The organism is Marinococcus sp. LNSP9103-4 (assembly GCF_056034345.1).
Genome location: NZ_JBQLIA010000011.1, coordinates 57,672 through 110,873 on the forward strand (window position 1 = coordinate 57,672; position 53,202 = coordinate 110,873).

Here is a 53,202-nt window from a genome sequence, read left to right on the forward strand (position 1 = left end):
TAACAATGCCGGCGTAGTATCGCTGAAAAGAGAGCTTACCGAGGATGGTTTTGAAAGCATGATCGGCGTGAATCATCTGGGGCACTTCGCTCTGACACTGCAGCTGCTGCCTCTGCTTGAATGTTCGGCAGAAGAGGCACGTATCATTAATGTTTCGTCAGGAGCGCACAAATATGGAAGCATTCATTTTCCGGACCCTCATTTAACCAGGGGATATGGAACATGGAAAGGGTACGCCCAGTCAAAGCTGGCGAACGTTTTATTTACATACGCCCTTGCTTCCCGTCTCGAAGGGACGAGTATTCGTGTTAATGCCCTGCATCCTGGCGGGGTAAGTACTATGCTTGGAGTGGACCGGTCTACAGGCTTTGGGCGCCGTATTCATCAAACAATCCGGCCAATGCTTCGCACAGCGGCAGAAGGTGCGGAAACATCGGTGTATCTTGCCGCTTCCCGTGAAGTGGATGGGGTGCATGGCAAATACTTTATTGATTCTTTTGAAGAAGATACTGCCCCTCATGCCCGCGACAGGGAGCTCCAGGAAAAGGTATGGGAATGGAGCATGGACCAGACGAATGTGGAACGACTGCTGGAGGCAGAGTGGATCAATAGATTAAAACGCGAAAATCAGTAAGACAGCTTTATTTTTTTGATTATGTATTTTAAAATATATTAAATACAGGAAATGACAGAAAGGATTATTGGCGTTGAGTAAACAACTGTACAATTTCATGTTAAACCATGCAGAAGAGATCGTGACTACATGGATGGAAGATATTGAAGCACAGTCGGAAGCTATCTACCCGAACGATGCCGACCGGAGGGAGGCATTCCGGGGAAGACTCAAGGGATTCATTCAGGAAACGGCAAAAGCAGTAATAGGGGAGGAACCATCACTTACTGACTGGGCGCAGCTTACGGCAATGGACGGGCTTGAAAACCAGGGGCCGAGGTTTTACTCGGTAGAGTTTTTCAGAGTCGGGCGTGTTGACCTCTGGAAGCGTCTGTCTACCTATTTCAAAGAACGGGAGGACGAGATTTCTCCGTTGCAGGTGGCTGAGTGGGCAGAGAAGATTCAGTCGGTGTTTGAAAAGGGACTGGAGCTTGTAAACCAATACTACTATCAGATGAATGAAGCTCAGCTCGAGGCCCAGCAGCAGATGATGGTGGAGCTGAGTGTGCCGATCATTAAATTAATAGGGGATATTGGTGTCCTCCCACTTGTCGGAGATATTGATACGCACCGGGCGAAAATGATTGAAGACGTGACTCTTACAGAGGTGGCAAAGCTTGAACTCGATGTACTGATTATTGATATGTCCGGAGTGCCGATCATCGATACAATGGTGGCTCAGCAGCTGTTTAACCTGCATCACGGGCTGAGTTTAATCGGCACGGAAATCATTATTACCGGCATTCGCCCGGAAATTGCAGAAACGGCCGTGCGGCTTGGGATTGATTTCAGTAAAGTAAAAACCTTTGCTCATCTGCAGCAGGCCCTCGAACAGAAGATGAATATTCAAATTAAGAAATAACAAGTATACAGATGCAAAAATAGCCCTTCGCAGTAAATCTGCAAAGGGCTATTGTAGTAAATATGCCGGAATTTCCTAGTACTCGCTGTAATTCGACAGCGCGTAGGAGGAATCGTTGGATGACCGGACATTTGCTTTATTATTCAATTCGGCAGTGAGCTCCAGAAACCACTGTTTATCATTGGTGACCAATGCAAGATCAATCAGGTCATGCAATTCATCCTCTGAAACAGGCTGTACGGTATTCAGCTTGCTTACTTTGTGGAGCAGCAGTTCAGCTGATTTTTCCATTATATCCTGATTATCAGAGGAGATGACTTTTACTTTAATGGTTTGATAAGATTCTTCAATTGCTTCTACATAGCCTACAACCAATTCACCATAAATGGTGGTTCCTCGAACCCAATCTCCTACCGAAATAATATCGTTTGTTGGTAACATTCGCGTAACCTCCTAAGGATTACCTATTAATTAATAGTGTTGTAATCTGAATTATCTATAACTATACATTTCCCTGTTTTTGATTGCAAAAACATTGCTCAGTTAATTTGTGATACATTTTTTCAGCATGTCGGCAATAGTAAATTGATCAAGGTGTTCTCCAAAAACGTATTCACCCTCCGAAAAAACACCGCCCAGCACTTGTTTCATATTAGCCCCAACGGAGCAATCGGGGTTTTCATCCGGGCACCGGGGCTGCAGAGTGCCTTTTGATGTGACCTGGTATACATCCCACAATGTGACGGACTCCGGAGGGTGGGAAAGGACAAAACCTCCACCGGCGCCTTCCTTGGACTGAATCAAATCATGCTGCTTCAACAGGCTTAACACCTTACGGATCCGAACCGGGTGCACAGAGGCACTTTCAGCAATGAAAGTGCTTGAGGCAGCTTTCTCGGGCTGATGGGCGAGCAGTGTCAAACTGTGTACAGCTAAAGAAAAGTGGCTGTTCATACGTATCTCTCCGGGTAAAAAGAATTGTTAATGTTTATACTGTAATTATAAATATTACAGTTTTGTTTGTCAACGTTTGATGCCTGTGAAAATGGACGGAAGCTGCTCGGCAGGGAGAAATATTATCACTGTTCCGGTCAACTCGTTATGATTCATAAGCCTTTTCGTGTTATAATATACTTCTATTCATGCATTGTACTTTTCCGTGTCATTGATCCTATGAAAAGGAGTGAAGACATGAAAACATTTGAAGAGGTGGTCCGTACTTTAGCGGACATTGAAATGCAGTCTGTTGCTCAAACGAGATCAAGACACGAATTCCAGAACGAGCGCGAATACTATTCCCATTTTCTCCGTAATAAAGATCTTTCTTTTTATTTGGAAACTGTCGAAGAGATGTTTCCATTAGAAGCAAAGAAATACGGAGCAGAGGAAATTGTGCGTGGGATGGCTGAATATATCGAAGCAGGTGCCATGCCTGAGCGGGAGCCGCTGACTGAATAAAGGGGAAGCGGAAGATAAATAAACCGAATTGAATGTTATATCCGAAGGGTCCGGTTTACCGGGCCTTTTTTATTTTTGCAAATTCAACTTAAAAGGATGGTTTAAAAACAGAGGCATACATGCCTTTTGCAGAGAGAAGAAAAAACAAAGGGGAGGCGAAGAAAATGGAAGTCAGTCCGGAATTTCTGCTGTACATGTCATTCATCGGTACGACAAGTACGGCGCTGATGCAGCTGTTAAAGCAGGCGCTTCCGCTGCCGAAAAAGTATATCCCCCTTCTGACGCTCGGGATCGGGGCAGCCCTGGCACTTGTTCCTTTTCCGTACTCGAATGCCGTTCTGGCAGAGCGGGTATGGGCAGGCGTGCTTGCTGGACTCGGGGGCACCGGAATTTTTGAAAATGTGCAGAAAAGCAGAAAATAGTAAAATATCCTGCTGAAACCTGAGTGAGGACTCAGATAGAAAAAAAGAGAAAGAAATCAATTCCCTCCTCTTGTTCAGAAAACTTTTTCATTTGCGGGGACAGGAAAATTTTTATATAATATGTCTGCGCACAACAAGAATCCCCCGCTTGCAGCAGGGGATTTTTATTGAGGTTTTGTTATGCTTTTAAATAACGTGGGCGCTGTTTGGGTATATTTCCCGCTGCTGTTAAAAGAAACGAAACAAAACCCTTGTGTGACAAGGCTTCCTGATTGCAAGACAGGGAGTCAGGAATGTATCTTGCAAATATATTCCGGATAGGTGAGAACAAATGACAGAAGAAAATCAATCGTACCGGGTGTTACTGTATTACAATTACACGTACGTGGAAGACCCTGAGACCTTTGCTGCAGAGCATCTGGCTTTCTGCAAGGAGCTTGGTTTGAAGGGTCGGATTATTGTTGCAGAGGAAGGCATCAATGGTACTGTTTCCGGCACTGTAGAACAGACGGAGGCATACATGCAGGAGCTGACAGGCGATGAGCGGTTTAAAGATACCGAATTCAAGGTGGACTATGCCGACGGGCACGCATTCAAAAAAATGCATGTGCGTCCGCGTTCAGAGCTGGTGTCGCTGTATCTCGAAGATGACATTAACCCAAATGAACAGACTGGTGAACACTTGAGCCCGAAAGAATTTTACGAAGCGCTTCAAAGCGATGAAACCATCGTTCTTGATGCCCGGAATGACTATGAATATGATCTTGGGCATTTCCGCGGAGCGATTCGCCCGGACATTAATGCCTTCCGGGAGCTGCCGGACTGGGTCAGGGAAAACCGGGAGCAGCTTGAAGGTAAAAAAATATTAACCTATTGTACCGGGGGCATCCGCTGTGAGAAGTTTTCCGGATTTTTGAAAGAAGAAGGGTTTGACGATGTGGCACAGCTGCACGGCGGCATCGTTTCCTACGGTAAGGACCCTGAAGTAAAAGGGGAACTGTGGGACGGAAAGTGCTATGTATTTGACCAGCGTATCAGTGTGCCGATCAATCAGGTTGAGCATCGCGTAATCGGCAGGGACCACTTTGACGGGGAACCTTGTGAGCGATACGTTAACTGTGCAGATCCTGACTGTAACAACCAGATCATCTGCTCTGAGGAAAATGAGCATAAATATATGAGAAGCTGCACAACGGAATGCATGACTCATCCAAGAAACCGTTATATGGAAGAGCAAGGGCTAACGGCAAAAGACGTGCAGGAAAAAATCGAAGCGAGAAAAGCAGAACAGATGCAAAACGCATAAATGCATAATAAATGAAGCCTCCGGCCTGCTGGGCCGGGGGCTTCATTTAGGTTTGCCTGCGGTATTTGTTCCAAAGTGTAAGCTCCAGGGCGATAATGCAGACAAGCAGCCAGAACAATCCGACTGAAATGCCTGCAACTACATCTGTAAAGTAATGAACGTCCAGGAACATCCGGCTGACAGCGACAAGGAGGGCAGCGAGCGTCAGCAGTATGCCGAGCATCCACTTCCATACAGTGGCAAGTGTACTTCGGATAACAAGATAGGCAAGAAATCCGTAAAAAGTAACGGCTCCAGTAGCGTGGCCACTCGGGAAGCTGTATCCGGTCCCGTCATAGGCGGCGAGCACTTCCGGGCGCTCTCTTGAGAAGAAATTTTTGAAAACAGTGGTGATAATGCTGATACCAATCATATTTACGGCAAAATAAACTGCATGCCATCTGCTAAAAGATGAAAAAAACAACAGATATACTGTGATAGCAGCGGCACCGATTGTCAGCCAGGTAACTGAACCGCCTTCCGTAATGATGCCCATTATGGACTGCAGAAGATCGGTATTGAGCGCTGATACAATATTTTGGGCTGTTCGGTCGACCATAAATGTTTCCTGTTCGAGTACCTCTTCACCCATATCGAGAAATAAAAAAGCTGTCGTAAACAGTGCGAGCAGACCGGCAATGATAAGTATCCAGGAACTTTTTGGAACATCGGACAGTTGAAGACCTTTGAAAGACAATGACATTTGCTCCCTTAATTTGTTTTTAGACCTATTCCCTTGAGGATGATGGTATTAAACAAAAAACCAGGCTGCGCGAGGGCAGCCTGGAGCGTATTGGTAGTGCCGGTTAAACCTTCGTGTTTGGTTTCCGGTCTTCCTGTTCTTTTTCCATTTCGGGTTTGCCTGTTTCGCCCATGCCGCGCATAAAAGCAATGCCGAGCGAAAGCGTGTGGTTTACTTCCGGGTCCCGGAGGAGCTTTAACAATTGGAAAATGTTCACGGTTTGTTTTTCCTGTTCTTTTTCCTCTTCGAGTTTTGCTACACGCTCAAGTCCTTTGTTTAATTTCAACAGGAGCGGCTGCATGCTTTCAATATCGAGCTTTCCGGCTTCGCCGGCGAGAAGAAGCATGTTTTTAATCATGTTGGTGCTTCCTTCGGTATTCATCGCGTTTACAGCTACGTTTAATACCTTATCGCCTTCGCTTAGAAGTCCATTTGCCATATCAAGCAGGCCGGACTCATCAAGAAGGTTCGCAGTGCGCATCATCTTTTCAAGGCTTTCTTTGTTATCAAGCAGCTGGGACTGGAGTTCTTCCATGTCCCGCTGTTTGATTTCTTCTTCGGAGAATTTCAGCTTCTCAATATGAGTTATGCGCTCAGCCATTAGCGGTTCTCCTTTCTCACCATGTCGCCAGGGAAGATGTAGTCATTACGTTTCCATTTCCGTTCAACTTCCACGCCGTTCTGAGGGTTAGGATTTCCGTATCGGAAATTGTTTTTCGGCATCGGTGCTTCCCCGTCTGTACTGAGTATTTCCATGAATACCTGCGTTTCTTTGTAGGCCGGTGTATCCGTATCCTTATCAGCTTCGCTGCTCGTAAGTCGGTTAATGGCTGATTCACCGGAATTGTTCATTGGAATGTAAAGCTGTTTTTCTTTCACACGGTCAGTAACAAGCGCCTGGATGCGTACAGCCCCGTACGGCGATTTCAAGCGAACAAGGGCGCCGCTTTCGAGTCCGCGTTCTTCGGCGAGTTCCGGAGAAATTTCCACGAAATTGTCCGGGGTTTTCAGCGTGATTCCTTCCGTTTTGTACGTCATATTGCCTTCGTGGAAGTGCTCAAGCATCCGTCCGTTGTTCACGTGCAGGTCGTACTGCTCGCCGAAGGTTTGCGGTTCGGTCCAGTGCACCGGATAGAATCTTGCTTTTCCGTTCGGGAACTGGAAGCGGGATTCGTAAAGAAGCGGCTCATCCTTGCCTTCTTTGGTTACAGGCCATACGAGAGAGTTATATCCTTCAAGCCGTTCGTAGGATACTCCTTCGAAAAACGGGGAGAGTGAAGCAGCTTCTGCCATAATTTCAGACGGGTGGCTGTAGTTCCAGTCTGCGCCCATCCGGTTAGCCACAAGCTGAAGAATTTCCCAGTCCGGCTTAGAGTTACCGAGTGGATCAAGCGCTTTGTATAAACGCTGGAAGCGGCGCTCGGTGTTTACAAACGTGCCGTCTTTTTCGAGACTTGGGCTTGCAGGAAGTACAACGTCCGCAAACTTGGCGGTTTCGGATAAGAAGATATCCTGTACTACGAAGAAGTCGAGCTTCTCGAAGCCCTGCTGTACGTAGTTAATGTTGGAGTCTACAAGCGCCATTTCCTCGCCTTTCAAATAGAGGCTGCGGAGGCGGCCTTCGTGCATCGCATCGACCATCTCATGGTTGGTCATGCCGACTTCACTGGAAAGCTCTGTGTTCCAGCCCTGCTCAAACTTCCGGCGGACGTTTTCGTCTTCCACGGATTGGTAGCCTGGAAGAAGATTCGGTGCGCTTCCGAAGTCTGTTGCGCCCTGAACGTTATTATGTCCGCGAAGCGGGTAGGAGCCGGTTCCGTGACGGCCGTAGTTGCCGGAGACAAGCAGGAGGTTCGATATTGCCGTACTTGTATCCGCGCCGCCGGAGTGCTGGGTAACACCCATCGCCCACAGGGCACAGGTAGTATCTGCTTCGTGAATGCTTTCGGCAATGCCAATCAATTCCTCACGGGAGAGCCCGGTCTGCTCTACAGCGTAATCGATGGTGTACATCTCGAGTTCTTTCACAAAGTCATCGTAGTAATCCACGCGTTCATTAATAAACTCTGTGTCTTCCCAGCCCTGGTCGATAATGTATTTTGCTACTGCGTTCAGCCATACAAGGTCCGAGCCTGGCTTCGGCTGGATAAACATGTCCGAGCGTTCCGCCATTTCATGTTTTCTGATGTCGGAGACGATCAGCTTCTGGTTGCGCAGCTTATGGGAGCTTTTAATCCGTGTGGCAAGAACCGGGTGGGATTCAGATGTGTTTGTCCCGACGGTAATAATAAGCTCCGCGTTTTTAATGTCTTCTATCGTGCCGGTGTCCCCGCCGTAGCCTACTGTGCGGAAAAGGCCCTGGGTAGCAGGAGTCTGGCAGTACCGGGAACAGTTATCAATGTTGTTTGTGCCCATAACGGAGCGGGAGAGCTTCTGCATAAGATAGGACTCTTCGTTTGTTGTCTTGGAAGAGCTGATAAATGCAAGAGCGTCGTTGCCGCTTTCTTCTTTAATGGAAGTGAAGTTCTTCTGAATAACATCTAAAGCATGCTCCCACGTAGTTTCGACAAACTGGCCGTTTTCACGGACGAGCGGATTCTGAAGGCGTTCTTCGCTGTTTACAAAATCCCAGCCGAATTTGCCCTTTACACAGGTGGAAATGCCGTTTGCAGGTGCTTCTGCCTGAGGCTCAATTTTAAGGATTTCACGGTCCTTCGTCCAGACATCAAAGCTGCAGCCAACTCCGCAATAAGTACAAACTGTTTTCGTTTTTTCAATACGGTCGTCGCGCATTTTGGATTCCATGTTGGAGAGAGCCAGAATTGAGCTGTAGCCGGTTTCAACGTCCTTGGTGATATCGATCATCGGACGAAGAGTATCTTCTTTGATCCCGGTCATGTAGCCGGCTTCGCCTTCCATATTTGTTTCGATTAAAGCGTTACATGGACAGACGGTGGAACAGTGGCCACAGGATACACAGGAGGATTCGCCGATAGGAACATCGTTATCCCAGATAACACGGGGGCGTTCACGTTCCCAGTCAATGGAAAGGGTTTCGGTCACCTGGACATCCTGACAGGCTTCCACACAGCGTCCGCAGAGAATGCACTGATCCGGGTCATACCGGTAGTGAGGATTCGTATAATCTTTTTCATACGGCTTAGTTTCAAAGGGAACGCTCTGGTGTTCGACACGCATTGCTTCCACTGTATTATGAATTTCACAGCCGCCATTATTGTAATCGCAGACGGTACAGTACAGCTCGTGATTATGCAAAATCCGGTCCATCGCAATTTTTTGTGCCTGATCAACGTCAGGGGTGAGGGTTTCGATGACATCATCTTCTTTAAATTCGGTGGAACAGGCACGGACAATTTCTCCGTTTACCTTCACCATACAGGTGTCACAGGTTTCAATTGCGCCCAGGCTCGGGTGATAACAAACATTTGGGACTTCCTCATTGGTGCCGCGCGTGTAGTCGAGGATTGTAGAGTCATCCGATACTTTGCGCTCGGTGCCATTCATCGTTACTCGAATAATCGACAAAATAATCATCCTTCCATTTTGGAAATAAAGTTGGACTAAAGGAATAAAAAAGTAGTGGACGGTAGATGAATGCAGCACTCGCTTATGTAATAGTCAAGGGAGTGCACCTTTATTCTAGGGATTACAGAGGAAAATGTAAAAAATAATAAAGATATACTCCCACACTTCCACGAAATTAGAAATTTAAAACAATATTTTAATAATTATCGGCCGCCCTGTTGACCCGTGTGGCATTTGTGATTAAATCAAAACTAGATTATAATGCTTTTGGATAGTAAATATGTGAATAATACTTAATTAAAGGACACTGATAAACATGAGGCCAACAGAAAACGAAAAGGATATCGCAAGCTTTGCCGGCAAACTGCTTCGGGAGAGATTCGCCAAAGGCCCGGAAGCCGCGCATGTGGTAATGCAGGGACCGTTCATCACCATCTACCTGCGGCATTTCCTGAGCCCAATGGAGCGGGTCATTCTCGAGCAGGAGGGCGAACAGGCTGTTTTCCGTCTGCGTGAAAGTATGATGCACAAAATTGTTCCGGAAATTAACGGATACGTGCAGTCGGTCACCGGCCAGGTGTATAAAAACTTTTACCACGACAGCGATTTTAATAAAGAATCGAGTATATTTGTCGGAATCGACGAGAATGCATATGACGGCGAAAATCCGTTTAAAGAATATGCGGGTAAAAAGAAGCTTGAAGAGCGTGTAAGGCAGGTTACTGCAGAGGCAGAAAAGGAACCCGACAAAGTCTTTTCAGGAATGCTGAATAATAAGACTGTTCTCGTGATCCGGGAAGGGCTGCTGATTAACATTGAAAAAGAGTTAGTACAGCAAGGATATGAAGAGCAGCTGAAGGTAACTAAACGCAAACTGGAAAAACGACTGTTAATAGAAGGGAAGTCGTTTACCTCCATTGCCGGGATGAACATTGCTGACGTGTTTGTTGACTGGGACTTTGAACGGGACCGCAGCGTCATTGTCTTTATTATGAGCGGGTCGGGCTAGAGGCAGGGTGCTCCTCCAGCCAGCCTTCTTTATCAGCCGGCGTATGCCTGAAAACAGTGGACACAGTAAGAGTAGTTCTTTTGAGTGAGTGGCTGCAGGGCAGCTTCTTCCAGCAGGCTTTCCCAGTCCGAGGGCCTGCTGTTGCTCATACAGCGGTCATTAACAAATACCGATTTGTGAATCTTTTGACCGTCGTGATCAATTAAAAATTTCATAAATTAAAAGGATGCTCCTTTCACAAAACAAATAAAAAAAGCCAAAAAGATAAACAGGAGGCAGGTACCTCGTGTCTCTTTTTGGCTTATGGGAAATAGCGCCATTGTCTATCCATTTCCACCGTTTATTTAATTGCTCTTAAGTAATTGCTTCGTATGTACACCCTAAAGGATATGGCGTTTAATTGCAACCATGATAAAAACAGGCAGCAATGCTATTCGCTGGCCGGTGTATCGACTAATCCGGTGAAACGCAGACGGAAAGACGTTTCGTCTTCATCAATATAGCCCCAGGCAATACGATCTTTTTTCCAAAAGATTTTAAATTGGTTACGGTCAACAATTTCAAAGCTGTCGCACTCTGAGATGATTCCAAGCATCTCCAGTTCACGGCAGATTCTCTTTGTCTCTGATAAATACCACATATTCTCCCAGCGAGGGTGCTCAAAACGGCTTGTTATTTCTGCAATAACTTCAATAGAGCCATTCTGGAGAACACGGTACCGGCCGAAGGAAGCTGCTTGATATTCCATGTATTTCTCCCCATTCGTTTTTCTTTTATTATGCATGAAAAACTAGGTAATTTCTACTTTTAAAAAACTCCCGGCCTCGGCCGGGAGTAAAAAGTTTTGGAGAGAAAGTGATGCTCGAATTAAATTTTTGAATCAGTGAAAAGCTGTTTTATTTCCATTTCATGACGACTTTCAGTTTGTTCTGCTCAAAGTAGTAGGAGTCTATTTTTCCATAAGGAACTTTTTTCATAGGCTCAAATACTTCCAGGTGAAAACCTGCCTGCTGCTCCTGAGCAGAGAAATAAGGCGGGCGGTCGAAGATTTCCCTGAATACGTCGTCCGCTTCTAAAGGGGAAATGGATTTTAACGTGAAGTAAAGGGTCCGCTCTGAAGCGTGGGAAGGTTCCAGCAGCATACTGAAGCGGCTCTGGCTGCTGTCATTTTTAACGCCTTCAATACGCAGGACCTGGTCCTGGATATGAACGGCGGAAATATCCACATTGTCCATTTTTTTAACCTGAAGTACCTTCAAAAACATTTTTTCCGTTACTGGAATGGTTACTCCGTTTTCTTTTGCGTCGGTCACTCGTTTTTTAATAGATGAAAAAAGACTCACTATTGATTTCCTCCTCATAAATTGGCTACTTATACACATTCCCGGATAAGCCTGTGAAGGAACGTCTTTTTTAGTTCGGAATAGATTTTTATTCGCTTAATTAAAAAATGAATTTCAGTATAGAAATGGAAGCAGCCGTCCTTAAGGATCTCTGTCCGCCTAATAAAGTTTATTGATTAAACAAACAAAGAATGATAATGTGGTTTGTGATCGCTTACATAGAGGAAGGAGGGAAGAGTAGCACGTCTACTCAAGTATATGAATTCTAAACGAACGATGTATGTAGTATTAGTTACCATGGTAGCTACACTTGGCGGCTTATTGTTTGGTTATGATACGGCCGTGATTTCCGGAGCGGAGGGGTCACTGCAGACCTACTTTGCCGACAGTCTGAACCTAAGTCCACTTATTCACGGGTTGACGGTTTCAAGTGCGCTAATTGGATGTATTATTGGCGGATTGGTTTCGGGCTTTTTTGCAAACAGAATAGGAAGAAAGTTTACATTGATTATAGCGGCGGTTTTGTTTCTTCTTTCCGCATTGGGTTCAGCCTACCCAGAGCTGTTATTTTTTAATGCTGGTGAGCCCTCTGTCGCACTTTTAATTGTATTTAATATTTACCGGATTATCGGTGGTATCGGGGTAGGGCTGGCCTCAGCGGTCGCACCTATGTATATTGGCGAAATGGCGCCACCTAATATTCGTGGGAGGCTTGTGTCCCTCAACCAGTTTGCGATTATTTTCGGTCAGTTCGTCGTGTACTTTGTCAACTGGGGGATTGCCCGCGGACAAACGGCGGAATGGGTGGATGCTCTCGGCTGGAGGTATATGTTTGCTTCGGAAGCGATTCCAGCTGCTTTGTTTTTACTGTTCATGCTAACAGTGCCGGAGACGCCGCGGTATTTGGTTTCCAAAAACCGGGACGACAAAGCCATGAAGATTTTATCCAGGATCTATGATCAGACGATGGCTAAGGCTACATTCTATGAAATTAATCAGTCATTTGATAAAAGAAAAGAAAAATTGTTCGCCTACGGAAAGCTGATTATTATTATTGGTATTCTCCTGTCGATTTTTCAGCAGTTTGTCGGCATTAACGTTGCGCTGTATTATGCACCGAGAATATTTGAAAGCATGGGAGCGGCAAGAGACGCTTCGTTATTCCAGACCATTATTATGGGGGCCGTCAATTTAATATTTACAGTCATTGCTATCATGACAGTAGATAAATTCGGTCGGAAGCCACTGCTGATTATCGGATCTATTGGAATGACCATAGGCATGTTTGGTGTTTCGGCTCTCGCTTTTACCGGCACAATTGGTATAGCGACGCTTGTATTTATTATCATCTATACGGCTTCCTTTATGATGTCGTGGGGACCAGTGGTATGGGTGCTTTTATCCGAAATATTCCCTAACAAAATCCGCGGTCAGGCTCTCGCTATTGCGGTGGCAGCCCAGTGGGCAGCTAACTATTTTATTTCTTCCACGTATCCAGCCATGATTGAGTTCAGCGGTGGATTAACGTACGGATTTTACGGTCTCATGAGCATATTGTCTGCTTTGTTCGTATGGAAATTTGTCCCTGAAACGAAAGGGAAAACGCTTGAAGAGATAGAGATGGGATTAAAAAAGTAAGAGTATAAAAAAAGAGGCCCGGCTGCCATTAGTGCAGTCCGGGCCTTCTGTATTTTATGCTTCGTTTTCTTCTTTAGGAACATAATGAAAGTATTCAAAATCTGCAGGCTTGGAAGAAAAACTGTCCTGGCACTGCATACCGACAAAAGCGCCTGTAAAAAAGCCATCGCCCTGGATATGGTCATCCGATAGTTTAGCGGAAGGAAAAGAAATATCCACCGCAGTCCAAGTGTTCCCATCAAAAGAATAGGAGAACCAGTACTTGTCCATACGTACAGAGACTTTAAGATAAATCGTTTCTACACTGCGATCAATTTCAATATCGCTGTCTCCAAGCGGCGTGTCAAACTGATAATGGTCATTAGCTAGAAGGGTTAAAATCCTTCCTTTACTTTCATCGTGGGTAATGTAAAAATAAACCCAGTTTTGCGTATTGTAATAGCAGACCATGCCTGCGGACTGCTGAAAATGATCCGGATCAAACTGAACGGCGGTTTCAGCATCAAAATAAAAGTGCTGCCACCTTCTTGCGACAAATGCCTGGGTGAATTTGGACGTCAGGGAGTCTTTACCGTACAGCCGCAAATAGCCTGGGCGGTCTTTAAACGATAACGTATTTTCTTCTAAAGGGATCCGCAGTGTCTGGAAGCTCTTATCCAAATTACCAGTGTTAAAATGACTGTAAACAGGAGAAGCTGATTGCTGTGGCTCCTCCGAAAGACCAGGGCCCTCCACGTATAGCGAAGGCTCATTGCTGCCGGCTATGTAAGGCCATTCTTTTTCCCAATAAACCTTTTGAATGGCGGTTTCTCTTCCGAGAGGGCAGAAGCCCCGCGGATCCAGTAAAGGTTTTTGTGCCTCTTTTAGCGGCCGGCCGGTCAGGTGTACAAAATACCATTCGCCGTTCTGTGTTTCTACAAGAGAGCCGTGCCCCGCTTTCTGCAAAGGGTTTCTCGGATAGGGCCAGGACGTAATAAACGGGTTTTCCGGGTGGACCTCGTAAGGGCCGAACAGTGATTTGGACCGTGCGATGGTAGCTGCGTGGTCAAAGGTAGTGCCGCCTTCCGCGGTAAGCAGATAATACCATCCATTAACTTTATATATATGTGGTCCCTCGGTCAGCTTGATATCTGTACCGGTGAAAATAATCTGCCGCTCACCGATCAGCTTTTCTGCTTCAGCGTCGTATTCCTGCAGAGCAATACCGTAAAAGCGGTGATTGCCCGGCCGGTAATCCCAGACCATATTCAGCAGGTATTTTCTGCCGTCGTCGTCATGATAGAGGGAAGGGTCAAAGCCGGAGCTGTTCAAATACACAGGATCGCTCCATTCACCGTCAATCGTATCGCAGGTGACGAGGTAATTATGGCCGTCCTTCCAGATGCCGTCGATTTGTTTAATATCTGAATAAATAAGCCAGAACTGATTATCGTGCCAGGAGAGAGCGGGCGCCCAGACGCCGCCTGAGTCCGGATTACCAGCCATATTCAGCTGGGAGGTCCGCTCGAGAGGATGTTTGACGACTTCCCAGTTTTTTAAATCCTTTGAGTGATGAATCTGCACCCCAGGGAACCATTCAAACGTGGAAGTAGCAATATAATAATTCTCTCCGGCCCTGCAAATACTCGGGTCAGGGTTAAAACCAGTCAAAATTGGGTTAGTAATTTGATCATTCACGAAAGTAGCCTCCTTAAATTGGTAACGCTTTCAAAATAGATTGTATAAGCAATAAACTAAATATAACTTAATTCCTGATTCTGCTCAACTATCAATTTGTTTTAAAGCGCAAAAGTGGATGAAAACATAAATTATTGCGAATAGATACCCATAACTTTGTTTAATTAAAAAACTATATAATAACCAAAAGAAAATATATGCTATTATGTACGTAAACCGAACAAAATTGAGACGTAGGAGAAGATAATATGCGCACGGGAGACCAAACTCTGGTAAAGCAAATAAATAAATCAATTGTGCTGACGACCGTTCAGCAGAAAAGCCCAATCTCGAGGGCGCAAATTTCTAAAGATACCGGACTGAATAAAGCTACAGTTTCAAGTCTGATAGCCGACCTGCTGGAGGGCAGACTTGTGGAGGAGATGGGGGCAGGGCTTTCCAATGGAGGAAGAAAGCCGACGATGCTGTTTTTTAATAATAAAGCCGGCTATGCTATTGGAATTGATCTTGGAGTAAATTATGTTCTCGGTATACTGACAGATCTGCAGGGAGCGATCGTTGCTAAAATTAATGAACCGCTGATTTCCATTGATGAAGGGGCTGTGTTTAATAAGGTGGAGGAAGTCATTGAGGACCTTACGGAACAGGCGCCGAAAAGTGCCTATGGGATAGTGGGAATCGGTGTAGGTGTGCCGGGGCTGATCGATAACGAAGGGACCATTTTGTTCGCCCCAAACCTGGAGTGGAAAAATGTGCATTTAAAACAGCATCTGGAGAGAAAATACGAACTGCCGGTATTCATTGAAAATGAAGCAAAGGCTGGTTCGCACGGGGAAAAACGTTACGGAGCCGGCCAGGGCGTTTCGAACTTTATCTATGTAAGTATTGGTATCGGTGTCGGCGCCGGGATTTTTATTAATGACCAATTATACAAAGGCGGCAGCGGTATCTCAGGCGAAGTCGGTCACTTCACCATTGAACCAAATGGAAGGAAATGCCGGTGCGGCAATAAAGGCTGCTGGGAGCTGTACAGCTCAGAAGGCGCTCTGGTGGAAAAGACAGCCCATCTCTTTTCAGACCGGGAAGAAGTAACGACCGAATGCCTGATCGCAAAGGCAAAGGAAAGAAACCTGGAAGTGCTGAACGCTTTTGACCAGGTGGGAGAATATATTGGTATTGGACTTACGAATATTATCAATATATTCAACCCGGAAAAAATTATTATAGGCAACCGTTTTGCAGAATTGGAGCAGTGGCTTCGCAACCCTATCGAAAGAGTGTTTCAGCAGCGGCTTCACGAGGAATTCCGGGACTCTTTCACGTTATCCTTTTCCGAAAACAGCATTTATTCATGCGCGCTGGGCTCTGCGGCTTTTTCAATTGAAACATTTTTTTCAACCAGCAAAGTCACAGTTGTATAAGCATGGAAAGGAGTTTGTCCGATAATGAACAGTAAAATTTATCAAGCGCTTACATGGGTGATGAATTTTGCCTATGTGCAGGTGCTCTGGGTGTTTTTTACGCTGATGGGCGCTGTAGTCGCAGGCGTATTTCCGGCTACAAATGCTTTGTTTGCAGTAGTGCGGAAATGGGTGAGCGGAGAAAAGGACCTGCCGGTTTTTTCTTATTTCTGGAAGATATATAAGCAGGAATTTATTCAGTCCAATAAACTTGGGGCGGTAGTCCTTTTTTTACTTGTGCTTGTTTTTCTCGATATTCAGTTCATAGCGGCAAGCGATACGCTGAACTGGCTGCACATACCGCTATTTGTTTATATCCTTTTTGTATTTGTTTTTCTTTTGTATCTATTTCCATCGTTTGCTCATTTTGACGATAAACTAAGAAATGTTTTAAAAAATGCATTTTTTATTATGCTGACTCATCCCGGTCACTTATTCTTTTTAACGTTGAGTTTGTGTCTTCTGGGGGTTATTTTTTACATGGTGCCGGCACTCGGATTCATATTTGGCATAAGTGCCACGGCGTTTGTTGCTACCGTGGTTAATAAAAATATTTTCAGAAAAATTATAAAAACTTAGTTTGTTTACTGGACAAATGATGTAGGGGGTGTTACCTTAATATTAAGAAAAGGGGGAGGAAATTATGAAAAAGATGAAAGCGGTTACGTTTCTGGCGGCAGGTTGTGCCACGGCGATGGTAATGACAGGCTGTAACTCGGAATCTTCGGGGTCTGGCGACGGCGGCGGGGACGGAGAACAAAAAACGATTGAATTTATGCACTTATGGCCAGAAGGAAGCTCAAAGGACCATTACGATATTGTAAACGACATCATAGCTGATTATGAAGAGCAGAATCCGGATACTACGGTGGAACTCGAGGTGCTGAGTAATGAGCAGTACAAGGAAAAGCTTCAGGTAACTTCTACATCGGGTGAACTGCCGGATGTGGGCATGACATGGCCGGGTGGTTTCCTCGAGCCTTACGTTGACGGTGAAATGTTTGCGCCGCTCGATGATGTGCTTGATGAGGACGGCCTGCGTGATTCATATGTGGAAGGTACTACGGAAGCGTATGAAATGGACGGAAGTACTTATGGACTGCCGCTCGAACTGAACGTAGCCCAGGTTTTCTATAACAGTGCGATATTTGATGAATACAATTTAGAAGAACCAGAAACATACGAAGAGCTTGAAGAAATTGTAAGCACGCTTCAGGAAAACGACGTGGCTCCGATTGCATTAGGGAACCAGGACAGATGGACCGGTTCACTCTGGTACATGTATATGGCAGACCGGCTTGGTGAAGACAATCTATTAAATCAGGCAATCAATGGAGAAGCATCCTTTACGGAAGAGCCATTGGTAAATGCGGCGGAAAAAACACAGAACCTTGCTTCAAGCGGAGCTTTCACTCAAGGATTTAACGGCCTTTCCGACCAGGAAGCAAAAAGCATGTTTATGAGTGAACAGGCAGCAATGTATTTAATTGCTACATGGGATCTTCCAAACTATACAACGGATGAAAGTGTTTCGCAGGATTTCCGGGATGCAGTTGACTATTTCGACTTCCCAACAGTAGAAGGTAAAGGCAATCAGAACAGCTATGTAGGCGGACCTGGCGTAGGGCTGTTTGTTTCTGAAGAGTCTGACGTAAAAGAAGAGTCTAAAGATTTTGTTAAGTACTTCTCTGAAGAGTGGGGCGAAAAATCCGTCAGTGATGCGGGCGTTATTCCAGCTACGAAAGTAAATACGGATAACGTGGACCTTCCTGATATGTACCTCGAAGTACTCGAAGATTTAAACAATGCTGACAACCTGACGTTGTTTGCGGATGTACAGATGAGCCCGGATGTTGCCGAAACTCACCTGACAGCCATTCAATCATTATTCGGTGAAGAAATTACGCCGGAGGAATTTGCTGAAATGCATGACGAAGCAATAGAAGAAGACGAGTAAATAAAAAAATGAATAAAGGGCATTCCTTCAGGGTTTGCCCTTTATATCATTCATGAATGCATTATGGACGTAAATGCAGAGCTTGGGGGCAAGTGAAATGAATAAAGTTATGTCGAATAAACTCATGATTACGCTTTACATATTCCCAGCTTTATTTCTCATTGCCGTACTTATTATAGTTCCACTCATACTGACCGGCTATTACGGTCTCATGGACTGGAACGGTATCGGGTCAATGACTTTTATTGGCATGGAAAACTACATCAATGCCATTCAGGACGGGGATTTTTGGGACAGTGCATGGCACTCTCTGCTGCTGGCTTTATTTTCAACCTTAAGCCTGGTGGTTTACCTGGCGGTATCCATGATTTTGGCTTCCAAAATCAAAGGTGCGGATTTATTAAGAAAAATTTATTTGATTCCGATGCTTTTGTCATCTGTCGCGATCGCACAGCTGTGGATTAAAGTGTACAACCCGGCAAACGGAATCCTGAATACGATTCTCCGCGGTATTGGCATTGAAAATCCGCCGTCGTGGCTGGCGAACCCGGATGTCGTGCTGTACGCCATATTCATACCGATTCTCTGGCAGTACGCAGGCTTTTATATCCTTATATACTATGCTGCATTGAAAAATATCCCGGAATCCTTGATTGAATCAGCAAGAATTGACGGAGCGAACCCAATGCAGATTGCCTACAAAATTAAGCTTCCTTTAATCATGGGTGTAGTAAAAGTAACCATTGTCCTGGCCATCGTCGGGTCGCTGAAATATTTCGATCTGATCTACGTAATGACCGGCGGAGGACCGAGTGGTTCGAGTGAAGTAATGGCATCGTACATGTATGATCTTGCTTTTAGTACGAATAACTTCGGTTACGGGAGTGCCATCGGCTTTTTACTGCTGATTATCACACTCGTCGTTACGGTTATCATCAGAAAATTAACTGCATCCAAAGAAGATATTCAGTACTAGTTGAAATGAGGTGAACGTTATGGGTCGAATTGGATATATTTTGTTATACACATGTTTGGCACTGGTAGCAGCTTTTCAGATCTTTCCGCTGCTGTGGCTGGTATTGTTTTCTCTTAAAGATAATGCCCAGATCTTTTCAGGTTCCCCGTTTGCGCTGCCGAATGATCCGCAGTTTGGAAATTACCTGAACGTCTGGCAGGGCGGTATAGGGCTGTACTTTTTCAACAGTGTGTGGATTACCGGGCTGGCTATTGTACTTACAGTACTTTTTGCCAGTATGGCAACATTTGCGATTACACGCATGAACTGGAAATTGAATAAATTTGTGCTGGGACTGTTTATGGTTGGATTGATGATCCCTATTCATTCTGCGCTTATTCCTTTGTTCAGTATGTTTCTCAGCGTGAACTTAATCGATAACCCATTATCAATTGTTCTCACATACACAACGTACAATCTACCGATTACGATTATGATTCTGCTCGGCTTCTATTATACTCTGCCAAGAGAAATTGAAGAAGCGGCAGTGATGGACGGCTCTTCGATTAACCGGTTGTTTTTCACGATCATTTTGCCGATGACAACGCCGGTAATGTCTACCACTGTAATCATTAATATGATCTACAACTGGAACGAATTCGTGTTTGTGAATACATTTATCAGCTCGGATGAATACAAGACGCTGACCGTCGGTATTCAGAATTTCATCGGGCAGTATATGACAGATTGGGGTTCCATCGGGGCAACACTTGTTATCAGTATCATTCCGGTTTTACTGGCTTTTCTGTTTTTCAGCAACAAAGTGGTGGAGGGTATCTCTTCAAGCGCTGTTAAAGGCTGATACACCACAGTAATGATTTTAACTAACAATTAGGAGGATGCATTATGACTGTATTTAACAACGTACCAACTATCAACTTCGAGGGTGCCGCTTCGGCCAATGACTTTTCTTTTAAGCACTATGACAAGGACGCAACTGTCATGGGGAAATCGATGGATGAATGGCTCCGTTTTTCAGTAGCCTACTGGCATACACATACTTTCGGCGGGGAGGATCCGTTTGGCGGTCCGACGATGGAGCGTTCCTATCAGAAATACAGCGGTATGGATCTCGCAAAAGCACGGGTGGAAGCAAACTTTGAACTTCTGAATAAGCTGGGAATTACCCGGTTTGCATTCCATGATATTGATATTGCACCGGAAGGTAATTCCTTAAAAGAAACGTATCAAAATATCGATACAATTACTGCGATGCTTAAGGATAATATGAAAGAACATGGCATCGGTCTTCTTTGGAATACGGCGAATATGTTTGTGGACCGCCGGTTTATGCATGGGGCAGCGACGACAAACAATGCGGATGTTTATGCCTATGCCGCAGCTAAAGTAAAGAAGCAGCTTGAGGTAGCTAAAGAGCTTGGTGCAGAAAACTACGTATTCTGGGGCGGTCGCGAAGGGTACGAGACCCTGCTCAATACCGATATGAAGCGCGAAATGGATAACCTGGCACGTTTTTATCACATGGCCGTGGATTATGCGAAAGAAATAGGCTTTGAAGGACAGATGCTGATCGAGCCTAAGCCACGTGAGCCGATGAAGCACCAGTACGACTTTGATGTAGCTACCGCCTATGCGTTCCTGCAAAAATATGATCTCGACAGCCATTTTAAAATGAACATCGAATCCAACCACGCCACGCTCGCCGGCCATACGTTTGAACACGAGCTCCGCTATGCGAGAGAAATGGGCATTCTCGGCTCGGTGGATGCAAACCAGGGTGACCTGCTGCTCGGCTGGGACACCGACGAGTTCCCAACTGATATTTACGATGCCACCCTCGCGATGTACGAAATTCTGAAAAATGACGGCCTCGGTACAGGCGGCTTAAACTTTGATGCCAAGGTACGGCGTCCATCCCATAAACCGGAAGATCTGTTCCATGCGCACATTGCGGGAATGGACACCTTTGCGTATGGGTTGAAGGCAGCCTCCCAGCTAATCGAAGACCGTGTATTTGAAAACATCGTGGATGAACGCTACAGCAGCTTTGACAAAGGCGTGGGAAGCGATATTCTTGCCGGGAAAACAAACTTTAAAGAACTCGAAGCCTATGCACTTGAACTCCAGGAGCCGATCGAACATCAGTCGGGTAAACAGGAGCTTATTAAGGCAAAACTGAATCAGTATATTTTAAACGCTAACAATAAAGTAAAAGTTTAAGCAAAGAGGTGCTGGCATGACATACGTAATAGGGGTCGATTTAGGAACGAGTGCAGTGAAATCCCTGCTTGTGAACCGGAATGGGGATGTGACAGCCTCTGTATCAAAATCACTGTCTGTCCAGCAGCCGGCAGCAGGGCATTCTGAGCAGAACCCAGATGAATGGGTGGAGCAGACGAAAGCATCGATTCAGGCACTGCTCGAGGAGACAGGAATAAAGGCAGAGGAAGTGGAAAGCCTCAGCTTCTCCGGGCAGATGCACGGCCTGGTGCTCCTGGACGACAGGGGCCGCCCGCTGCGCCCAGCTATACTCTGGAATGACACAAGAACGTCGGAGCAATGCGAAACGATTCGCCGCACGATCGGGGAGAACGAGCTGATTGAGGCAACACAGAATACAGTTCTCGAGGGCTTTACTCTTCCGAAAATGCTCTGGGTGCAGGAAAATGAGCCGGATGTCTGGAGCAGAGCAGCATCTTTTCTACTGCCAAAAGACTACGTGCGGTACCAGCTGACAGGCAGTATACAGATGGAACTCTCCGATGCTGCCGGGACGCTTCTATTGGATGTGAAAAGCAAAACTTGGAGCCGTACGATGCGGGAAGGCTTTAATCTCTCCGCCTCGTTCTGCCCTCCGCTGATTGAGTCCCATGAAAGCGCGGGTAGCCTGACGAAGGAGGCGGCAGCACAGACGGGACTGCATGAAGGAGTGAACGTTATAGCCGGCGGGGCTGATAACGCCTGCGGTGCCTTAGGAAGCGGAATCACAGAACCGGGGGAAGGCCTTTTAAGCATAGGGACTTCCGGAGTGCTTCTGGTGCCGGATCACGGCGAAGCGGTTCCGGATGGACGTCTGCATTATTTTAATCACGCGTCAAAGGACCAGTATTATTATATGGGAGTCACTCTGTCCGCCGGGAACAGCCTGCAGTGGGTAAAGGACAACCTGTTTTTTGACGAAACGATTGAACAGCTCGTTGAACGGGCATCACAGGTGCCTGCAGGGGCAGATCAATTGTTGTTCACCCCGTTTTTGACCGGTGAAAGAACGCCGTATATGGACGCAGGGATCAGGGGCAGCTTTATTGGCCTCGATATCCGTCATACGAGAGGCCATATTGTCCGGGCTGTGATGGAAGGGATCACTTATTCTCTAAAGGAGTCTCACGAAATCATCCTTCAGCAGGGCTTTCAGATAGATTCCCTTGTGTCCATTGGAGGGGGAGCGAAAAGCTCCTTCTGGCTTCAGATGCAGGCGGATGCTTTCGGATGCCCTGTGCGCAAGCTCGCTCACGAACAGGGGCCGGGACTGGGGGCCGCAATGCTTGCAGCCTACGGTACAGGATGGTTTGCTACGCTTGAGGAGTGCAAAAAAACGTTTGTCAAAGAAAGCGAAACGTTTTATCCGGATCCTGATCAGTCACTGATATATGAACAATCATTTCAGGCATATAAGAAAATTTATGCCCATACATCGCCGTTAAAAATGTCCTGACTTACAGGCAAAAGCCCGAAAAGGCTTTTGCCTGTTTTAATAAAAAAGTAATTGAAGATTGCGATCCGAAACGTTTTGGATTACTATGAAATGGAAGCGGTTTAATGATTCCGAATCGAATTAAAAATATTTAAATGATTTTGGTAACGCATTCAGTAAGCGTTTAACGACTAAAGGAGGTACGGCATGAACATTACCGTATGGAACGAAAACAGGCACGAAAACAAGAATCCGGACGTTAAAGAGGTGTACCCGAAGGGGATTCACGGTGCATTGGCTGACTTTCTGGGGGAAGAGGCAGACGTTGTACGCACAGCAACACTCGATGAACCGGAGCATGGACTGACAGAGGAAGTGTTAAACGACACCGATGTGCTTTTATGGTGGGGCCATATTGCCCATGACGAAGTAGAGGATGTCATTGTCAGACGCATTCAGGCTCGCGTGCTGGACGGGATGGGGCTGATTGTGCTTCACTCGGGCCATCTGTCAAAAATATTCCGAATGTTGATGGGAACAGGCTGTGACCTGAAGTGGCGGGAAGCAGACGAGCGTGAACGTCTCTGGGTCGTAGAGCCTGGCCATCCGATTACTGAAGGGATCGGAGAGTATATTGAAATGCCGAAAGAGGAAATGTACGGCGAACACTTTGATATTCCCGCACCGGATGAACTCGTGTTTATCAGCTGGTTTGAGGGCGGAGAAGTATTTCGCAGCGGCGCAACGTTCACCCGGGGACGGGGAAAGATATTTTATTTCCGTCCAGGACATGAAACGTATCCAACCTACTACAACAAAGACATTCAAACGGTGATTAAAAATGCTGTCCGGTGGTCGGCCCCGAAAAATACACCAGTACCTGTTTATGGTAATGCCAGGCCTCTGGAAGCCATCTCGGGTAAAGATACGGAGGGAAAGGACTAATGGGAAAGCTTCAGATAGGCATTATTGGTGCAGGCGGCATTGCCCGGGGGAGACACCTTCCCGCTTTTCAGCAAATTGAAGATGCTCACGTAGCCGCTGTTTTTGATACAGATCTCAGTAAAGCAGGAACGGCTGCGGAAGAATTTGATATTCCGGCTGTATACGGCACTGTAGAAGAGTTGCTCGCCCACGTTGAAGCAGTCATCATTTGTACACCAAACAAATTTCATGCAGAACTTGCCGTGCAGGCCCTGGAAGCAGGAGTGCACGTGCTTTGTGAAAAACCGATGGCGATGACCACCGCTGAATGCAGGGACATGATTGACGCATCCAGGCGTTCAGGGGCTGTGTTAACGATTGGTTATCATTACCGTTACATGCAGGAGTCCCGTACGGCCAGACAGATGGTGCAGGAGGGCGAAATTGGTGACCCGCTGGTTGTACGCCTTCAGGCGATGCGAAGACGGAAGGTGCCCGGGTGGGGAGTGTTTACGAATAAAGAACTTCAGGGCGGAGGCAGTCTGATTGATTACGGCTGTCATCTGCTGGATTTGGCTCTCTGGCTTCTGGATGACCCACAGCCGGTAGAAGTGAACGGAAGAACATACGACCGTCTGAGTAAAACTCCTGGCCAGATTAATGAATGGGGAGCGATCGATGCTGAAAGCTTTTCCGTGGAGGACCATGTGACTGGCTATATTACGTTTGAAAATGGTATGACGCTGCTCCTGGAGTCATCCTGGGCAGCGAATATAAAAGAAGATAAAGAAGAATTAAGCATTTCCGGGGTGGATGGAGGACTCCAGGTCTTTCCGCTCGAGCTTTACCAGTCAAAATTCGGTTCGATGATGAGTACGGAGCCGCACTTAACAAACTCTGAGCGTGAAGACGTGCTGCAAGCAAAGAATTTCATAGAGGCATGTCTGGGGCAGGCTGAGGTCGTCGTTGAGCCCGAGCAGGCTTTGCGGGTCACCCGGATTATTGAAGCTGTTTATGAAAGCAGCAGAACTGGAAAAAGCGTCCGTTTGGATAATGTGTACGCCGACGAAGTATAAGCATCCATCCGGGTGCTTTTTTTCGTTATTTTAAAGCAATTCTTAATAAATAATTTTTACAATTTTTTTGGGAATGACCGTTTGAATGCACACTCAGAGGGAATGAGAGGATTGTATTATTACAGAAGGGGGACTTACTAATTATGGAAGCAGATCGAAATCGTTGGTTGATGGCTTTATCAGCTGTAGCGATTCATTTATCGATTGGTTCAGTATATGCGTACAGTGTGTACCAGAACCCGCTGAATGAGTCACTTGGCTGGAACATTTCCGACGTAACACTCGCATTCACCATTGCAATTTTCTTCTTGGGGATGTCGGCCGCTTCACTAGGTTTTTTTGTGGAAAAATACGGGCCGAGAATCTCAGCTGCCATTGCAGCCGTGCTGTTTGGTGCCGGGACAATGGGGGCCGGACTTGCGGTCCAGCTTGAAAGTCTGCCATTATTTATTGGTTCTTATGGTGTTCTCGGCGGCATTGGTCTTGGTATCGGGTACATATCCCCGGTTTCTACGCTAGTTATGTGGTTTCCGGACCGCAGAGGAATGGCTACTGGCATGGCAGTTATGGGATTTGGCGCCGGGGCGCTGATTACAAGTCCCGTAGCTGAATGGCTCATGAACGCAGTATCAATACCGGGAGCATTTTATATTCTGGGCGCTTCGTACTTCATTCTTATGCTTGCGGGGGCAAGCTATATGAAGAAGCCGCCGAAGGACTGGATGCCTAAAGGCTACAAGAAGGAAGACCTTAAAACAAACCAAAAAGGCGGAGACCTGGCACAGCTTTCAGCCAAAGAAGCACTCCGGACGATGCGTTTTTACCTGCTGTGGATCGTGATGTTTATTAATATTTCTTCGGGTATCATGCTGCTTGCAGTCGCATCAAACATGACTCAGTCCATCACTGGCACAAGCGCAGCTGTAGCAGCTACCATCGTCGGCGTAATGGGCTTTTTCAACGGAGGTGGAAGGATTGTCTGGGCGTCACTTTCGGACTATCTTGGAAGAACGAACACGTTTACGCTGTTCTTTCTCATTCAGATTGTTGCCTTTTTCCTACTGCCGTTAACGACTAACGTTGTGCTGCTCGCAATTCTCTTATTCATTATTATTACGTGTTACGGTGGCGGCTTCGCCTGTCTACCGGCGTATATCGGTGATCTGTTTGGTACGAGACAGCTCGGAGCCATTCACGGATTCCTTTTAACCGCCTGGGCTCTTGCCGGAGTTGCTGGTCCGACAGCTGTTTCGAGCATCGTTTCGGCAACAGGAAGCTACGTCTTATCGTTCTACCTGTTTAATATTCTTCTGGTAGTCGCCCTGGCAGCTATGATCGTAATGCGATTTAATATTAAAAAAGTCAGGAAGAACAAAGAAAAAGAAAGCACAGAAGCAGCGAAAGCATAAAGAAAGACCCCTTTTCCTTTATTCAGGGAAAAGGGGTCTTTCTTGTTATGGGAGTTCATTGCCGGCTGTCTGATAGAGATCATACCATTCTTCACGTGTCAGAGTGATCTCAGAAGCTTTGGCGATACCTGCCAGTCGTTCTGGATTCATCGTTCCGACAATGGTTTGGATGCGGGCCGGATGACGCAGAATCCAGGCAGCCGCTACCGCAGATTCAGTAATGTCGTAGCGCTCGGCCAATTCGCTGAGTTTTTTGTTTACTTCTGGAAATTTGTCATTGCCGACAAAAACGCCTTCCATCATGCCGTACTGAAAAGGAGACCAGGCCTGAACAGTCATACTGTTCAACTGACTGTACTCAAGCAGTCCGCCTTCACGCATCACTGCGGCATCGTTTTTCATATTTACATTTAATCCCTGGTCTATCATGAGGGAGTGCATCAAACCGAACTGCAGCTGGTTAGCAATCAGGTCCTGCTTAACGTGCTGCTTTAAAAGCTCAACCTGCATTGGATGCTGGTTGCTGACACCAAAATGCCGGACTTTACCGGAGGCCTGGAGATTGTCGAACGCTTCCGCGACTTCTTCGGGCTCCATAAGCGCATCAGGACGGTGAAGAAGCAGTACATCCAGATAATCTGTCTGAAGGCGCTTCAGGCTTTCATCGACGGTTTTTAAGATATGGGACTTGGAAAAATCGAAAGAATTCCCACGGATGCCGGCTTTGGACTGAAGAATCACTTTTTCACGGAGGTCATCGTTCATGCCGGCCGCTCTGGCGAAAATGTCTTCAGAATCGCCGCCGCCGTAAATGTCGGCATGATCAAAAAAGTTCACCCCTGCATCAAGAGCAGTGCGGAAAACTTTTTCAGCATCATCGATGGAAAGCTCATTCATGCGCATACACCCGAGTGCTATATTGGATACGTGAAGAGAACTGCTGCCTAACTGCATTTGTTTCATCTGAGCACCTCTTTTTTTCAGGATAAGAATAGTGTAACATGACGGATGTGCAATAGGGATGATAACGCTGTCAAAAACATGAAAAATGACTTTTACACATAAATATGGTAATTTGTAGAAAAACATTAAAGGATGTCAGACATGAAACGAAGAACAATAAACAGTTATTTTATTCTATTCTGGCTCATTATCGGGATATGGAATATCGGCCTCGGAATTATTGTCGGCCTCGTACTGCAGAGCTATGTATGGGCACTCATTCATGTTTTGGCCGGAGCGCTCTGTTTAGTTATAACGGAAGCAATACGAAGAGGGAAATTACAGGTCAAACAGAAAAAAGAAAATCATTTGCATGAGAGCGACCAGTAATTTTGCACCCGTGGATTCAAAAATAGTTGTAATTTGATGATTACCCTGCAGACTTTTCGGAAATAGAACATTAATGATAAACAAAGGGGTGAACATTATATTACAAACCAGAGGGGCAAAAACAATAAAAAATATTATTCAGGACAATGAAAAGCCACTGACTAATAAAGATGTCGCCGCTATATTAAAAGATAGAAACAGCATTGACAGTTCTTTTGCGTTAAAAACTATTGATTCGATGGTGGGCAATGGACAGTTGATGCTGATCCGATATGTTGATGCTGGTGTGTATGTAGTAGAAGTGAAATAAATTATGTTAACTGTTTTTATGAGCAGTTAACATAACTCTTTTTTAATAAATATTTTTTACATAATTTTTCCGCTGCAGTAGTGGAGAAGCCGTATAACCTGTAGAATGGGGAATTACTTTAAAGAAGAGGGTGATGGCAATGAGTTTCGAAGATGAGTTCGTAGCTAAAGCAGTTGAATACCTGGAAGTAAATGAAGACGCAAACATTATGAACGAAGTAAACTGGGAAATTGCCAAGTACTTTAATAATTTGAACAAAGAGATCGGCGAAGTGAAAAATGATTCGTTCAGCAGCTATGGTTCGAAGCACCGCAGCTATATGACCATCGATAACCGTGAATTGCTTTTTGAAACCCGCACAGACGACGACAATTGTCACATTGAAGTAACGCAGAGTACAGATGATACGACGAAAGAGCTCGATGTCATATACGTCCAGAATGGCAGAATGTACAGCCGGGAAGAAGAAAAAGAATTCGATATGGATATCGTCCGGAACCATCTTCAAAATACATTCGGCGATATACTGGGATTATAGAACGAAGAAGCGCCCGCTGCGGCGCTTTTTTTGTTTCAAAAAAATATTAAATAATTAATCGGGAAATAAGTCTTGATTCGCCTCGAATGGGTATATTGTCATTAAGGGGGTATACGCCATGGGGGTTGTTTATATTGACCGGCATATTCGCCAGGTGCAGGTAATCATTTGTAGTGAAGGGCACATGCTGCATTGTCTTGTTTGGCCGGGGGAAGGGGGATGGGTCGCCGATATACACTCCATGCAGGACAGCGGTTTCCATCCGATGTTTGAGCGGGTTTATTTTCCTGAGAATGAAGAAATTATCCAGCTTGGGCGGCATATATACGTTCTGCGGTAAAAAGGCAGAAGCTCGAAGCTTTCTGCCTTTGACTGTGCTAAAGAGTATTTGGGTCCGTATAGCCGATAGGCCCCCTTGATTCGGAATACTCCACTACAGTAAGAATAAAACGCATAGGAACAAAGATGGTCTTGCTGCCTCCGGAGGTGTTCCTGGCTTTTTCCTGATAGAAGTAGATCCCCGCTTCTTCAATACCGCAGTTCTCCGAAGACACTACTGCTTTAACGTAGCTGGAATGCTCTTCGAAGGTGCCTTCGCTCTGGAATTCATTCAATTCAAAAAGCGGGATGGCGGAAGGGTCAAAATACACCTCGACGAAATTCGAACTATCTATTGATGATGAACTCATCCATATTCCTCCTTTCAGTATTTGTTTCTCATGATATACCCTGAAACAGTTTAATAAAAGCAGAGGATACAAAAGGATGGCACGAGAATATACATAAATTTTATGAGATGCACTAATTATTGTAAAATAATGGGTAAAGTAATAGATGTACCAAAGAAAGTGGCGACTATAAACAGCCCGGGCTATGCAATTAAAAAAACAGAAGCCAAAGGCTCCTGCTGTAGTTTATTATTTATGGTGTCCCGTACTGGGCTCGAACCAGTGACCTCCACCCTGTCAAGGTGGCGCTCTCCCTACTGAGCTAACGGAACAAATGATGTGGAATGAAGCGACAGAAATAATATACAATAGGAAAAGAACGGTGTCAATCCTTCTGTGGCCAATTTCAGCAGGTAAAGCAGGGGTTTTTATGCTTGCCATTCCATTTCCTCTGGACAGTGAAGCTTAAAGGCCTTGCCGAAGTCCGGTTTCTGCCGGAGATACTGAAGTCGTATAAGCACCTGCGGCAGAAACAGAAATTTTTATCGTTTGCGGTACATATCCATAAAAAATGAATTACTTTTCCTTTTGCTGTTTTTCTTTCCGCTGCTGAAGGAATAGAAATAAGCAGAAAGCAAGCATGCCCAGACTGAGGTTGGAAAGAATGAACCCGAGCGGTCCCTGATTAAAAATGCCGAGCGACAGCGCTCCGAAAAAAGCAATGTAAGTGATACCCAGAAGCGGAAGACTTCGCCCGGAGACTTTTTGCATCAAACGGGCAAGCTGGTATATGAGCGTATTTACAGCAAAACCAATTAGCAGTAAAATAAGTAAATCCATGCGACTATCTAAACCTTCCTTTGTGATGATGTCTTTTTCCGACTTATATGCTACCATACCTTAGGTTTGAAAGATATCCACAAATGCGAAAAGCAGGAACCCTGCAGTAAACTGTCTGGTGGCAGCATTAAAATATAGAGAGAACGGGACAAAGGTGGAGGGATGTTCATGCAGGCATATGCAGACTTTTGGATGGAATGGCAGACACGTATTGTGGAGCTGCCCTGGATTGATATAGGCGTAGCCGTTTTGATTGCACTTCTCGTGTTTGCTTTTCGGAAGCTTTTTACTAAATACATTTTCAGGTTCATTTTAAAGATGACTCACCAATCGAGATCACAGCTGTTCACGAATGTTTTAGTATCATTTGAACGGCCGATCCGGATGTTTTTCGCCGTGTTCGGCATATACTTAGCGCTGCTGTATCTGCCTATACCGTGGGATTCCATGACTATTATCAACCGCCTGTACGGTTCAATTTTAATCGTGCTCGTAGCATGGGGCACATATAAGCTTCTGAACACGTCTTCGATGCTCTTTAACCCGATGATTAAACGGCTCGAGGGCAAGGAAGATAATATGCTGGTGCCTTTTCTTTCCCGGGTGCTGCGGATTATTATCGTGGCGCTTGCATTCACCATTATTCTCTCATCCTGGGGCTTTAACATTAACGGCTTTGTGGCAGGTCTCGGCCTTGGCGGTCTGGCTTTTGCTCTCGCCGCCCAGGACATGGTGGCTAACTTTATCGGCGGTATAATTATTGTAGTGGAGCGCCCGTTTAAGCGGGGCGACTGGATTTATACGCCGACGGTGGAAGGAATCGTGGAAGATATTTCATTTCGGAGCACGAAGGTGCGTACCTTCGCTGACTCGATTGTCATCGTTCCAAACAATACACTTGCCCACGAAGCGATTACGAACTGGAGTGAAATGCGTAAGCGGGAAATAGATATGACGCTTGGCATTGAATACCAGACACCGAGGGAGCAGGTGCTGCAGCTGCGGGAGCGTCTTGAAGAGATGCTGAATAACCGTGATGACATTGATAAAGAACTGATTCTTGTGCAGTTTAAAGAATTTAGCAGCTCTTCGCTCGACCTGTGGGTTTACTGCTTTACCAAAACGACCGCATTTTTGGAATGGGCAGAAATAAAAGAAGAGCTGAACCTTGAAATCATTCGTATTCTTCAGGAGGAAGGCGTTCAGTTTGCCTATCCAACACAGTCTATTTATATTGAAAAAGCGCCTGAAGAAAATTATCACATGTCCGACAATAATTAAGCGGGCTTCACGGTTGGCAAATGAAACGTACATGTTATAATAAGAATGTTTGTCAGAAGGAATATGTACGAAAAAAAGGAGCCGATGCATTCGATGGAACGAGTGGAAACATTCGTGTTAACCCGTGGACTGAATGCCAGTCAAGTATTGTCATTTGTGCATGAACTGGAAACATTTAAAGCAGATGTGTTTTTTGAAAAGCGTAGAACTTCCGCAAATGGTAAAAGCGTACTCGGCATGATGTCTTTGTTTACAAGCATCAGACTTGGAGACAAGGTGGAACTCAAGGTACATGGAGAAGAAAAAGAAGCAGTTGCCAGGGTGGCAGCTGAATATCTTGGAGCAGCAGCAGAGCATCAGAACAGCAATGGCTATTGGGAAGACGAAGCAGCGGAGCATGTGGAACGGGCAATGGCCGGATGCATGGCCCACTGGAATCCCAATGTACGAAATATTGCGCGCTCGTATCTGAAAACGACACGCAGCTAATAGGAAGACCCGGCGCCAGAAAAAGCGTCCGGGTCTTCAGCTGTATTAAGAGCCATTTTTCTAAGACCCGGGTAATACTAAGCATATAACGTGCTAAAACGGGTAAAATAAGAAGGGACGAATCATACATACTGGTTGTATAATACAAGCAGCAACGACGAATGAGACGGAAGGACGAATGCTTTATGATCGACCGGCATACTGGAACGTTTTGGCGGGCCTCCATTGCCCTTGGGCTTGCCTCCCTGCTCATTTTTGCCAATATGTATTACCCCCAGCCACTGCTTCCATTGTTTACAGGAGAATTCAATGTAAGCGAAGCGACAGCGAGCTTTGTCATTTCATTGTCGCTGCTGATGCTTGGAGTAAGCTTCTTTTTTATCAGCGCGATATCCGATGCGAAAGGGAGGAGGAAAATCATCGTGTATGCGATGATCTGGGGAACGATAGCTACGCTCCTTATTCCGTTTGCCGGCTCCTTCTGGCTGCTTTTGCTGCTGCGAATGGTGCAGTCAGTGGGGCTTGCCGGTATTCCCATTGCGGCTATGTCCTATATCGGGGAAGAATTTACGCCGAGGGCGATGACAGTAGCAATGGGATTTTACGTAAGCGCGAACAGTCTTGGGGGGATGGGTGGAAGAGTAATGAGCGGCGTGCTTGCTGATTGGTTTGACTGGCGGACGGCATATTTTTTCATGGCCGGAGCAAGCGTATTGCTTGCCTTGCTGGTGATTTTTCTGCTTCCGGCTTCGAAAAACTTCAACCCAAAGCCTCTGGAGTGGAGCGATACGTGGAAAAATGCGCTTTTTCACCTTAAAGATCCAGTCCAGCGGCTCGCTTATATCATCGGCGGATTGAATTTCTTCGTGTTTATCGGCACGTTTAACTTTATTACCTATCGCCTGGACGGGGACCCTTTTTTCGTCAGCACGGCGGTTCTGGGTCTGCTCTTTTTAACATACGGGGCGGGCACATTCAGCTCGAGCCTTGCCGGGGAATTAACGCAGCGCTTTAAACAGACAGACTGTATGCAGACCGGCATCCTCATTATGGCCGGCGGTCTGATGCTGTCGCTTGTACCTCAGCTGTGGGTGGTTATTGCATCGCTTGCAGTACTGAGTTTTGGCTTTTTCTTTGCGCATTCCACCTCAAGCTCATGGGTGACAAAAAACGCAAAAAAAGCCCGGGCGAGCGCTTCGGGACTTTATTTGACCTCTTATTATCTGGGCGGAAGTCTCAGCAGTATATATTTTGGACTTCTTTGGCCCATAGCTGGCTGGATCGGCGTCATTGCCGGCGGTCTGCTTCTGTTAACAGTTACACTTACAAGCGTGCGCCGTCTAATGCCGGTGGAGGCGGGCTAGGTTTTGGCAGGGAGAAGCACAATGCCGTCGCTGTCCGCATAAACGTAATCCCCGGGTGTCCAGGTGACGTCGGCAAAATCGACTGGGACGGAGCGTTCACCGCGTCCTTCCTTGACGGACTTCCGTGGGTTGGTGAAACGGGAAAACACCCGGACATTCATTTCGCGCAGTTCATCACTGTCGCGGATTGCGCCGTTTACGATAATACCTGCGAGTCCGCGTTTAACAGCAATTTCTGCCAGGTTGTCCCCGAGGAGCGCGCGCCGGGATGAACCGCCTCCATCAACTACAAGGACGCTGCCGGCGGGAATGTCACCAAGCGCCTGCTCGACAAGAACGTTATCCTCAAATACCCGTACTGTTTCCACCGGACCTTCGAAGGAAAGTACCGGCCCGTGCGATAAAAACGGTTCATTGGCGACAAAAACCTCGTTTCCGTATTCGTCACAAATGTCAGCTGTTCTACCCATATGTATGCCTCCTTTTATTATTTTCATTGTAAGGCTTTCCCAGAAGAAAGAAAATAGCAGAAGAACAGAAAAAAGATGCCACTATCATTTTGCTTTCAAAGGGCGATATGATAATCTAGGAAAGAGAAATTTGAAGGAGGATGTAAAACATGAATCAAATGGACGCAAACGAAATTATCCAGTTCATTTCAGATAGCAAAAAATCCACTCCGGTTAAAGTACATATTACCGGCGAATTGGACGCTATCGGATTTGGAAATGAAACGAAGCGGTTTATTACAGGAAACACCGGCGTATTGTTCGGTGAATGGGAAGATATTAAAGAGGGAATCGAAGCGAATGCGGACAAAATTGAAGATTTTGTCGTAGAAAACGATCGTAGAAACAGTGCGATCCCGATGCTTGACCTGAAAGACATCGAAGCACGCATTGAGCCGGGTGCGATCATCCGCGACCAGGTGGAAATTGGTAAAGGTGCCGTCATCATGATGGGTGCAAGCATTAACATCGGCTCCGTTGTCGGAGAAGGCACGATGATTGATATGAACGTTGTAATGGGTGGACGTGCCACCGTGGGCAACAACTGCCACATCGGTGCAGGATCAGTCCTTGCCGGCGTCATTGAGCCGCCATCCGCACAGCCGGTCGTTGTCGAAGACGGCGTTGTGGTTGGCGCCAATTGCGTGATCCTTGAAGGGGTCACTGTCGGTGAAGGGGCAGTCGTAGCTGCGGGCGCCGTAGTAACAGAAGACGTGCCGCCAAATACGGTCGTTGCCGGTACTCCTGCACGCGTCATCAAAGAAATTGACGAGCAGACAAAAGGAAAAACAGAAATTAAACAGGAACTGCGCCGCTTAAAATAACAACGCAACAACGTAACGGTGAAAGGCTGCCTTTTGGGACGGGTTCCAAAAGGGGCCTTTCTTTTTCATTTACGCGAAAGGGGCAAACAGCATGAACTGGCTTGAAAAAGACCAGCACTATATAATGTCTACGTACCAGCGTCTTCCGATTGTAGTGGAAAAAGGGGAAGGCAATTACTTATACGACAACGAACAAAACAAATATCTCGATTTATTTACCGGCCTGGCCGTTAATATTGTCGGTCATTCGCACCCCTATTTGCTCGATAAGCTGAAGGAACAGGCAGACCAGTTTCTGCATATTTCCAACATGTTTATTAACAAACCGGCGGTCCGCCTGGCGGAACGGCTGATCGAGCTCAGTATCCCGGGGAAGGTATTCTTTGCAAATTCCGGAGCGGAAGCCACTGAAGCAGCAGTCAAGCTTGTGCATAAATGGGGCAGCAGCCAGGAAACGCCGAAAAAAGGAATCGCTGTGCTCGAAAAAAGCTTCCACGGACGGACGCTGGGTGTTATTCAGCTGACGCGCCAGCCCGGAATTTATCAGGATTTTCCTGCAGCAGACTACCCTGTATATGAAGTGGAAGCAGAAAACCTGGAGGCACTTGAAGAAGTGCTTAAGACGAAGCAGCCGGCCGCATTTTTATTCGAGCCGATATTAGGATCAGGCGGTATTCAGCCGGTTTCCCCTTCTTTTATGGAAGAAGCGAAAGCCCTCTGCGAAAAATACAACGTGCTGTTTATCGTAGATGAAATTCAGACCGGAATTGGACGCACAGGCACGTTTTTCGCCTACGAACGGGCAAATATCAAGCCGGACGTTATTTTATTTGCCAAAGGCATCGGCGGCGGTCTGCCGCTTGGAGGAATGATTGCAGGAGAGCATGTGCAGGAAGTATTTCACCCGGGCGATCATGGCACGACCTTCGGACCTTCACCGCTCAGCGCCGCGATGGGAAATGCGGTGCTCGACGTCCTGTATGATCAAAAGGAATTGGAGAAGGGGCGTGAACGGGCTGAATACCTGTGGTCCCGTCTCGAAGACTGGAAAAAAGAAAGCGAAGGATTTGTGCAGGAAATCCGGGGGCTCGGCATGATGATTGGTGTAGTGCTGGATGCCGATGCTTCATTCGTCAAAACACTGCAGGAGAGGCTGCTTGCGAAAGGGTTTATGTTTAATATTACACAGCAGCGTATTATCCGCCTTCTGCCGCCGCTGACCCTTGAACGAGCTGAAGTGGATACCTTTATTGAAACCCTTGCAGAAGAAATGAACGCCCTGAAAGAAAGGAGCGTGCAGTAATGAATTCTACTGACTTAACGAAATTTCGCCGCGATCTGCACCGCATTCCGGAGCCGGGGTTTCAAGAAGTTAAAACGCAGCAGTATCTGCTTGATGTGATTCGAGCTCTGCCGCAGGAACACCTGTCATATAAAACATGGGAAACAGGTATTCTTGTTCGCATTGAAGGCTCTGACCCGGAAAAAACAGTTGGCTACCGGACGGATATGGACGGCCTGCCAGTCCAGGAGCAGTCAGGTCTGGAGTTTCCATCCGAGCACGAAGGAATGATGCACGCCTGTGGACACGACATGCACATGGCAATTGCGCTTGGCATACTGCAGAACCTTGCGGAGCAACGCCCGGTTCAAAACGTGGTGATGCTTTTTCAGCCGGCAGAAGAAGGACCGGGGGGAGCAGAGCCGATGCTCCGCTCCGGCGAATTCAAGGCCTGGAAGCCGGATGAAATCTATGCCCTGCATATAGCTCCAGAGCACCCGGTTGGCACGATTGCGACAAAGCCGGGGGTGCTGTTTGCCAACACCTCCGAATTGTTTATCAATCTTCACGGTAAAGGCGGACACGCGGCACGTCCCCATCAGACAGAAGACATGGTAGTGGCAGCGAGCCACTTTGTGACTCAGCTTCAGTCAATTGTGGCAAGAAACATTGATCCACTCGATCCGGCCGTTGTAACCATCGGTACGATTGAGGCAGGAACCAAGCAGAACATTATTGCAGAATCCGCCCGGGTGGAAGGGACGATCCGTACCTTTTCGATGGACAACATGAAGCTGATTAAAGAAAGAATAACCGGAATGCTAAAAGGAATTGAAGCTTCCTTTCATTGTGAAACAGAGGTGGACTGGGGAGCGAACTACTGCCAGGTGTATAACGATGAAACAAAAACAGCGGATCTGGCTTCGTTTGCCAAGAGCCATGACCGGGTCAACTATGTGGAGAGCCGGGAAGCAATGACTGGAGAAGACTTTGGCTACTTTCTCCGGGACATTCCAGGGACGATGGTCTGGCTCGGGGTGGATACGCCGTACGGGCTGCACGATAACCGGATCAGCCCATCTGAAAAAGCGATGGACACAGCGGTGGAATTTTTCACTGATTTTCTGCACAGTCGGTAAGAAAACGATAAAAGACGGCAGGGGCTTTTAAAGCCCCTGCCGTCTCTTTTTGTGCTTTATGCTTCTTTGCTGACGTTCACCTGGTGTGGGTAAGGAATTTCGATATTATGGGCATCAAGGTCTTCTTTGCAGGCCTTCAGCAGCTCCCGCTGCATGGCCCATTGCATCATGTTCTCTGTTTTGGCAATAATACGGATCGTAACCTCCGAAGCACCAAGGGCGTTTACTCCTACAACGTCAGGGCCTTCCTTAAAAATGCCCTGTTCTTCAGCTACGCGGTTGCAGGCTCCCTGAATGACAGCAATCGCTTTATCCACATTCTCTTCATAAGCGATGCCGATATCGACAATGGCCTGCATGTTCCCGCGAGAATAATTGCTGACAACGCTGATTTCCCGGTTTGGTACGAAGTGCAGCGTACCGTCAAAGCTACGCACCTGAGTCGTTCGCAGGCCAACCTCCTCGACGATTCCGTCTATTCCGGCGATCGCAATGTAGTCTTCAACGTCAATCTGCTTTTCAAGCAGAATAAAAAAGCCGGTAACGACGTCGCTGACAAGGCCCTGGGCCCCGAAACCAATCGCAAGCCCGACGATCCCGGCGCTGGCGATCAGAGGAGCGATATCAAGGTCAAACAAACCTAAAGTAATAGTAATTACGATAAATAATAAAATGTAAGTAAAGATGCTTATAGCAAGCTTCGAAAGGGTTTTAACCCTGCCCGGGTGCATATTCCGCTGCTTTTCCATGCGGTTAAAGGCGCGATGGATGATTTTGCTTCCGATGGCCCGTACTATAATATAGCCGATGAGCACACCAATTAGCTGCACCATTAAAATAATGGCAGCTGTCCAGAAAACTCCTTCATTAAACGATTCCATATTCAACTTATACCACTCCCCAGCCTGTAGTTTCCATTTTAACCTGACTAGTATAACATAACCGGTTGTGCCAAAAAAATATGCAATAGTAATGAATCAAACCGCCATAAAAACAGGAGCGGAGCGTTTCGTTGACTTTGAAATTGGCGGTCCATATAATGAAGGATAGAATGCAGGATCGTAATTATTAAAGGAGTGGAATGCATGAGTGAAAAGCGTATGGTAGCAAAGCAGGCTCCGCGCTTCGAGATGAATGCCGTCATGCCGGACACCTCGTTTGGCACGATCAGCCTTGAACAAATAATGAAGGAAGATAAATGGACGGTGCTCTTTTTCTATCCGATGGATTTCACCCACATCTGTCCGACAGAAATTACAACAATGAGCGACCATTATGACGAGTTCGAAGAACTTGATACAGAAATTATCGGCGTCTCGACGGATACCATTCACTCGCATAAAGCATGGATCAATATGACGCGGGAAGAGAACGGGCTCGAGCAGCTGAAGTTTCCGCTTGCAGCTGATACAAACCACCGGGTGAGCCGGGACTACGGCGTGTTAATTGAAGAAGAAGGAGTGGCGCTGCGCGGTTTGTATATTATTAATCCGGACGGGGAACTGCAGTATTCGATGATACATCACAACGACGTCGGGCGCGATGTAGATGAGGTGCTTCGAGTACTCCAGGCTTTGCAGATGGGCGGAATGTGTCCGGCAAACTGGAAGCCGGGACAGGATACGATGAATACCTGAGCTTCCAGGGCCAGGACTGAAGGGGTCTGCCAGAAAAGCTGAAGGACTTGAGAAGAATAGGGGAGAACGGAATGAAGAAACAGTTTGCAGTCATTGGACTCGGGCGGTTCGGTGGAAGCATATGCAACGCTTTGGCCGACGAAGGAATGGACGTGCTTGCTATTGATTCCAATGAACACCGGGTCAATGAATTTGCCCAGGTCGTCGCCCAGGCGGTCATTGCGGACGGCATGGATGAAAAGGCGCTGCGCGGCCTTGGGATCCGTAACTTTGACAATGTCATTGTAGCGATCGGAGACAATATTCAGGCAAGCATTATGACGACTATCGTGCTGGATGAAATTGGCGTCAAGCATATTACGGTAAAAGCACAAAATGACTATCATGAAAAAGTACTGCGGCGCATCGGTGCCCATGAGGTTATCCACCCGGAACGAGATATTGGAGTAAGAGTGGCGCACAGCATCGTATCTAAAAGCGTGCTAGACTACCTGGAGCTTTCCGAGGATTACAGTATCGTAGAACTGGAAGCCGGCCAGCTGCTTGACGGGAAATCTCTTCTCGACTTAGATATACGTGAGACGTATGGATGTAATGTCCTTGCTATTAAACGCGGGGAGGACGTCCACGTGTCTCCGCGCCCGGAGGTGGATATCAGCGAGGGAGATATTCTGATTATTGTAGGTGCGGATGGAGACATTGCGAGACTCGAATCCCGGTGGATAGATGATAACTGAAAAATGGTGAAAGCTCTTCCGTATGATTCATGCGGAAGGGTTTTTTAGTTTTTCAGATTGCAAAAAGGATAAATAAGGATGTTGGCTGCATATATTATTACAGGAGGTGAATTAGTTGCTGCTGTATGCGTCATTACTCGTAACACTGTTAGCCATCGGACTGATTGTTTATATATTTGATGTTAAAAGCAATTATTTCCCAGTGCCGATGGTGCTTTTGATTATTGGCCTCGGCCTCTCCTTCATTCCCGTTTTCAACAGGCTTGGTTTGAATCATGATATTATTTTTGATCTGCTGCTTCCGGCGATATTATTTGTATCTGCCTACAGTTTTCCGATACGTTCATTAAAGAAAAACATCTGGCCGATTGCGACGCTCGGGACACTTGGGCTAATGGCTACCGTTTTTTTAATGGCAGTGCTCATATATCTTGCAGGTGCTCCTGCTGTCGGTCTATCGTTCGTAGCGGCATTTTTAATTGCTTCTATACTGACACCGACCGATCCGGTATCCGTGACAGCCATCCTTGAAAATGTGTTCGGTGATTCGGATATCCCGAAAGTAGTGGAAGGGGAATCGATGATCAATGACGGCACAAGCGTCGTATTGTTCGGGATTGCTTCATCCATGTTTTTGTATAATGAATCCTTTTCTATTCTTTCGTTTCTGGGTGAATTTCTGCTCGTTTCGCTTGGCGGTGTGGCCGTCGGGGCGGCGGGAGGATGGCTTGTTACAAAAGCCGTACACGTTATACATAATCACGTGTACCAGGTGATGCTCAGTATAATTCTTGCCTACGGAGGCTTTTATATTGCTGAAGGCCTTGGAGCTTCCGGTGTTTTAGCAACAGTGTCCGCAGGTATCATGCTTTCCCGGGCCTTCCAGAGATCAGAAAAGGAGGAGGAGCTTCACTCCTATTTGGACGGCTTTTGGAAAGTGGTGGAGCCGGCCATATTGTCCCTGCTCTTTTTATTGATCGGCATCCAGTCAGCGGACTATCTTGCGTTCGGGCACTGGCTGCTTGCGATTGGAGTATTTATTATATCGTTAATCGTCCGTTTCATTGTATTGGGAGGTTTCCTGAAATTATCCCCCCATATCAAAGAGCGGTTTCAGTGGTCCTCCGTATTTATGATGACCTGGTCGGGGCTGAAGGGAACCGTTTCTGTGGCCCTGCTGCTGAGCATTGAAACGCAGTCGGGCAGCAGTGCGGACCTCGTCGTTTCTCTGACGTTTGCAGCTATTCTGCTGTCGCTTGTGATTCAAAGTCTTGGGATCTATCCACTGGCACAGAAATTTTCTTCCTGAGAGTGTCCGGCTATGCCAGGTGATATGAAAACTAATATGTATAAGAAAAAACACGTCCGGCTGAATACACCGGGCGTGTTTTTTGGTTTCCGGTTAAGCTTTACTCCAGTCAGCATTCATTTCCACTCCGGCTGCGTGCAGAGTAGTAAACACCGGACAGCGGGCATCAACCTTCTCCTGAAGCTCCTGAACACGTTCATCGCTTTCAGATGTCCGGACCTTCGCTTTTACCGAAACAGTCTGAAAATACGGGCGTACATCAGGATTGCCCATCATGCCTTCTGAATCAATGTTGCCATGTACCTGAAACGAAATACCCTGCAGATCAAAATCCATTTCTCTGGCCACGAAGTTGGCTACTGCGTTTTCGCAGCCTGCCAGGGAGGAGAGAAGAGCGGATAAAGGGTCCATGCCCTGATTGCTTCCACCAAGATTTTCCGGCTCATCGATCGTAATTTCATGATTGCCTGCAGAGAGGTCAGTCTGAAAGTTTTTGGCATCTCCTTCTACGTTAAATTCCATATTAGCCATAGTTATTCACTCCTTTGGGTAGAACTACCGTACTATACCCATGCCCCTATTAAGATAAACAAGAATGGCAGCCAATCCTCAAGTTGCGTTTTTTCAGCTATCCTTTAGGGAATGGGATAAAAAGCAAACTGTAAAGGAGAAATCAATTATGGCAAAGTACAGTAGAATTATCGCCCAGGCAGGGTGCCACATTCATCACGCAGAGCCTGCACAGGTATATGAAGCCTGGACCAATCCTGAGCTGATGAAAACGTGGATGTTTCCCTCAGGTGGAGAAAAAGAAGCAGAAGCAGAGGCTGATGTAACAGAAGGGGGAGCATGGAGCGTCGTGAACGAAGGCCAGGAGGAAGCGTACCGGGCCTACGGAAAGTATCTGGAAATAGATCCGCCGGAACGAATCAAAAAAACGCTCGTCCGTAAAGAGACAGGCGGGCAGGACGAAAAAATCACAGTAGAAATTAACTCAATTTTAAACGGAAGCCAGCTGATTGTAACCCAGGACGTAGTTTTTCTTCACCATGAACAGCTGGAGGGAAAAGTAGTCGAAGAGCATTTAAGAGAACAAAGGCTCCGAACGGAAAAATATTGGCATGAAATGTTTTCCTTACTATCGAAACAACTTACACCTTCGTAAGCATATGATATTATAAAAGACGGGACAATATTTCCCCTACAGACTTAACGACGTATAGGATGATGAGGAAAATGCAGAAAAAGATCGTATTTACCGGCGGTGGCTCCGCCGGTCACGTTACGCCGAATATTGCTGTGATTAATGAGCTCGATCAAAGCGATTGGGACATTTATTATGTCGGCTCAAAAGAAGGTATTGAAAAAGAGCTGATTGAGCGCAGAGGCATACGGTACCACTCTATTAGTTCGGGGAAACTGCGCCGTTACATAGACTGGCAGAATATTACTGATATTTTCCGTGTGGTAAAAGGCTGCCTCGAAGCCCGTAAGTATTTAAAAAAAGTTAAACCGAATGTGGTATTCTCCAAAGGCGGCTTTGTCACTGTGCCGGTAATTATCGCAGCCAAAACATTGAATATTCCCGTTATTATTCATGAAAGTGATATTACGCCGGGACTTGCCAATAGAATCGCCCAGCGGTTTGCGACAAAAATATTCACATCGTTCGATGAAGCGACAGCTCATTTTCCTTCCGGAAAAGCAAAAGCTCTCGGTTCACCGGTGCGAAAAGAAATCACACGTGGAGACAAAAGAAAAGGGCTCGAGTTCCTTCAATTCGAAGAATCCCGGCCGGTACTTACCGTTATGGGGGGGAGCCTCGGCGCAAAAAAAATTAATGAAACGGTGCGTGCGGCGCTTCCGTGGCTCACGGATAAATATCAGGTAGTTCACCTTTGTGGTAAAGGCCATACAGACGATAGTCTGGAAGGTCAGCCAAACTACCGTCAATTCGAATATGTTAATGAAGAACTGCCGGATGTGCTGGCTGCCACAAACACAATCATTACCCGGGGCGGTTCCAATTCTATTTTTGAATTTCTGACGCTGCATCTGCCAATGCTGATTGTGCCGTTAACACGTGCTCAAAGCAGGGGAGACCAGATTCTGAATGCTGAGTCATTTAAGGAAAAAGGATATGCAGCTGTCCTGGAAGAAGAACAGCTGAGTGAAGAAACGCTGCGCGAAGCTCTGCAGAACATTGAAGACAGCCGGGACGATACGATCGCCCAGATGAAAACATATATGGCTGAAAATCCATTGGATCTTATTATCAAAGAGCTGTATGCCTATCACTAATCAAAGCCTCCCCGGCACTTGTGGCCGGGGAGGCTTTGCATATTAAAAGGAAATTGCATTACTCAGCAAATATATCGGCAATTAAATCAATCTGCTCGTTAATGGAAATAGGGTCATAAGGGTAGTACGTGTCGTAATCAAGAAAATAAAACTGGTCGTTCTGTACAGCATCGAGGCTTGCCCAGACATCGGAATTCTGGATTTTTTCCTTGCTTTCACCAGTCTCCTCAGGGTCGTAGGTAGTCATGAACATATGATCGGCCGAGTACTCCTCAAGCACCTCCATTGAAATCTCCTGCGCATTTTCGCCCATGACCTCCTCCTGAATTTTCTCGGGAGCGTTCAAATCAAGAGCATTATAGATAGCCTGACCGCCCCGGCCGCCATTCGCGCCAAAAACATAAAGGTCGTTATTATTGGTCAGTTCATATAATCCGAAAGTATCATCCTCTTCTATTGTACCCTCAAGACGTTCTTTTGCATCCGCTGCGGTTTCCTCAATGGTGTCTTTAAAATCTTCAGCTTCTGCCTGATTATTGGTCAATTCCCCGAATGTATCAAGCGTTTCCTGAACATTTGTATCCGGATTGTATGGAATATGAACTGTTGGAGCGATCTCTGACAACTGTTCGTAATTGTCATCATACATTACAACAATTAAATCAGGATCGAGCTCGAGTACTTCTTCAGGATCAATTGGATTCCCAACATTTTTTGCTTTGCTCAAGTGTTCTTCAAGAAAAGGATTGGAAAATGCATCCGGTCCGGAACCGGATACGTCTGCATCAACCGCAAGCAGCTCGCCGGCGTAGTAATCTGTCACAATCGTCTCTGGGTCCGAGGGGATGGAGACGTCGCCTTTTTCTGTTTCATATGCACTGGTTTGCTCACTGCTGTCTGCATTATCTGCAGAAGAACTGGTTCCTTCCCCGCTGCTGCAGGAAGCGAGCAGCACTGTGCCAGCTGTAACAACAGCAAATCGTCCAGTAATCGTATGTAAGCGCATCAAAATCCTCCCTGTTTAAATGATAATGATTTTCAATATCACTAGTGTAACGAAAAGAGAAAGAAAAATCTACACAAAAAAGCCCCCGCAATATATGCGGAGGCAGAAGCGAAGTGGTTTACACTTCCATAATAATAGGGAGAATCATTGGGCGCCGCTTCGTACGCTCGTATAGATAAGGTGCCAGACTGTCTATAATTTCTGATTTAATCTCAGACCACTGACTGGTTTTACGTTTCATCACTTCATCAAGATGCCTGCTTAATGTTTTCTGGGCATCGTTAATCAAATCCCCGGATTCACGCATATAAACGAAGCCGCGTGAAATTAAGTCTGGACCTGCTGAAACCTTAAAGTTTTTCATATCGATACTTACGACCACTACGACGAGTCCTTCTTCGGATAAAATGCGGCGGTCCCGGAGCACAATGTTGCCAATGTCACCGATACCGTGACCGTCGACATAAACAGCACCGGAAGGCACCTTGCCTACGACAGAAGCACTGTCCCGGGTCAGGGCTAGCACTTCACCGTTTTCCATAATAAAGGAATTTTCGAGAGGTACGCCGCAGTCCCTGGCAAGTCTCGAATGCATTTTCAGCATCCGGTATTCGCCGTGAATCGGCATGAAATATTTCGGGCGCATTAAGCGCAGCATAAGCATTTGTTCCTGCTGGCTTCCGTGACCGGAAGTATGAATGTTGTTCAGTGAGCCGTGGATGACACGCGCTCCTGCACGGTAGAGCTGGTTAATGATTTTATGCACGGATGTCGTATTTCCTGGAATAGGAGAACTTGAGAATACGACAGTGTCTCCGGGAATAATCTGAATCTGACGGTGGGTTCCGTGGGCTACACGGGAAAGAGCTGCCATTGGTTCGCCCTGGCTCCCGGTACATAAAATGGCTGCCTGATCGTCCGGCAGTTTATTTAGCTGGGAAGGCTCCACGAACGTTCCTTTTGGTGCATTAATATATCCGAGCTCCTGGCCAATCGTGATGGATGATTCCATACTGCGGCCGAATACAGCGATTTTGCGTCCGTCCTTTACAGCTGCATCCACGGCCTTTTGAAGACGGTATATATTAGAAGCAAATGTTGCAAAAATGATTCTTCCTTTGGCCTGGCGGAAGATGGAACGGATGTTGTCCCCGACTTTTCGTTCGGATACAGTGAACCCTGGAACCTCCGCATTCGTGCTGTCCGAGAGCAGGCACAGCACGCCTTTTTCGCCGATGTCGGCCATTTTGGCTAAATTGGCCGGCTCTCCTACAGGGGTGAAGTCAAATTTGAAATCTCCAGTATGGACAACATTCCCTTCAGGAGTGTGGACATTGATACCGAGAGAATCAGGAATACTATGGGTGGTCCGGAAAAAATCCACTTTTAAATGATTAAAAGCAACAGGCTGGTCTTCCTGAACAGTATTTAATTTTGCTTTGCGTAAAAGCCCGCGTTCTTCGAGCTTTCCTTTTAACAGACCAATGGCCAATGGGCCGCCGTAAATAGGGACATTTAATTCTTTCAGCAGAAACGGGACACCGCCGATATGGTCTTCGTGCCCGTGGGTGATAAAGACGCCTTTAATTTTTTCTTTGTTCCGCACCAGGTATGTGTAGTCGGGAATGACGTAGTCGATTCCAAGCAGGTCATCTTCTGGGAACATGATACCGGCATCGATCACGATAATTTCATCCTGGTATTGAACCACGTACGTGTTTTTGCCGATTTCGCCTAACCCGCCCAGGGCAAAAACAGCAACTTGGTTTTGGTTTATTTGTTTCATACGTTATAAATTCTCCACTTGAAAGTCTTCAGATCTTTGTTCGAACTCAAGCTGCTTATCAGTAAGCCCCTGAACGAATTCAATGTTAAATTGTTTGTCGGCGAGTTTGCGGCGGACTTCCCGCTCAGATTCTGCTTCTACATATAGTGAATGAGTGTTTTCCCGTACAGGGGCTTCTGTGAAATTATTCTGGTAAAAAACTTTGTAAATCATCGTAAATATCTCTCCTTCTTGAAATGTAAATGCGGCGTTTATAACTGCTTTAGAAAAAAATGGTTTTTTGGCATAAAATAGTACTGTAAATAGAAAAAAAGCAAAATAATGCAGGAAGGACAGGAAGTAATCGTTGCAACAGCCTGGCTGTTTAATCAAAAATGACTTCATATCCAGAGCGGTTCTACTCAGCTTCCGGCCAAAGAACTCAAGCTGAACAGCACCACAGTGTACGTACCAACCATTAATAATTCATATTATAAAGCATGAAACTGTTTTTTTCATCCTTTTAATCACTTCTGTCCAAAAATCATCCGGGTGCAGAGTAAGAAAAAGACAAAATAAAGTAACTATACGGGTACTAAAGAACCATGATAGTATAGAAAGGGAATAAATTATCTATAAATGCATAAAGTTTCTTTTATAGAAATTATTACCAAATAAAAACGGGGAGAGAAAACTTTATAGGAAAAAACTGATGAGATGAAAAAAGCATTTTCCCGAAGGAAAACGCTTCTTTAGCAGGCTATAGCTTTGGCAGTTCCCGTTTGTACTCGTCCTCGTAATCTTCAATCCGGTCGTAAAACATAACCCCGTTCAGGTGATCAATCTCATGCTGGGCAACAATAGCCGGCAGTCCCCGGAGACGCAGCTTCACTTCTTCGTTTTCAAGAGTCTGTGCCTTTAATGTGATACGCGAATATCTTGGAACGTTTCCAGGCACTTCCCGGTCTACTGAAAGGCATCCTTCTCCGCCCTCTAAATGAGTGGTTTCTACAGAATGGCTCAGAATTTTTGGGTTGATGAAGCCGTAGCTGTACAGCTCATCTTTGTCATCGGTCACATGCATGGCAAACATTCTTTTATTAATGCCAAGCTGGGGTGCTGCTACACCGACGCCGGAACGGAGCTCATATTTTTCAGCGGTTTCCTCGTCCTGGCTGTTTTTTAAGAAATCCAGCATTTCCTGCAGGGTATTCAGATCTTCAGGAGACGGAGGAACCGGGACTTCTTCAGATACTTTACGGAGCGCAGGGCTTCCCTCACGCTTAATATCTTTCATTGTTAACATGAATCAACTGCCTCCAATCAAGCTTACATATGATAGTCGTTAATAACAGTGTATTAGTATAGCAAAAAAATTTCAGCTAAAACAGCTCTAAAGTGTGAAATAGCCGGAAAAATATAAATATACAGGAGGAATACATATGTACAAAATGAACAAAAAATTGACAGGAGCAGCAGTCGTTACATTATCGGCTTTAGTATTATCGGCATGCGGGTCTCCAGAGGGAAGCATCCAGAATCACTGGAGTGAAGCAGCTGGAGCTGAAGAGGATTTTTCCAGTAAAGATGAAGAATTGACCGAACTGGCCCAGGAAGAACAAAATGTATTCGAAAATTTAACTTCCTATGAGAATGATGAAAAGAAAAAAATTGAATCATCTGTAGAAGAAGCTGTAGGATCAGTGAATGAACGTAAAGAATTAATGGAAGAAGAACAGGAAGAAATTAATCAGGCGTATGAGGAAGCAATGAACGCAGACGAACCGATTGAAAATCTGGAAAATGAACAAATGACTGAAAAGGCTAATCAGGCCCAGAAGGCGATGGAAAAGAGAAACGAAGCATTTAACGGAGTACACGATGCTTATATGGAAGCAGTTGATAAAGAAATTGATATGTATGAATCGTTTAATGATAAAAATCTAGAGCTTGAAGCGCTCGAGGATCAGCTTGATACTATTAACAGCTCATATAAAGAAGTGGAGAACCACAGGGAAACATTTAATGCAGAAACAAAAGCATTCAATGAAGCTAAAAATGCATTCGGGGATATGACGGAGGAAGAGAGTTAATTCAGTTTTATAACAAGGCGGCGGGGCCAGGCGGTGAATGGAGAAAAAGGGCTGAACTGTTTATATAAGCGTAGGCCGATGATATATAACAGATTTGATTATTTACAAATAATAGAAGGTGCCAAATGGCAGGATAATCCTTTGAACAAAAAGGATTGACGTATCTTTTTCGTTTGGTATATTCTAACTATTGAAAAGTATTGTTTCATTGAAATGATATAATAAACTGAAACAGTTACTTATTTGTTCTTTGTTAAAATTATCCTTGATTACATTAAGCTTGTGAAGGGTATTAAAAGATGATGTGGTCTTAAATCCGCACGCGGAAAATACTCTAGCAGCAGATTGTGAAATTCGGGCGATAATTGAAGAACAGATAAAACACAACTACTGGATACAGCCGGTGTATTTTAAGAAGAGAGGAAGAGGTGAACATTTGTGGCGACAAAAACGATTGAACAAGTCGAAAGTCACTTTGAAATGTTTCAAATTTTAAATGAAAACGGAGAGGTAGTTAACAAGGACGCAATGCCTGACCTTTCCGATGAGCAGCTTCAGGAAATCATGCACCGCATGGTCTATACGCGCATCTGGGATCAGCGCGCCATTTCCCTGAACCGTCAGGGACGGCTCGGCTTCTACGCGCCAGTAGCAGGACAGGAAGCTTCCATGATCGGCTCCCACTATGCACTGGAAAAAGAAGACTGGATTCTTCCGGGCTACCGGGATGTACCACAGGTAGTATGGCACGGCCTTCCATTATATCAGGCGTTCCTTTATTCCCGCGGCCATTTCCATGGCGGTCAGATTCCGGAAGGCGTAAACATTCTCCCCCCTCAAATAATTATCGGGGCTCAGATTGTACAGGCAGCAGGCGTCGCGCTTGGTTTAAAGCGCCGTCATCAGGATAATGTTGCTATTACTTATACTGGGGACGGCGGCGCTTCCCAGGGCGACTTCTACGAAGGTATGAACTTCGCAGGTGCCTATGAAGCTCCGGCTATCTTTGTTGTGCAGAACAACCAGTTTGCCATCAGCGTGCCGGTAGAAGAACAGTCCGCAGCTAAAACGATTGCTCAAAAAGCGGTAGCTGCTGGGATTCACGGCGTGCAGGTTGACGGCATGGACATCCTTGCCATGTACTCTGTCACGGAAACAGCCCGTAAGAATGCCTTAAACGGAGAACCTACCCTGATTGAGTCCGTGTGTTACCGTTACGGCCCGCATACAATGGCTGGTGACGATCCGACCCGTTACCGCACAGAAGAACTCGATAACGAATGGGAAAAGAAAGACCCGCTTATTCGTTTCCGGAAGTTTCTTGAGGATAAAGACCTTTGGAATGAAGATAAAGAAAACGAAGTGGTAGATCAGGCGAAAGCCGATATTAAAGAAGCGATTAAACAGGCGGACGATACACCGAAACAAAAAGCCTCCGATTTAATCGAAATTATGTATGAAAAGCTTCCGCAAAACCTGCAGGAACAGCTCGAAGAATACAGAGAGAAGGAGTCGAAGTAAGCCATGGCGCAAATGACGATGATTCAAGCAATTACAGATGCAATGCGTACGGAACTGAAAAATGACGAGAACGTCCTCGTCTATGGGGAAGACGTAGGCCAGAACGGCGGTGTCTTCCGTGCTACAGAAGGGCTGCAGGATGAATTTGGTGAAGAGCGTGTATTTGATACTCCGCTCGCAGAATCTGGTATCGGGGGCTTAACGCTCGGTTTGGCTGTTACTGGCTTCCGTCCGGTAATGGAAATCCAGTTTTTCGGCTTCGTATTTGAAACAATGGACGAAGTTGTCGGCCAGATCGCACGTCTGCGCTACCGCACAGGCGGTAAATACGGTGCGCCGGTAACTATCCGTACACCTTACGGCGGCGGAGTGAAGACTCCAGAGCTGCACGCTGACAGCCTGGAAGGCCTGATTGCACAATCCCCGGGTATCTCAGTTGTTATTCCATCGACTCCTTACGATGCAAAAGGCCTGCTGATTTCTGCTATCCGCAGCAATGACCCGGTCTTTTATCTCGAGCACATGAAGCTGTACCGTTCTTTCCGGGAAGAAGTGCCGGAAGAGGAATACACAGTGGAAATCGGCAAAGCGGATGTGAAGCGTGAAGGAAAAGACGTTACTCTAATTGCTTACGGCGCTATGGTGCACACATGCCTGAAAGCAGCTGATCAGCTTGCAGAGGAAGGGTACGAAGCAGAAGTAATCGACCTGCGTACTGTAAGCCCGATTGACATGGACACCATTGTTGAATCCGTGAAAAAGACTAATCGTGCTGTTATGGTGCAGGAAGCACAAAGACAGGCAGGTGTCGGCTCCAACGTTATGGCTGACCTTAATGAGCGCGCAATTCTGCACCTTGAGGCACCGGTACTTCGTGTAGCAGCTCCTGACACTGTTTTCCCATTTGCGGCGGCTGAAGACGTATGGCTGCCAAATGAAAATGACGTGATCGAAAAGGCGAAAGCAGTACTCAACTTCTAAATTTGTAAATGACTGCAACAGGTTGATGGCTGAAATCAACCTGTTTGCTACGCGTAATATCGAATGTAAACTAAAGGAGGCATTTGTTTTGGCTTATGAATTTAAACTTCCCGATATTGGTGAGGGAATTCACGAAGGCGAGATCGTTTCATGGCAGGTTAAGCCCGGCGATGAAATCAAAGAAGACGACGTGCTCTGCGAAGTACAAAACGATAAAGCAGTTGTGGAAATTCCTTCCCCTGTAGACGGAAAAGTTTTAGAGCTTAAAGTGGATGAAGGAACAACAACCACCGTCGGTGAAGTGATTCTCACTATCGATGATGGCAGCGGAGAGGAGTCCTCTTCAGATGATTCCGCGGAAGATGCTTCCGGCGATGAAAGTTCCGAAGGTAAATCAGAAAGAGACGAGCAGGAACAGAATGATGCTCAGCCGGCTTCCACGGAAGCAGAAAAAGAAAGTCCGACACCAGCAGGTGGCGAGAGTGCCAGTACGTCAGGAGAAGCAGACGTAGATGAAAACGCACGCGTTATCGCCATGCCGTCTGTGCGCAAATATGCGCGTGAAAATGAAGTAACGATTCAAAAAGTCAAAGGAACAGGCAAAAACGGCCGTATTCTCCGTGAAGACATCGATGCATTCCTGAGCGGCGATCAGTCAGCTGAAGAAGAAACAACAGAAGCTGCTTCCGGCGCTGAAGAAAGCAAAACCGCAGCGAGCGCACCAGCACCTTCCCAGGATCAGGGCGCTATGGAAGAACGCGTGCCGCTTAAAGGTATCCGTAAAGCTATCGCTCAAAAAATGGTACAATCAAAACAGACGGCTCCACACGTTACTCATATGGACGAAGTGGACGTCAGTGCGCTGGTTGACCACCGTAAAAAATTCAAGCCGATGGCAGCAGAGCAGGATATCAAGCTTACGTACCTGCCGTACGTAGTAAAAGCTCTGACTTCCGCAATCCGTAAGTTCCCTGTATTGAACGCTTCTATCGATGATGAAGCTTCTGAAATCGTGTATAAGCATTACTTCAATATCGGCATTGCAGCTGATACAGAGCAGGGACTTGTCGTACCGGTTGTAAAAGACACAGATCGCAAGCCAATCTTTACACTGGCTGACGAAATCAACGAACTTGCTACAAAAGCAAGAGACGGAAAGCTTTCCTCGGCTGAAATGAGCGGAGGCTCTGCTACGATTTCGAACCTTGGATCTGCAAAAGGTGCTTTCTTTACTCCGGTTATTAATCATCCGGAAGTAGCGATTCTTGGTATTGGCCGTATTGAAGAAAAAGCGGTAGTGCGCGACGGTGAAATTGTTGCTGCGCCAATGCTTGCTCTTTCATTAAGCTATGACCACCGCCTAATCGATGGCATGACAGCACAGCACGCATTGAATCACATCAAACGCTTGTTAAATGAACCAGAACTAATCTCAATGGAGGGATAATTCATGGTAGTAGGAGATTTTGCAGAAGAAATTGACACGCTAGTTGTAGGTGCCGGTCCGGGTGGCTATGTCGCGGCCATCCGTGCGGCCCAGCTTGGACAAAAGGTAACTGTCGTAGAAAAAGGAAATCTGGGCGGAGTCTGCTTGAACGTAGGCTGCGTACCGTCCAAAGCATTAATCCAGGCGGGCCACCGTTTTCACGAAGCCAATGAAGGCGCGGAAAACATGGGTATTACCTCTAAAGGTGCCGATGTGGATTTCACAAAGGTACAGGAGTGGAAAGGCAGCGTCGTTGAAAAGCTTACTGGCGGCGTTGAATCCCTTCTAAAAGCAAACAAGGTAAATATCGTAAAAGGGGAAGCTTACTTCTCCGACAAGGATCAGGTAAAAGTTTCCACGGATGAATACAGTTCCCAAACGTATAAATTTAATAACTGCATCATTGCTACGGGGTCCCGTCCGGTGGAACTCAAGCCGCTTCCGTTCGGAAAACGTGTACTTGATTCTACTGGCGGCTTAAATCTCGAAGAAATTCCGAAAAGCATGATTGTGGTCGGCGGCGGCTATATCGGCATCGAGATGGCTGGAGCGTATGCAAACCTTGGTACAGAGGTGACGGTGCTTGAAGGCGAGAATCGTATTCTTTCCCAGGGCTTTGAAAAGCAGATGACTCAGCCAGTGCAGAAGAAATTAAAAGCACAGGGCGTTGATATTCAAACAGAAGCATTTGCCCAGGGCGTTGAGGAATCAGAGGACAGCGTAACTCTTACAGCTGAAGTAAAAGGCGAAGAAAAAACGTTTGAAGCAGAATATGTACTGGTTGCTGTAGGACGTCGTCCAAATACAGAAGAACTGGGACTTGAGCAGATCGGCGTGGAAATCGGCGAACGTGGTCTTATCCAGGTGGACGAGCAGTCCCGTACCAGTGTAGATAACATCTACGCAATTGGTGACATCGTGCCTGGCCTGCCGCTTGCTCATAAAGCTTCCTACGAAGCGAAAGTAGCTGCAGAAGCTATTGCCGGAGAAGCAGCAGCAGTCGATTATCTCGGTATGCCGATGGTTGTCTTCTCGGATCCGGAGCTTGCAAGCGTTGGATATACTGAAGAAGACGCGAAGGAAGCAGGCTTTGACGTAAAATCCGCGAAGTTTCCCTTCCAGGCAAACGGACGGGCATTGTCTCTGGACGTCTCTGAAGGCTTCATGAAGCTCATTACGCGCAAGGATGATGGATTAGTCATCGGGGCACAAATCGTTGGCCCTAACGCTTCTGACATGATTGCAGAAGCAGGCCTGGCAATTGAAGCAGGTATGACGGCAGAAGATGTGGCGATGACCGTTCATGCTCACCCAACGTTAGGTGAGATTACGATGGAAACGGCAGAAGCAGCACTTGGCATGCCAATTCACATTACGTAATAAAATTAAGAAGGCCGCGGCTTATCACAGCCGTGGCCTTCTTGTGTATAGTAGAAGAGCAGCTGCTCGCGGAAGCAGAATATTTCATGCCTTCTTAGTATAATAAAAACCCCGGCGCTCTGTGAACTGACCCAGCGAAATGAGACAAGAAAAAACACCTATGCGGCCACCGTCCGGAATTCCACCGGGCTGTGGTCGT

The 53,202-nt window shown here is 46.3% G+C and carries 56 protein-coding genes and 1 tRNA gene (1 of these 57 cut by a window edge); 37 read left to right on the forward strand and 20 right to left on the reverse strand.

Annotated elements, in window-relative coordinates; all coding sequences use genetic code 11:
• A protein-coding gene (locus ACTRXG_RS09360; protein WP_474277076.1) for an SDR family oxidoreductase crosses the window boundary here: on the forward strand, positions 1 to 634 show its 3' portion. It extends 257 nt beyond the left edge of the window; 634 of the gene's 891 nt are visible here — the last part of the coding sequence; its start codon lies off the left edge, out of view; it ends in the stop codon at positions 632 to 634.
• Positions 635 to 707: 73 nt separating this feature from the next.
• Complete coding sequence (locus tag ACTRXG_RS09365; protein ID WP_474262663.1) at positions 708 to 1,535, forward strand: STAS domain-containing protein; 828 nt, start codon at positions 708 to 710, stop codon at positions 1,533 to 1,535.
• A gap of 75 nt (positions 1,536 to 1,610) precedes the next feature.
• Here ACTRXG_RS09365 and ACTRXG_RS09370 read toward each other — a convergent pair whose 3' ends face one another.
• Both ACTRXG_RS09370 and ACTRXG_RS09375 read right to left on the reverse strand, forming a co-directional pair.
• Complete coding sequence (locus ACTRXG_RS09370) at positions 1,611 to 1,976, reverse strand: IDEAL domain-containing protein (RefSeq protein ID WP_474262661.1); 366 nt, start codon at positions 1,974 to 1,976, stop codon at positions 1,611 to 1,613.
• A gap of 102 nt (positions 1,977 to 2,078) precedes the next feature.
• Entirely contained in the window at positions 2,079 to 2,489 is a 411-nt protein-coding gene (locus ACTRXG_RS09375) for an RrF2 family transcriptional regulator (RefSeq protein WP_474284761.1), read from the reverse strand.
• A gap of 237 nt (positions 2,490 to 2,726) precedes the next feature.
• Here ACTRXG_RS09375 and ACTRXG_RS09380 point away from each other — a divergent pair, with 237 nt between their 5' ends.
• The 3 genes from ACTRXG_RS09380 to trhO all read left to right on the forward strand — a co-directional run bounded on the left by ACTRXG_RS09380 (position 2,727) and on the right by trhO (position 4,721).
• Positions 2,727 to 2,993: a hypothetical protein gene (locus tag ACTRXG_RS09380; RefSeq protein WP_474262656.1), complete on the forward strand. Its 267-nt coding sequence runs from the start codon at positions 2,727 to 2,729 to the stop codon at positions 2,991 to 2,993.
• Positions 2,994 to 3,157: 164 nt separating this feature from the next.
• Positions 3,158 to 3,415 (forward strand): holin, encoded by a 258-nt coding sequence (locus ACTRXG_RS09385; RefSeq protein ID WP_474277081.1) that lies wholly within the window; start codon positions 3,158 to 3,160, stop codon positions 3,413 to 3,415.
• A 331-nt stretch (positions 3,416 to 3,746) separates the two neighbouring features.
• Positions 3,747 to 4,721, forward strand: coding sequence for an oxygen-dependent tRNA uridine(34) hydroxylase TrhO (gene trhO / locus ACTRXG_RS09390; protein ID WP_474262651.1), 975 nt, complete (start codon positions 3,747 to 3,749; stop codon positions 4,719 to 4,721).
• Between the two features lie 46 nt (positions 4,722 to 4,767).
• On the opposite strand, the gene ACTRXG_RS09395 is transcribed toward trhO, so the two are convergent.
• The 3 genes from ACTRXG_RS09395 to fdhF all read right to left on the reverse strand — a co-directional run bounded on the left by ACTRXG_RS09395 (position 4,768) and on the right by fdhF (position 9,057).
• Entirely contained in the window at positions 4,768 to 5,457 is a 690-nt protein-coding gene (locus ACTRXG_RS09395) for a phosphatase PAP2 family protein (RefSeq protein ID WP_474284762.1), read from the reverse strand.
• 109 nt (positions 5,458 to 5,566) lie between these two features.
• Positions 5,567 to 6,103 carry a helical membrane plugin domain-containing protein gene (locus ACTRXG_RS09400; RefSeq protein ID WP_474262646.1) on the reverse strand — a complete coding sequence of 179 codons (537 nt, stop codon included), beginning with the start codon at positions 6,101 to 6,103 and terminating at the stop codon, positions 5,567 to 5,569.
• The gene (gene fdhF / locus ACTRXG_RS09405) at positions 6,103 to 9,057 is read right to left on the reverse strand and encodes a formate dehydrogenase subunit alpha (protein WP_474277087.1); all 2,955 of its coding nucleotides are present in this window, start codon (positions 9,055 to 9,057) and stop codon (positions 6,103 to 6,105) included. Before fdhF ends, ACTRXG_RS09400 begins: the two co-directional genes overlap by 1 nt.
• A 307-nt stretch (positions 9,058 to 9,364) precedes the next feature.
• On the opposite strand from fdhF, the gene ACTRXG_RS09410 reads away from it, so the two are divergent.
• A complete protein-coding gene (locus tag ACTRXG_RS09410) occupies positions 9,365 to 10,057 on the forward strand; it encodes a Na-translocating system protein MpsC family protein (RefSeq protein ID WP_474284763.1) in 693 nt (230 codons plus the stop codon).
• 32 nt (positions 10,058 to 10,089) lie between these two features.
• On the opposite strand, the gene ACTRXG_RS09415 is transcribed toward ACTRXG_RS09410, so the two are convergent.
• The 3 genes from ACTRXG_RS09415 to ACTRXG_RS09425 all read right to left on the reverse strand — a co-directional run bounded on the left by ACTRXG_RS09415 (position 10,090) and on the right by ACTRXG_RS09425 (position 11,400).
• Positions 10,090 to 10,272, reverse strand: coding sequence for a hypothetical protein (locus tag ACTRXG_RS09415; protein ID WP_474277091.1), 183 nt, complete (start codon positions 10,270 to 10,272; stop codon positions 10,090 to 10,092).
• 215 nt (positions 10,273 to 10,487) lie between these two features.
• Complete coding sequence (locus tag ACTRXG_RS09420) at positions 10,488 to 10,805, reverse strand: hypothetical protein (RefSeq protein WP_474262638.1); 318 nt, start codon at positions 10,803 to 10,805, stop codon at positions 10,488 to 10,490.
• Between the two features lie 148 nt (positions 10,806 to 10,953).
• Positions 10,954 to 11,400 carry a hypothetical protein gene (locus ACTRXG_RS09425; protein WP_091610069.1) on the reverse strand — a complete coding sequence of 149 codons (447 nt, stop codon included), beginning with the start codon at positions 11,398 to 11,400 and terminating at the stop codon, positions 10,954 to 10,956.
• 258 nt (positions 11,401 to 11,658) lie between these two features.
• On the opposite strand from ACTRXG_RS09425, the gene xylE reads away from it, so the two are divergent.
• Positions 11,659 to 13,038 (forward strand): D-xylose transporter XylE, encoded by a 1,380-nt coding sequence (xylE, locus tag ACTRXG_RS09430; RefSeq protein WP_474284764.1) that lies wholly within the window; start codon positions 11,659 to 11,661, stop codon positions 13,036 to 13,038.
• A 54-nt stretch (positions 13,039 to 13,092) separates the two neighbouring features.
• On the opposite strand, the gene ACTRXG_RS09435 is transcribed toward xylE, so the two are convergent.
• Positions 13,093 to 14,715, reverse strand: a complete 1,623-nt coding sequence (locus tag ACTRXG_RS09435; RefSeq protein WP_474284765.1) for a glycoside hydrolase family 43 protein — start codon at positions 14,713 to 14,715, stop codon at positions 13,093 to 13,095.
• Positions 14,716 to 14,963: 248 nt separating this feature from the next.
• On the opposite strand from ACTRXG_RS09435, the gene ACTRXG_RS09440 reads away from it, so the two are divergent.
• From ACTRXG_RS09440 to ACTRXG_RS09485, 10 genes are all read left to right on the forward strand, one after another.
• Complete coding sequence (locus tag ACTRXG_RS09440; RefSeq protein ID WP_474277095.1) at positions 14,964 to 16,136, forward strand: ROK family protein; 1,173 nt, start codon at positions 14,964 to 14,966, stop codon at positions 16,134 to 16,136.
• 24 nt (positions 16,137 to 16,160) lie between these two features.
• Entirely contained in the window at positions 16,161 to 16,754 is a 594-nt protein-coding gene (locus tag ACTRXG_RS09445; protein ID WP_474284766.1) for a YesL family protein, read from the forward strand.
• 64 nt (positions 16,755 to 16,818) lie between these two features.
• Positions 16,819 to 18,132, forward strand: a complete 1,314-nt coding sequence (locus ACTRXG_RS09450; protein ID WP_474284767.1) for an extracellular solute-binding protein — start codon at positions 16,819 to 16,821, stop codon at positions 18,130 to 18,132.
• 97 nt (positions 18,133 to 18,229) lie between these two features.
• Positions 18,230 to 19,108 (forward strand): carbohydrate ABC transporter permease, encoded by an 879-nt coding sequence (locus ACTRXG_RS09455; protein ID WP_474262626.1) that lies wholly within the window; start codon positions 18,230 to 18,232, stop codon positions 19,106 to 19,108.
• Positions 19,109 to 19,127: 19 nt separating this feature from the next.
• Positions 19,128 to 19,949: a carbohydrate ABC transporter permease gene (locus tag ACTRXG_RS09460; protein WP_474262624.1), complete on the forward strand. Its 822-nt coding sequence runs from the start codon at positions 19,128 to 19,130 to the stop codon at positions 19,947 to 19,949.
• Between the two features lie 44 nt (positions 19,950 to 19,993).
• Positions 19,994 to 21,328: a xylose isomerase gene (gene xylA, locus ACTRXG_RS09465; protein ID WP_474262622.1), complete on the forward strand. Its 1,335-nt coding sequence runs from the start codon at positions 19,994 to 19,996 to the stop codon at positions 21,326 to 21,328.
• A gap of 16 nt (positions 21,329 to 21,344) precedes the next feature.
• Complete coding sequence (xylB, locus tag ACTRXG_RS09470) at positions 21,345 to 22,823, forward strand: xylulokinase (protein ID WP_474262620.1); 1,479 nt, start codon at positions 21,345 to 21,347, stop codon at positions 22,821 to 22,823.
• 186 nt (positions 22,824 to 23,009) lie between these two features.
• Positions 23,010 to 23,747: a ThuA domain-containing protein gene (locus ACTRXG_RS09475; protein WP_474262618.1), complete on the forward strand. Its 738-nt coding sequence runs from the start codon at positions 23,010 to 23,012 to the stop codon at positions 23,745 to 23,747.
• On the forward strand, positions 23,747 to 24,802 hold the full coding sequence (locus tag ACTRXG_RS09480; protein WP_474280282.1) for a Gfo/Idh/MocA family protein: 1,056 nt from the start codon (positions 23,747 to 23,749) through the stop codon (positions 24,800 to 24,802). The genes ACTRXG_RS09475 and ACTRXG_RS09480 overlap by 1 nt, the downstream gene beginning before the upstream one ends.
• Before the next feature lie 143 nt (positions 24,803 to 24,945).
• Positions 24,946 to 26,211 (forward strand): L-lactate MFS transporter, encoded by a 1,266-nt coding sequence (locus ACTRXG_RS09485; protein WP_474284768.1) that lies wholly within the window; start codon positions 24,946 to 24,948, stop codon positions 26,209 to 26,211.
• Positions 26,212 to 26,256: 45 nt separating this feature from the next.
• On the opposite strand, the gene ACTRXG_RS09490 is transcribed toward ACTRXG_RS09485, so the two are convergent.
• Positions 26,257 to 27,174: an aldo/keto reductase gene (locus ACTRXG_RS09490; RefSeq protein ID WP_474284769.1), complete on the reverse strand. Its 918-nt coding sequence runs from the start codon at positions 27,172 to 27,174 to the stop codon at positions 26,257 to 26,259.
• Between the two features lie 141 nt (positions 27,175 to 27,315).
• Between ACTRXG_RS09490 and ACTRXG_RS09495 the strand changes: the two genes are divergently transcribed.
• From ACTRXG_RS09495 to ACTRXG_RS09510, 4 genes are all read left to right on the forward strand, one after another.
• Positions 27,316 to 27,543: a hypothetical protein gene (locus ACTRXG_RS09495; protein ID WP_474262610.1), complete on the forward strand. Its 228-nt coding sequence runs from the start codon at positions 27,316 to 27,318 to the stop codon at positions 27,541 to 27,543.
• Positions 27,544 to 27,616: 73 nt separating this feature from the next.
• A complete protein-coding gene (locus tag ACTRXG_RS09500) occupies positions 27,617 to 27,853 on the forward strand; it encodes a hypothetical protein (protein ID WP_091610094.1) in 237 nt (78 codons plus the stop codon).
• A 139-nt stretch (positions 27,854 to 27,992) separates the two neighbouring features.
• Positions 27,993 to 28,391 (forward strand): DUF3942 family protein, encoded by a 399-nt coding sequence (locus ACTRXG_RS09505; RefSeq protein ID WP_474262608.1) that lies wholly within the window; start codon positions 27,993 to 27,995, stop codon positions 28,389 to 28,391.
• 118 nt (positions 28,392 to 28,509) lie between these two features.
• Positions 28,510 to 28,731 carry a hypothetical protein gene (locus tag ACTRXG_RS09510; protein ID WP_474284770.1) on the forward strand — a complete coding sequence of 74 codons (222 nt, stop codon included), beginning with the start codon at positions 28,510 to 28,512 and terminating at the stop codon, positions 28,729 to 28,731.
• Between the two features lie 37 nt (positions 28,732 to 28,768).
• Here the strand turns inward: ACTRXG_RS09510 and ACTRXG_RS09515 are convergent, their stop codons facing one another.
• From ACTRXG_RS09515 to ACTRXG_RS09525, 3 genes are all read right to left on the reverse strand, one after another.
• A complete protein-coding gene (locus ACTRXG_RS09515; RefSeq protein ID WP_474284771.1) occupies positions 28,769 to 29,080 on the reverse strand; it encodes a hypothetical protein in 312 nt (103 codons plus the stop codon).
• Positions 29,081 to 29,315: 235 nt separating this feature from the next.
• Positions 29,316 to 29,391, reverse strand: a tRNA-Val gene (locus ACTRXG_RS09520).
• A 244-nt stretch (positions 29,392 to 29,635) separates the two neighbouring features.
• Positions 29,636 to 29,899, reverse strand: coding sequence for a hypothetical protein (locus ACTRXG_RS09525; RefSeq protein WP_474262604.1), 264 nt, complete (start codon positions 29,897 to 29,899; stop codon positions 29,636 to 29,638).
• A 168-nt stretch (positions 29,900 to 30,067) separates the two neighbouring features.
• On the opposite strand from ACTRXG_RS09525, the gene ACTRXG_RS09530 reads away from it, so the two are divergent.
• The 3 genes from ACTRXG_RS09530 to ACTRXG_RS09540 all read left to right on the forward strand — a co-directional run bounded on the left by ACTRXG_RS09530 (position 30,068) and on the right by ACTRXG_RS09540 (position 33,033).
• Positions 30,068 to 31,180, forward strand: a complete 1,113-nt coding sequence (locus ACTRXG_RS09530; protein ID WP_474284772.1) for a mechanosensitive ion channel family protein — start codon at positions 30,068 to 30,070, stop codon at positions 31,178 to 31,180.
• A 63-nt stretch (positions 31,181 to 31,243) separates the two neighbouring features.
• Positions 31,244 to 31,669, forward strand: a complete 426-nt coding sequence (locus tag ACTRXG_RS09535; protein ID WP_474262600.1) for an HPr family phosphocarrier protein — start codon at positions 31,244 to 31,246, stop codon at positions 31,667 to 31,669.
• A gap of 161 nt (positions 31,670 to 31,830) precedes the next feature.
• Entirely contained in the window at positions 31,831 to 33,033 is a 1,203-nt protein-coding gene (locus tag ACTRXG_RS09540; protein ID WP_474284773.1) for an MFS transporter, read from the forward strand.
• Here ACTRXG_RS09540 and rraA read toward each other — a convergent pair.
• Entirely contained in the window at positions 33,030 to 33,503 is a 474-nt protein-coding gene (gene rraA, locus ACTRXG_RS09545) for a ribonuclease E activity regulator RraA (protein WP_474284774.1), read from the reverse strand. The two genes, ACTRXG_RS09540 and rraA, sit on opposite strands and share 4 nt — an antisense overlap.
• 149 nt (positions 33,504 to 33,652) lie before the next feature.
• Here rraA and dapD point away from each other — a divergent pair, with 149 nt between their 5' ends.
• From dapD to ACTRXG_RS09560, 3 genes are all read left to right on the forward strand, one after another.
• The gene (gene dapD / locus ACTRXG_RS09550; protein WP_298784071.1) at positions 33,653 to 34,366 is read left to right on the forward strand and encodes a 2,3,4,5-tetrahydropyridine-2,6-dicarboxylate N-acetyltransferase; all 714 of its coding nucleotides are present in this window, start codon (positions 33,653 to 33,655) and stop codon (positions 34,364 to 34,366) included.
• Positions 34,367 to 34,457: 91 nt separating this feature from the next.
• Complete coding sequence (locus tag ACTRXG_RS09555; RefSeq protein ID WP_474280295.1) at positions 34,458 to 35,669, forward strand: aspartate aminotransferase family protein; 1,212 nt, start codon at positions 34,458 to 34,460, stop codon at positions 35,667 to 35,669.
• Positions 35,669 to 36,787: an N-acetyldiaminopimelate deacetylase gene (locus tag ACTRXG_RS09560; protein WP_474284775.1), complete on the forward strand. Its 1,119-nt coding sequence runs from the start codon at positions 35,669 to 35,671 to the stop codon at positions 36,785 to 36,787. Before ACTRXG_RS09555 ends, ACTRXG_RS09560 begins: the two co-directional genes overlap by 1 nt.
• A 56-nt stretch (positions 36,788 to 36,843) precedes the next feature.
• Here the strand turns inward: ACTRXG_RS09560 and ACTRXG_RS09565 are convergent, their stop codons facing one another.
• On the reverse strand, positions 36,844 to 37,668 hold the full coding sequence (locus tag ACTRXG_RS09565; protein ID WP_474264276.1) for a mechanosensitive ion channel family protein: 825 nt from the start codon (positions 37,666 to 37,668) through the stop codon (positions 36,844 to 36,846).
• A 204-nt stretch (positions 37,669 to 37,872) separates the two neighbouring features.
• On the opposite strand from ACTRXG_RS09565, the gene ACTRXG_RS09570 reads away from it, so the two are divergent.
• From ACTRXG_RS09570 to ACTRXG_RS09580, 3 genes are all read left to right on the forward strand, one after another.
• Positions 37,873 to 38,424: a peroxiredoxin gene (locus ACTRXG_RS09570; RefSeq protein ID WP_474264274.1), complete on the forward strand. Its 552-nt coding sequence runs from the start codon at positions 37,873 to 37,875 to the stop codon at positions 38,422 to 38,424.
• A gap of 71 nt (positions 38,425 to 38,495) precedes the next feature.
• Entirely contained in the window at positions 38,496 to 39,161 is a 666-nt protein-coding gene (locus tag ACTRXG_RS09575) for a potassium channel family protein (protein WP_474264272.1), read from the forward strand.
• 115 nt (positions 39,162 to 39,276) lie between these two features.
• Positions 39,277 to 40,470, forward strand: coding sequence for a cation:proton antiporter (locus ACTRXG_RS09580; RefSeq protein ID WP_474277173.1), 1,194 nt, complete (start codon positions 39,277 to 39,279; stop codon positions 40,468 to 40,470).
• Between the two features lie 93 nt (positions 40,471 to 40,563).
• Here the strand turns inward: ACTRXG_RS09580 and ACTRXG_RS09585 are convergent, their stop codons facing one another.
• A complete protein-coding gene (locus ACTRXG_RS09585; RefSeq protein WP_474263871.1) occupies positions 40,564 to 41,001 on the reverse strand; it encodes an OsmC family protein in 438 nt (145 codons plus the stop codon).
• 148 nt (positions 41,002 to 41,149) lie between these two features.
• Between ACTRXG_RS09585 and ACTRXG_RS09590 the strand changes: the two genes are divergently transcribed.
• Positions 41,150 to 41,635, forward strand: coding sequence for an SRPBCC family protein (locus tag ACTRXG_RS09590; protein ID WP_474284776.1), 486 nt, complete (start codon positions 41,150 to 41,152; stop codon positions 41,633 to 41,635).
• Positions 41,636 to 41,706: 71 nt separating this feature from the next.
• Complete coding sequence (locus tag ACTRXG_RS09595; protein ID WP_474284777.1) at positions 41,707 to 42,771, forward strand: undecaprenyldiphospho-muramoylpentapeptide beta-N-acetylglucosaminyltransferase; 1,065 nt, start codon at positions 41,707 to 41,709, stop codon at positions 42,769 to 42,771.
• 58 nt (positions 42,772 to 42,829) lie between these two features.
• Here the strand turns inward: ACTRXG_RS09595 and ACTRXG_RS09600 are convergent, their stop codons facing one another.
• From ACTRXG_RS09600 to def, 4 genes are all read right to left on the reverse strand, one after another.
• A complete protein-coding gene (locus ACTRXG_RS09600) occupies positions 42,830 to 43,777 on the reverse strand; it encodes an ABC transporter substrate-binding protein (protein ID WP_474284778.1) in 948 nt (315 codons plus the stop codon).
• A gap of 118 nt (positions 43,778 to 43,895) precedes the next feature.
• Positions 43,896 to 45,563 carry a ribonuclease J1 gene (rnjA, locus tag ACTRXG_RS09605; RefSeq protein WP_474263863.1) on the reverse strand — a complete coding sequence of 556 codons (1,668 nt, stop codon included), beginning with the start codon at positions 45,561 to 45,563 and terminating at the stop codon, positions 43,896 to 43,898.
• A gap of 3 nt (positions 45,564 to 45,566) precedes the next feature.
• Entirely contained in the window at positions 45,567 to 45,776 is a 210-nt protein-coding gene (locus ACTRXG_RS09610) for a DNA-dependent RNA polymerase subunit epsilon (RefSeq protein WP_474263861.1), read from the reverse strand.
• Positions 45,777 to 46,302: 526 nt separating this feature from the next.
• Positions 46,303 to 46,848 (reverse strand): peptide deformylase, encoded by a 546-nt coding sequence (gene def, locus ACTRXG_RS09615; RefSeq protein WP_474277183.1) that lies wholly within the window; start codon positions 46,846 to 46,848, stop codon positions 46,303 to 46,305.
• A gap of 136 nt (positions 46,849 to 46,984) precedes the next feature.
• Between def and ACTRXG_RS09620 the strand changes: the two genes are divergently transcribed.
• The 5 genes from ACTRXG_RS09620 to lpdA all read left to right on the forward strand — a co-directional run bounded on the left by ACTRXG_RS09620 (position 46,985) and on the right by lpdA (position 53,003).
• Positions 46,985 to 47,635, forward strand: a complete 651-nt coding sequence (locus tag ACTRXG_RS09620; protein WP_474284780.1) for a YkyA family protein — start codon at positions 46,985 to 46,987, stop codon at positions 47,633 to 47,635.
• A gap of 480 nt (positions 47,636 to 48,115) precedes the next feature.
• Positions 48,116 to 49,156 carry a pyruvate dehydrogenase (acetyl-transferring) E1 component subunit alpha gene (gene pdhA, locus ACTRXG_RS09625; RefSeq protein ID WP_474263879.1) on the forward strand — a complete coding sequence of 347 codons (1,041 nt, stop codon included), beginning with the start codon at positions 48,116 to 48,118 and terminating at the stop codon, positions 49,154 to 49,156.
• Positions 49,157 to 49,159: 3 nt separating this feature from the next.
• On the forward strand, positions 49,160 to 50,137 hold the full coding sequence (locus tag ACTRXG_RS09630) for an alpha-ketoacid dehydrogenase subunit beta (RefSeq protein ID WP_474263855.1): 978 nt from the start codon (positions 49,160 to 49,162) through the stop codon (positions 50,135 to 50,137).
• 88 nt (positions 50,138 to 50,225) lie between these two features.
• A complete protein-coding gene (locus ACTRXG_RS09635) occupies positions 50,226 to 51,584 on the forward strand; it encodes a dihydrolipoamide acetyltransferase family protein (RefSeq protein WP_474284781.1) in 1,359 nt (452 codons plus the stop codon).
• 3 nt (positions 51,585 to 51,587) lie between these two features.
• Complete coding sequence (gene lpdA, locus ACTRXG_RS09640; protein ID WP_474284782.1) at positions 51,588 to 53,003, forward strand: dihydrolipoyl dehydrogenase; 1,416 nt, start codon at positions 51,588 to 51,590, stop codon at positions 53,001 to 53,003.
• Positions 53,004 to 53,202: the final 199 nt, after the last annotated feature.

What these genes read in the sequence shown, in the direction of transcription:
- ACTRXG_RS09370 (WP_474262661.1), bottom strand. Translation starts at nt 1,976, where the DNA reads ATGTTACCAACAAACGATATTATTTCGGTAGGAGATTGGGTTCGAGGA.
- ACTRXG_RS09375 (WP_474284761.1), bottom strand. Translation starts at nt 2,489, where the DNA reads ATGAACAGCCACTTTTCTTTAGCTGTACACAGTTTGACACTGCTCGCC.
- ACTRXG_RS09380 (WP_474262656.1), top strand. Translation starts at nt 2,727, where the DNA reads ATGAAAACATTTGAAGAGGTGGTCCGTACTTTAGCGGACATTGAAATG.
- ACTRXG_RS09385 (WP_474277081.1), top strand. Translation starts at nt 3,158, where the DNA reads ATGGAAGTCAGTCCGGAATTTCTGCTGTACATGTCATTCATCGGTACG.
- trhO (WP_474262651.1), top strand. Translation starts at nt 3,747, where the DNA reads ATGACAGAAGAAAATCAATCGTACCGGGTGTTACTGTATTACAATTAC.
- ACTRXG_RS09400 (WP_474262646.1), bottom strand. Translation starts at nt 6,103, where the DNA reads ATGGCTGAGCGCATAACTCATATTGAGAAGCTGAAATTCTCCGAAGAA.
- fdhF (WP_474277087.1), bottom strand. Translation starts at nt 9,057, where the DNA reads ATGATTATTTTGTCGATTATTCGAGTAACGATGAATGGCACCGAGCGC.
- ACTRXG_RS09410 (WP_474284763.1), top strand. Translation starts at nt 9,365, where the DNA reads ATGAGGCCAACAGAAAACGAAAAGGATATCGCAAGCTTTGCCGGCAAA.
- ACTRXG_RS09415 (WP_474277091.1), bottom strand. Translation starts at nt 10,272, where the DNA reads ATGAAATTTTTAATTGATCACGACGGTCAAAAGATTCACAAATCGGTA.
- ACTRXG_RS09420 (WP_474262638.1), bottom strand. Translation starts at nt 10,805, where the DNA reads ATGGAATATCAAGCAGCTTCCTTCGGCCGGTACCGTGTTCTCCAGAAT.
- xylE (WP_474284764.1), top strand. Translation starts at nt 11,659, where the DNA reads ATGAATTCTAAACGAACGATGTATGTAGTATTAGTTACCATGGTAGCT.
- ACTRXG_RS09440 (WP_474277095.1), top strand. Translation starts at nt 14,964, where the DNA reads ATGCGCACGGGAGACCAAACTCTGGTAAAGCAAATAAATAAATCAATT.
- ACTRXG_RS09445 (WP_474284766.1), top strand. Translation starts at nt 16,161, where the DNA reads ATGAACAGTAAAATTTATCAAGCGCTTACATGGGTGATGAATTTTGCC.
- ACTRXG_RS09450 (WP_474284767.1), top strand. Translation starts at nt 16,819, where the DNA reads ATGAAAAAGATGAAAGCGGTTACGTTTCTGGCGGCAGGTTGTGCCACG.
- ACTRXG_RS09455 (WP_474262626.1), top strand. Translation starts at nt 18,230, where the DNA reads ATGAATAAAGTTATGTCGAATAAACTCATGATTACGCTTTACATATTC.
- ACTRXG_RS09460 (WP_474262624.1), top strand. Translation starts at nt 19,128, where the DNA reads ATGGGTCGAATTGGATATATTTTGTTATACACATGTTTGGCACTGGTA.
- xylA (WP_474262622.1), top strand. Translation starts at nt 19,994, where the DNA reads ATGACTGTATTTAACAACGTACCAACTATCAACTTCGAGGGTGCCGCT.
- xylB (WP_474262620.1), top strand. Translation starts at nt 21,345, where the DNA reads ATGACATACGTAATAGGGGTCGATTTAGGAACGAGTGCAGTGAAATCC.
- ACTRXG_RS09475 (WP_474262618.1), top strand. Translation starts at nt 23,010, where the DNA reads ATGAACATTACCGTATGGAACGAAAACAGGCACGAAAACAAGAATCCG.
- ACTRXG_RS09480 (WP_474280282.1), top strand. Translation starts at nt 23,747, where the DNA reads ATGGGAAAGCTTCAGATAGGCATTATTGGTGCAGGCGGCATTGCCCGG.
- ACTRXG_RS09485 (WP_474284768.1), top strand. Translation starts at nt 24,946, where the DNA reads ATGGAAGCAGATCGAAATCGTTGGTTGATGGCTTTATCAGCTGTAGCG.
- ACTRXG_RS09490 (WP_474284769.1), bottom strand. Translation starts at nt 27,174, where the DNA reads ATGAAACAAATGCAGTTAGGCAGCAGTTCTCTTCACGTATCCAATATA.
- ACTRXG_RS09495 (WP_474262610.1), top strand. Translation starts at nt 27,316, where the DNA reads ATGAAACGAAGAACAATAAACAGTTATTTTATTCTATTCTGGCTCATT.
- ACTRXG_RS09500 (WP_091610094.1), top strand. Translation starts at nt 27,617, where the DNA reads ATGATAAACAAAGGGGTGAACATTATATTACAAACCAGAGGGGCAAAA.
- ACTRXG_RS09505 (WP_474262608.1), top strand. Translation starts at nt 27,993, where the DNA reads ATGAGTTTCGAAGATGAGTTCGTAGCTAAAGCAGTTGAATACCTGGAA.
- ACTRXG_RS09510 (WP_474284770.1), top strand. Translation starts at nt 28,510, where the DNA reads ATGGGGGTTGTTTATATTGACCGGCATATTCGCCAGGTGCAGGTAATC.
- ACTRXG_RS09515 (WP_474284771.1), bottom strand. Translation starts at nt 29,080, where the DNA reads ATGAGTTCATCATCAATAGATAGTTCGAATTTCGTCGAGGTGTATTTT.
- ACTRXG_RS09525 (WP_474262604.1), bottom strand. Translation starts at nt 29,899, where the DNA reads ATGGATTTACTTATTTTACTGCTAATTGGTTTTGCTGTAAATACGCTC.
- ACTRXG_RS09530 (WP_474284772.1), top strand. Translation starts at nt 30,068, where the DNA reads ATGCAGGCATATGCAGACTTTTGGATGGAATGGCAGACACGTATTGTG.
- ACTRXG_RS09535 (WP_474262600.1), top strand. Translation starts at nt 31,244, where the DNA reads ATGTACGAAAAAAAGGAGCCGATGCATTCGATGGAACGAGTGGAAACA.
- ACTRXG_RS09540 (WP_474284773.1), top strand. Translation starts at nt 31,831, where the DNA reads ATGAGACGGAAGGACGAATGCTTTATGATCGACCGGCATACTGGAACG.
- rraA (WP_474284774.1), bottom strand. Translation starts at nt 33,503, where the DNA reads ATGGGTAGAACAGCTGACATTTGTGACGAATACGGAAACGAGGTTTTT.
- dapD (WP_298784071.1), top strand. Translation starts at nt 33,653, where the DNA reads ATGAATCAAATGGACGCAAACGAAATTATCCAGTTCATTTCAGATAGC.
- ACTRXG_RS09555 (WP_474280295.1), top strand. Translation starts at nt 34,458, where the DNA reads ATGAACTGGCTTGAAAAAGACCAGCACTATATAATGTCTACGTACCAG.
- ACTRXG_RS09560 (WP_474284775.1), top strand. Translation starts at nt 35,669, where the DNA reads ATGAATTCTACTGACTTAACGAAATTTCGCCGCGATCTGCACCGCATT.
- ACTRXG_RS09565 (WP_474264276.1), bottom strand. Translation starts at nt 37,668, where the DNA reads ATGGAATCGTTTAATGAAGGAGTTTTCTGGACAGCTGCCATTATTTTA.
- ACTRXG_RS09570 (WP_474264274.1), top strand. Translation starts at nt 37,873, where the DNA reads ATGAGTGAAAAGCGTATGGTAGCAAAGCAGGCTCCGCGCTTCGAGATG.
- ACTRXG_RS09575 (WP_474264272.1), top strand. Translation starts at nt 38,496, where the DNA reads ATGAAGAAACAGTTTGCAGTCATTGGACTCGGGCGGTTCGGTGGAAGC.
- ACTRXG_RS09585 (WP_474263871.1), bottom strand. Translation starts at nt 41,001, where the DNA reads ATGGCTAATATGGAATTTAACGTAGAAGGAGATGCCAAAAACTTTCAG.
- ACTRXG_RS09590 (WP_474284776.1), top strand. Translation starts at nt 41,150, where the DNA reads ATGGCAAAGTACAGTAGAATTATCGCCCAGGCAGGGTGCCACATTCAT.
- ACTRXG_RS09595 (WP_474284777.1), top strand. Translation starts at nt 41,707, where the DNA reads ATGCAGAAAAAGATCGTATTTACCGGCGGTGGCTCCGCCGGTCACGTT.
- ACTRXG_RS09600 (WP_474284778.1), bottom strand. Translation starts at nt 43,777, where the DNA reads ATGCGCTTACATACGATTACTGGACGATTTGCTGTTGTTACAGCTGGC.
- rnjA (WP_474263863.1), bottom strand. Translation starts at nt 45,563, where the DNA reads ATGAAACAAATAAACCAAAACCAAGTTGCTGTTTTTGCCCTGGGCGGG.
- ACTRXG_RS09610 (WP_474263861.1), bottom strand. Translation starts at nt 45,776, where the DNA reads ATGATTTACAAAGTTTTTTACCAGAATAATTTCACAGAAGCCCCTGTA.
- def (WP_474277183.1), bottom strand. Translation starts at nt 46,848, where the DNA reads ATGTTAACAATGAAAGATATTAAGCGTGAGGGAAGCCCTGCGCTCCGT.
- ACTRXG_RS09620 (WP_474284780.1), top strand. Translation starts at nt 46,985, where the DNA reads ATGTACAAAATGAACAAAAAATTGACAGGAGCAGCAGTCGTTACATTA.
- pdhA (WP_474263879.1), top strand. Translation starts at nt 48,116, where the DNA reads ATGTTTCAAATTTTAAATGAAAACGGAGAGGTAGTTAACAAGGACGCA.
- ACTRXG_RS09630 (WP_474263855.1), top strand. Translation starts at nt 49,160, where the DNA reads ATGGCGCAAATGACGATGATTCAAGCAATTACAGATGCAATGCGTACG.
- lpdA (WP_474284782.1), top strand. Translation starts at nt 51,588, where the DNA reads ATGGTAGTAGGAGATTTTGCAGAAGAAATTGACACGCTAGTTGTAGGT.